This window comes from Kitasatospora sp. NPDC002551 (assembly GCF_040296005.1).
Lineage (GTDB): Bacteria > Actinomycetota > Actinomycetes > Streptomycetales > Streptomycetaceae > Kitasatospora.
In genome coordinates this window covers 1-52,129 of sequence record NZ_JBEOWI010000056.1, presented here as the reverse complement: position 1 = coordinate 52,129, position 52,129 = coordinate 1, and the positions used below count along the sequence as shown (strand labels likewise).

General features: G+C 74.3%; 51 protein-coding genes. 19 read left to right on the top strand and 32 right to left on the bottom strand.

Annotation, left to right across the window (positions count from 1 at the left end; genetic code table 11):
- Nucleotides 1-402: TetR/AcrR family transcriptional regulator (locus ABT093_RS33200; RefSeq protein ID WP_350570692.1), on the bottom strand; the 402-nt coding region annotated here is incomplete at its 3' end.
- 146 nt (nt 403-548) lie between these two features.
- On the opposite strand from ABT093_RS33200, the gene ABT093_RS33195 reads away from it, so the two are divergent.
- Nucleotides 549-1,217, top strand: coding sequence for an FMN-dependent NADH-azoreductase (locus ABT093_RS33195; protein ID WP_350570690.1), 669 nt, complete (start codon nt 549-551; stop codon nt 1,215-1,217).
- A 5-nt stretch (nt 1,218-1,222) separates the two neighbouring features.
- A complete protein-coding gene (locus ABT093_RS33190; protein ID WP_350570688.1) occupies nt 1,223-1,546 on the top strand; it encodes a DMT family transporter in 324 nt (107 codons plus the stop codon).
- 499 nt (nt 1,547-2,045) lie between these two features.
- On the opposite strand, the gene ABT093_RS33185 is transcribed toward ABT093_RS33190, so the two are convergent.
- The 12 genes from ABT093_RS33185 to ABT093_RS33130 all read right to left on the bottom strand — a co-directional run bounded on the left by ABT093_RS33185 (nt 2,046) and on the right by ABT093_RS33130 (nt 12,257).
- Nucleotides 2,046-2,300 carry a hypothetical protein gene (locus ABT093_RS33185; RefSeq protein ID WP_350570686.1) on the bottom strand — a complete coding sequence of 85 codons (255 nt, stop codon included), beginning with the start codon at nt 2,298-2,300 and terminating at the stop codon, nt 2,046-2,048.
- A gap of 19 nt (nt 2,301-2,319) precedes the next feature.
- On the bottom strand, nt 2,320-3,111 hold the full coding sequence (locus ABT093_RS33180; RefSeq protein ID WP_350570684.1) for a sirohydrochlorin chelatase: 792 nt from the start codon (nt 3,109-3,111) through the stop codon (nt 2,320-2,322).
- Between the two features lie 10 nt (nt 3,112-3,121).
- A complete protein-coding gene (locus ABT093_RS33175; RefSeq protein WP_350570682.1) occupies nt 3,122-4,033 on the bottom strand; it encodes an ABC transporter permease in 912 nt (303 codons plus the stop codon).
- Nucleotides 4,020-4,823: an ABC transporter ATP-binding protein gene (locus ABT093_RS33170; RefSeq protein WP_350570681.1), complete on the bottom strand. Its 804-nt coding sequence runs from the start codon at nt 4,821-4,823 to the stop codon at nt 4,020-4,022. Before ABT093_RS33170 ends, ABT093_RS33175 begins: the two co-directional genes overlap by 14 nt.
- Nucleotides 4,824-4,989: 166 nt before the next feature.
- Nucleotides 4,990-6,147: an aliphatic sulfonate ABC transporter substrate-binding protein gene (locus ABT093_RS33165; protein WP_350570679.1), complete on the bottom strand. Its 1,158-nt coding sequence runs from the start codon at nt 6,145-6,147 to the stop codon at nt 4,990-4,992.
- Between the two features lie 276 nt (nt 6,148-6,423).
- Nucleotides 6,424-7,764, bottom strand: a complete 1,341-nt coding sequence (locus tag ABT093_RS33160) for a sulfate adenylyltransferase subunit 1 (RefSeq protein ID WP_350570678.1) — start codon at nt 7,762-7,764, stop codon at nt 6,424-6,426.
- The gene (cysD, locus tag ABT093_RS33155; protein ID WP_350570676.1) at nt 7,764-8,720 is read right to left on the bottom strand and encodes a sulfate adenylyltransferase subunit CysD; all 957 of its coding nucleotides are present in this window, start codon (nt 8,718-8,720) and stop codon (nt 7,764-7,766) included. The genes ABT093_RS33160 and cysD overlap by 1 nt, the downstream gene beginning before the upstream one ends.
- On the bottom strand, nt 8,717-9,298 hold the full coding sequence (cysC, locus tag ABT093_RS33150) for an adenylyl-sulfate kinase (protein ID WP_350570696.1): 582 nt from the start codon (nt 9,296-9,298) through the stop codon (nt 8,717-8,719). Before cysC ends, cysD begins: the two co-directional genes overlap by 4 nt.
- Before the next feature lie 93 nt (nt 9,299-9,391).
- On the bottom strand, nt 9,392-10,093 hold the full coding sequence (locus tag ABT093_RS33145; RefSeq protein WP_350570675.1) for a phosphoadenylyl-sulfate reductase: 702 nt from the start codon (nt 10,091-10,093) through the stop codon (nt 9,392-9,394).
- Entirely contained in the window at nt 10,074-10,253 is a 180-nt protein-coding gene (locus ABT093_RS33140) for an eL43 family ribosomal protein (protein WP_350570673.1), read from the bottom strand. Before ABT093_RS33140 ends, ABT093_RS33145 begins: the two co-directional genes overlap by 20 nt.
- A complete protein-coding gene (locus ABT093_RS33135) occupies nt 10,250-11,974 on the bottom strand; it encodes a nitrite/sulfite reductase (protein WP_350570672.1) in 1,725 nt (574 codons plus the stop codon). The genes ABT093_RS33140 and ABT093_RS33135 overlap by 4 nt, the downstream gene beginning before the upstream one ends.
- Before the next feature lie 199 nt (nt 11,975-12,173).
- Nucleotides 12,174-12,257: a putative leader peptide gene (locus tag ABT093_RS33130; RefSeq protein WP_310593185.1), complete on the bottom strand. Its 84-nt coding sequence runs from the start codon at nt 12,255-12,257 to the stop codon at nt 12,174-12,176.
- A 188-nt stretch (nt 12,258-12,445) separates the two neighbouring features.
- Between ABT093_RS33130 and ABT093_RS33125 the strand changes: the two genes are divergently transcribed.
- The gene (locus tag ABT093_RS33125) at nt 12,446-13,741 is read left to right on the top strand and encodes a YihY/virulence factor BrkB family protein (protein ID WP_350570670.1); all 1,296 of its coding nucleotides are present in this window, start codon (nt 12,446-12,448) and stop codon (nt 13,739-13,741) included.
- 267 nt (nt 13,742-14,008) lie between these two features.
- Nucleotides 14,009-15,145 carry a ribosome small subunit-dependent GTPase A gene (gene rsgA / locus ABT093_RS33120; protein WP_350570668.1) on the top strand — a complete coding sequence of 379 codons (1,137 nt, stop codon included), beginning with the start codon at nt 14,009-14,011 and terminating at the stop codon, nt 15,143-15,145.
- Nucleotides 15,146-15,205: 60 nt separating this feature from the next.
- Here rsgA and ABT093_RS33115 read toward each other — a convergent pair whose 3' ends face one another.
- Nucleotides 15,206-15,622 (bottom strand): ASCH domain-containing protein, encoded by a 417-nt coding sequence (locus ABT093_RS33115; RefSeq protein ID WP_350570694.1) that lies wholly within the window; start codon nt 15,620-15,622, stop codon nt 15,206-15,208.
- Nucleotides 15,623-15,814: 192 nt separating this feature from the next.
- Here ABT093_RS33115 and ABT093_RS33110 point away from each other — a divergent pair, with 192 nt between their 5' ends.
- Nucleotides 15,815-17,335, top strand: coding sequence for a DNA-3-methyladenine glycosylase 2 family protein (locus ABT093_RS33110; protein WP_350570666.1), 1,521 nt, complete (start codon nt 15,815-15,817; stop codon nt 17,333-17,335).
- Entirely contained in the window at nt 17,332-17,844 is a 513-nt protein-coding gene (locus ABT093_RS33105) for a methylated-DNA--[protein]-cysteine S-methyltransferase (RefSeq protein ID WP_350570664.1), read from the top strand. The genes ABT093_RS33110 and ABT093_RS33105 overlap by 4 nt, the downstream gene beginning before the upstream one ends.
- Before the next feature lie 46 nt (nt 17,845-17,890).
- Here ABT093_RS33105 and ABT093_RS33100 read toward each other — a convergent pair whose 3' ends face one another.
- Together ABT093_RS33100 and ABT093_RS33095 are read right to left on the bottom strand one after the other, a co-directional pair.
- Nucleotides 17,891-18,427 (bottom strand): GNAT family N-acetyltransferase, encoded by a 537-nt coding sequence (locus ABT093_RS33100; protein ID WP_350570663.1) that lies wholly within the window; start codon nt 18,425-18,427, stop codon nt 17,891-17,893.
- Between the two features lie 136 nt (nt 18,428-18,563).
- Nucleotides 18,564-19,067 (bottom strand): MarR family winged helix-turn-helix transcriptional regulator, encoded by a 504-nt coding sequence (locus ABT093_RS33095; RefSeq protein ID WP_350570662.1) that lies wholly within the window; start codon nt 19,065-19,067, stop codon nt 18,564-18,566.
- A 142-nt stretch (nt 19,068-19,209) separates the two neighbouring features.
- Between ABT093_RS33095 and ABT093_RS33090 the strand changes: the two genes are divergently transcribed.
- Nucleotides 19,210-20,688 (top strand): MFS transporter, encoded by a 1,479-nt coding sequence (locus ABT093_RS33090; RefSeq protein WP_350570660.1) that lies wholly within the window; start codon nt 19,210-19,212, stop codon nt 20,686-20,688.
- A 113-nt stretch (nt 20,689-20,801) separates the two neighbouring features.
- On the opposite strand, the gene ABT093_RS33085 is transcribed toward ABT093_RS33090, so the two are convergent.
- The 3 genes from ABT093_RS33085 to ABT093_RS33075 form a co-directional block, all read right to left on the bottom strand.
- A complete protein-coding gene (locus ABT093_RS33085) occupies nt 20,802-21,545 on the bottom strand; it encodes a DUF305 domain-containing protein (protein WP_350570658.1) in 744 nt (247 codons plus the stop codon).
- Nucleotides 21,542-22,222: a thioredoxin-like domain-containing protein gene (locus ABT093_RS33080; RefSeq protein WP_350570656.1), complete on the bottom strand. Its 681-nt coding sequence runs from the start codon at nt 22,220-22,222 to the stop codon at nt 21,542-21,544. The genes ABT093_RS33085 and ABT093_RS33080 overlap by 4 nt, the downstream gene beginning before the upstream one ends.
- 136 nt (nt 22,223-22,358) lie before the next feature.
- Nucleotides 22,359-22,907 carry a hypothetical protein gene (locus ABT093_RS33075; protein ID WP_350570655.1) on the bottom strand — a complete coding sequence of 183 codons (549 nt, stop codon included), beginning with the start codon at nt 22,905-22,907 and terminating at the stop codon, nt 22,359-22,361.
- A gap of 253 nt (nt 22,908-23,160) precedes the next feature.
- On the opposite strand from ABT093_RS33075, the gene ABT093_RS33070 reads away from it, so the two are divergent.
- Both ABT093_RS33070 and ABT093_RS33065 read left to right on the top strand, forming a co-directional pair.
- Nucleotides 23,161-24,696, top strand: a complete 1,536-nt coding sequence (locus ABT093_RS33070; protein WP_350570653.1) for a PP2C family serine/threonine-protein phosphatase — start codon at nt 23,161-23,163, stop codon at nt 24,694-24,696.
- Nucleotides 24,697-24,722: 26 nt separating this feature from the next.
- Nucleotides 24,723-25,340, top strand: a complete 618-nt coding sequence (locus tag ABT093_RS33065) for a DUF1707 SHOCT-like domain-containing protein (RefSeq protein WP_350570651.1) — start codon at nt 24,723-24,725, stop codon at nt 25,338-25,340.
- A 4-nt stretch (nt 25,341-25,344) separates the two neighbouring features.
- On the opposite strand, the gene ABT093_RS33060 is transcribed toward ABT093_RS33065, so the two are convergent.
- Nucleotides 25,345-25,953 (bottom strand): TetR family transcriptional regulator C-terminal domain-containing protein, encoded by a 609-nt coding sequence (locus tag ABT093_RS33060; RefSeq protein ID WP_350570649.1) that lies wholly within the window; start codon nt 25,951-25,953, stop codon nt 25,345-25,347.
- A gap of 142 nt (nt 25,954-26,095) precedes the next feature.
- Between ABT093_RS33060 and ABT093_RS33055 the strand changes: the two genes are divergently transcribed.
- Complete coding sequence (locus ABT093_RS33055) at nt 26,096-26,320, top strand: hypothetical protein (RefSeq protein WP_350570647.1); 225 nt, start codon at nt 26,096-26,098, stop codon at nt 26,318-26,320.
- A gap of 35 nt (nt 26,321-26,355) precedes the next feature.
- Here the strand turns inward: ABT093_RS33055 and ABT093_RS33050 are convergent, their stop codons facing one another.
- Genes ABT093_RS33050 through ABT093_RS33040 form a run of 3 tightly spaced genes read right to left on the bottom strand, consistent with a single transcriptional unit; the run spans nt 26,356 to nt 29,856 of the window.
- A complete protein-coding gene (locus ABT093_RS33050) occupies nt 26,356-27,405 on the bottom strand; it encodes an agmatine deiminase family protein (protein ID WP_350570645.1) in 1,050 nt (349 codons plus the stop codon).
- 28 nt (nt 27,406-27,433) lie between these two features.
- Nucleotides 27,434-29,149, bottom strand: coding sequence for an urease subunit alpha (locus ABT093_RS33045; protein WP_502884374.1), 1,716 nt, complete (start codon nt 29,147-29,149; stop codon nt 27,434-27,436).
- The gene (locus tag ABT093_RS33040; RefSeq protein ID WP_350570643.1) at nt 29,146-29,856 is read right to left on the bottom strand and encodes an urease subunit gamma; all 711 of its coding nucleotides are present in this window, start codon (nt 29,854-29,856) and stop codon (nt 29,146-29,148) included. The genes ABT093_RS33045 and ABT093_RS33040 overlap by 4 nt, the downstream gene beginning before the upstream one ends.
- Before the next feature lie 426 nt (nt 29,857-30,282).
- Here ABT093_RS33040 and ABT093_RS33035 point away from each other — a divergent pair, with 426 nt between their 5' ends.
- Nucleotides 30,283-30,783 carry an ATP-binding protein gene (locus ABT093_RS33035; RefSeq protein WP_350570642.1) on the top strand — a complete coding sequence of 167 codons (501 nt, stop codon included), beginning with the start codon at nt 30,283-30,285 and terminating at the stop codon, nt 30,781-30,783.
- Nucleotides 30,784-31,071: 288 nt separating this feature from the next.
- Nucleotides 31,072-33,348 (top strand): ATP-binding SpoIIE family protein phosphatase, encoded by a 2,277-nt coding sequence (locus ABT093_RS33030; protein ID WP_350570640.1) that lies wholly within the window; start codon nt 31,072-31,074, stop codon nt 33,346-33,348.
- A gap of 11 nt (nt 33,349-33,359) precedes the next feature.
- On the opposite strand, the gene ABT093_RS33025 is transcribed toward ABT093_RS33030, so the two are convergent.
- From ABT093_RS33025 to ABT093_RS33005, 5 genes are all read right to left on the bottom strand, one after another.
- Nucleotides 33,360-34,418 (bottom strand): DUF2637 domain-containing protein, encoded by a 1,059-nt coding sequence (locus tag ABT093_RS33025; RefSeq protein WP_350570638.1) that lies wholly within the window; start codon nt 34,416-34,418, stop codon nt 33,360-33,362.
- 437 nt (nt 34,419-34,855) lie between these two features.
- Nucleotides 34,856-35,623, bottom strand: a complete 768-nt coding sequence (locus ABT093_RS33020; RefSeq protein WP_350570636.1) for a hypothetical protein — start codon at nt 35,621-35,623, stop codon at nt 34,856-34,858.
- Between the two features lie 274 nt (nt 35,624-35,897).
- A complete protein-coding gene (locus ABT093_RS33015; RefSeq protein WP_350570634.1) occupies nt 35,898-36,818 on the bottom strand; it encodes a hypothetical protein in 921 nt (306 codons plus the stop codon).
- A 173-nt stretch (nt 36,819-36,991) separates the two neighbouring features.
- Complete coding sequence (locus tag ABT093_RS33010; RefSeq protein ID WP_350570633.1) at nt 36,992-37,591, bottom strand: nucleotidyltransferase family protein; 600 nt, start codon at nt 37,589-37,591, stop codon at nt 36,992-36,994.
- Nucleotides 37,592-37,681: 90 nt separating this feature from the next.
- On the bottom strand, nt 37,682-38,707 hold the full coding sequence (locus tag ABT093_RS33005) for a GlxA family transcriptional regulator (RefSeq protein ID WP_350570631.1): 1,026 nt from the start codon (nt 38,705-38,707) through the stop codon (nt 37,682-37,684).
- Nucleotides 38,708-38,829: 122 nt separating this feature from the next.
- Here ABT093_RS33005 and ABT093_RS33000 point away from each other — a divergent pair, with 122 nt between their 5' ends.
- The 3 genes from ABT093_RS33000 (at nt 38,830) to ABT093_RS32990 (ending at nt 42,394) form a co-directional block, all read left to right on the top strand.
- A complete protein-coding gene (locus ABT093_RS33000; RefSeq protein ID WP_350570629.1) occupies nt 38,830-39,744 on the top strand; it encodes an NAD-dependent epimerase/dehydratase family protein in 915 nt (304 codons plus the stop codon).
- Nucleotides 39,745-39,848: 104 nt separating this feature from the next.
- A complete protein-coding gene (locus tag ABT093_RS32995; protein WP_350570628.1) occupies nt 39,849-40,619 on the top strand; it encodes an HNH endonuclease family protein in 771 nt (256 codons plus the stop codon).
- Between the two features lie 134 nt (nt 40,620-40,753).
- Nucleotides 40,754-42,394 carry an alpha/beta hydrolase gene (locus ABT093_RS32990; RefSeq protein ID WP_350570627.1) on the top strand — a complete coding sequence of 547 codons (1,641 nt, stop codon included), beginning with the start codon at nt 40,754-40,756 and terminating at the stop codon, nt 42,392-42,394.
- A gap of 62 nt (nt 42,395-42,456) precedes the next feature.
- Here ABT093_RS32990 and ABT093_RS32985 read toward each other — a convergent pair whose 3' ends face one another.
- Nucleotides 42,457-44,901: a glycosyltransferase family 39 protein gene (locus tag ABT093_RS32985; protein WP_350570625.1), complete on the bottom strand. Its 2,445-nt coding sequence runs from the start codon at nt 44,899-44,901 to the stop codon at nt 42,457-42,459.
- Nucleotides 44,902-45,001: 100 nt separating this feature from the next.
- Nucleotides 45,002-46,126, bottom strand: a complete 1,125-nt coding sequence (locus tag ABT093_RS32980) for an alpha/beta hydrolase (RefSeq protein ID WP_350570624.1) — start codon at nt 46,124-46,126, stop codon at nt 45,002-45,004.
- A gap of 188 nt (nt 46,127-46,314) precedes the next feature.
- Between ABT093_RS32980 and ABT093_RS32975 the strand changes: the two genes are divergently transcribed.
- From ABT093_RS32975 to ABT093_RS32965, 3 genes are all read left to right on the top strand, one after another.
- Nucleotides 46,315-47,295: a hypothetical protein gene (locus ABT093_RS32975; RefSeq protein ID WP_350570623.1), complete on the top strand. Its 981-nt coding sequence runs from the start codon at nt 46,315-46,317 to the stop codon at nt 47,293-47,295.
- A gap of 135 nt (nt 47,296-47,430) precedes the next feature.
- Complete coding sequence (locus tag ABT093_RS32970; RefSeq protein ID WP_350570621.1) at nt 47,431-48,177, top strand: phosphotransferase family protein; 747 nt, start codon at nt 47,431-47,433, stop codon at nt 48,175-48,177.
- Between the two features lie 218 nt (nt 48,178-48,395).
- Entirely contained in the window at nt 48,396-49,205 is an 810-nt protein-coding gene (locus tag ABT093_RS32965; protein ID WP_350570620.1) for a hypothetical protein, read from the top strand.
- A 6-nt stretch (nt 49,206-49,211) separates the two neighbouring features.
- Here ABT093_RS32965 and ABT093_RS32960 read toward each other — a convergent pair whose 3' ends face one another.
- Both ABT093_RS32960 and ABT093_RS32955 read right to left on the bottom strand, forming a co-directional pair.
- Nucleotides 49,212-50,102 carry a hypothetical protein gene (locus ABT093_RS32960; protein WP_350570618.1) on the bottom strand — a complete coding sequence of 297 codons (891 nt, stop codon included), beginning with the start codon at nt 50,100-50,102 and terminating at the stop codon, nt 49,212-49,214.
- 86 nt (nt 50,103-50,188) lie between these two features.
- A complete protein-coding gene (locus ABT093_RS32955) occupies nt 50,189-50,653 on the bottom strand; it encodes a hypothetical protein (protein WP_350570616.1) in 465 nt (154 codons plus the stop codon).
- Nucleotides 50,654-50,864: 211 nt separating this feature from the next.
- On the opposite strand from ABT093_RS32955, the gene ABT093_RS32950 reads away from it, so the two are divergent.
- Nucleotides 50,865-52,129 (top strand): putative Ig domain-containing protein (locus tag ABT093_RS32950; protein WP_350570615.1); only part of this gene is annotated, 1,265 nt, incomplete at its 3' end.

The window sequence follows — 52,129 nt, the reverse complement described above, 5'->3', positions numbered from 1 at the left end:
GGTCGATGGTGATCCCGAGGTCCTCGGGGGCTGGGTGGGGTGGGTGGGGGTCCCCGCCCTGGGGGGGGTAGTGGGGGTGGGGTGGGTGCTTCGCGGCGGGGGCGCGGCCCCGTCCGCGCCGCCGGGGCCGAGCGGCGGGGCGCCGCGCAGCAGCCGCTCCTGGAGGGCGCGCTCGTGCTCGTCGAGCAGGGCGCGGGCGATCGAGGCGCGGTCCGGGTAGCGGCGGTAGAGCGTGCCGCGGCCGATGCCGGCCGTCCGGGCGATGTCGTCCATGGTGACGGCGGTCGGGTCGCCCTCGGCGAAGAGCCGTTCGGCGGCGGCGAGCACCTTGGCCCGGTTGCGGGCCGCGTCGGCCCGCTCGCGGGGCGGCGGGCCGTCGGCCAGCGGGAGTTCCGTCGTCATGGGGAGCAACGGTAGAGGGAAGTGGGCACCGGAGGGAAGTGGACATGCTGTCCACTTCCCTCTAGCGTAGGCGGTGCCGGCAAGTGGACGTGATGTCCGCTTGTTTCGGCGGCTCCGTCCCGCCCAACCGTTCCCGGGGGTTCACCGTGTCCCACCTCCTGCACCTCGACAGCAGCGCGCGCACCGACTCCTTCACCCGCCGCCTCGGCGCGGCCTTCGCCGAGGCCTGGGAGGCCGGCGGCGGCGAGGTCACCCACCGCGACCTCGCCGCCGACCCCCTGCCGCCGATCCGCGAGGGCTGGACCCGGATCTGCGACACCCTGCTGCGCGAGGGCATCACCGACATCGCCCGCTACGGCGAGGCGGTCCGCACCGGGGAGGAGCGCGAGGCCTGGGCGGTCGTCCGACCGCTGCTCGACGAACTCGTCGCGGCGGACGCGGTGCTGATCGGTGCGCCGATGTACAACTTCGGCATCCCCGCCGCGCTCAAGGCCTGGATCGACCAGGTCACCTTCCCGAAGATGGTGCTCGCCCCGCGCAAGTTCGTGGTGGTCGCCGCGCGCGGCGGCGCCTACGGGCCCGGCACCCCGCGCGAGCCCTACGATCACAACGGCCGCTACCTGAGCGACTTCGTCCGCGGCCACTACGCGGTCGAGGACACCGAGGTGATCGCCGCCGAGCTCGTCAACTCCCTGGTCGACCCCGCCCTGGCCGGGCGGGTCGGGCAGCACCGGGAGTCCCTCGCCGACGCGCTGCACCGGGCCGGCGAGCTGGGCACCAAGCTGGTCGGCTACCGCATCCCGAGGGAGGACTGAGCGCCGTGCCGTGGATCTGGCTGCTGCTGGCCGGGGTGGTGGAGGTGGCCTGGGCGCAGTCCATCGAGCCGACCCGCGGGTTCACCCGGCTCCCGCAGACCGCCCTGTGCCTCGTCCTCATGCTGGGTGCGGTCTACCTGCTCTCCCGCGCCCTCCAGGACCTCCCGGTCGGCACCTCCTACGCCGTCTTCACCGGCATCGGCACCATCGGCACCGTCCTGACCGCCCTCGCCGTCCGCCACGAAGTCCCGTCCCTCACCGCCCTGGCCGGCCTCACCCTGATCACCGCCGGCCTCATCACCGTCCACCTGGGCACCACCACCCCCTGACCCCGCCGCGCCGGCACCCCGGGACCCACGTCGCGCCACGACCCCGGGGAACGGCGCGACGGCCGCCGACCGGCGCGCGAACCCACCGCGCGCCGGTCGAACGCATGCGCGCGCGTAGCCCGCCAGGGTGACACCGATTGGCCGAATGCAATGCGTTTGCAACACGCTCTCTGTCGTACAGGCCGAGACCTACTGGACCGACCGGTCCGAGGAGCACATCGCCAGGCACGGGGTGACTCCGGACGAAGTGGAGCAGGCTGTTCGCGCGGCCGAGGTGGTTCACCTCGGGGCGTGAAGGGACGACGCTCTGCCTCGGGGTGACGGATGCCGGGCGTCACCTGGTGGTGGTGCTGGTGGTGAGCGCCGCGGTGAGGTCCGGACGGTACTGCGTCACAGCGCGGGACATGACCGGCTCCGAGCGGCGCTTGTTCCTCAAGCGGACGAGTTGAGGGTGGCAGATGACGGACAGCGGTGCGGACCTCGAAGCGCTGGCCGAGTTCTACGAGACGCACGAACTGACCGAGGACGAGATCATGGCGGCCGAGCCGGCGGAGCCGCTGCCCGCCGAGTCGGTGATGATCACGACTTCGCTCAGGTTGCCGAAGCCCGTGATGGACGAGGTCCGGCGGCGGGCGCAGGCCCGGGGGATCAAGCCGACGGTGATCATGCGGGAGTGGATCGAGGCGGCCGTTGCGGACCAGGAGGCGGTGGTCCCGCTCAGTGTGATCACCGCGGCGGTGGCGGAGACCAGCACCGCAGGGCCTCCTGAGTGTTCAGGCGGTGAGGGCCGGGGTGGTCCTGGCCGCCGCGTGGGCCTCGTCGTAGCGGGTGAGGAGGAGGCGGGCGAGGTCGGGGGTGGGGGCGAGGGTGGCGGCGAGGTGGTCGGCGGCGGCCGCCCCGGCGGCTTCGGCGATGCGGTCGGGGAGCAGGCCGGGGGCGAGCAGGTAGGGGGAGACGGCGACCCGGTCGACGGCGGGGGAACGGCGCAGGGCGGAGACGGCGTCGGGCACCCGCGGGCCGCTCGCGGAGGCGTAGGCGACCTCGACGGCGGCCCAGCCGCGGGTGCGGCGCCACTCGGCGGCGACCGCCCGGGTGGCGGCGTCGGCCGCGGGGTCGGAGGAGCCGGCGGCGGCGAGCACGACGCCGGTGCGGGCGCGCGCGGCGGGGGAGGCGAGCTCCGGCGCGGCCTCGGTGAGCCGCCGGTCCAGCGCGGCGAGCAACAGCGGCGACGGCCCCAGCACATCGGCCACCGGCAGGTCGGCGCCGGCCGCGCGCAGGGCGGCGGGGATGTCGTGCTTGGCGTGGAAGGCCCGGTTGAGCAGCAGCGGCACGGCCACCGCGCCCGGCCCCAGCCGGTCCAGCACCTGCGGGATGCGCGGGGCGCAGTGGTCGAGGTAGGCGGTGGCGACGTCCAGGCCGGGCCGCAGCGCCCGCACCTGGGCGACCAGCGCGGCGACGGCCGCGGCGTGCCGCGGGTCGCGGCTGCCGTGGGCGATCAGCAGCAGGGCGGGGCTGCCCGCCGCCACCGGGGTGGCGGGGGCGGCGGACAGCCGGCGTTCGGTCATGCGGGGAGCCTCACTTACCGGTGCCCAGCAGGCCGCGGTTGCGCAGCACCCGGCGCTCGACCGGGGTGAAGACGAGCAGTTCGATGGCGATGCCGACGAACAGGATGAGGATGATGCCGAGCAGCACGCCCGCCATGTCCGAGAACTCGCGCTGGTTCTCCAGGAACCGGCCCAGGCCCAGGCCCAGGTCGGGGGAGGAGGCGACGAGTTCGGCGGCCATCAGCGAGCGCCAGGAGAAGGCCCAGCCCTGCTTGAGTCCGGCCAGGTAGCCGGGCAGGGCGGCGGGCAGCAGGATGTGCCGGGCGCCGGTGAGGCCGGTGGCGCCGATGGTGCGGCCGGCCCGCAGGAACAGCGGCGGGACCTGGTCGATGCCCGCGACCAGGCCGTTGGCGATGGACGGGACGGCGCCGAGCAGGATGACGGCGTACATCATCGAGTCGTTGATGCCGAGCCAGATGACGGCGGCGGGCACCCAGGCGACCGAGGGCAGCGACTGGAGGCCGGAGAGCACTGGGCCGAGCGCGGCGCGCACCGGCTTGACCCGGGCGACGAGCAGGCCGATCGGGGTGCCGATGACGAGCGCGACGAGGAAGCCGGACAGACCGCGCCAGACGCTGGTCCAGATGATCGAGAACAGCGTGCCCTGGTACCAGAGGTCCTCGGCGGCCCGCCAGACGTCCAGCGGGCTGGGGAGCTTGTACTCGCTGGTGACGTGCAGGCTGTACGCGCCCTGCCACAGGGCGAGCACCAGGACGACTCCGAGCAGCGGGGGCAGGACCTTCTGCCGCAGCGTCTCGGTGGTGGAGTTGCGCTGGGTGACGACCGCGTCCAGCGCGTCCAGGCCCGACCCGACGCTCGCGAAGTCGGCGACGGTGCCGCCGTGGGCCGACGCCGTCTTGGTGGTGGTGTCAGTGCTGGCCATGGCGGCGGATCTCCCCACGCAGTTCTTCGGTGATCTCGATGGACAGGTCGGCCACGCCGGAGGACTCGATCCGGCGGGGCTGCGGGAGGTCGATGCGCCACTCACGGGCGACCCGGCCGGGGCGGGAGGAGAGCAGCACCACGCGCTGGGCGAGCCGGACGGCCTCGCGCACGTTGTGGGTGACGAAGAGGACCGACAGGTTCCGCTCGGCCCAGATCCGGGTGATCTCGTTGTGCAGTACGTCGCGGGTGATGGCGTCGAGCGCGGCGAACGGCTCGTCCATGAGCAGCACCTGGCTGCCCTGGGCGAGCGCGCGGGCCAGCGCGACGCGCTGGCGCATGCCGCCGGACAGCTCGTGCACCCGCTTGCCGTAGGAGTCCTGGAGCCGGACGAGTTCGAGCAGCCGCTCGGCCTCGGGGCGGCGCTCGGGGCGGGGGACGCCGGCGAGCTTGAGGGCGAGTTCGATGTTCTTGCCGGCCGTGAGCCAGGGGAAGAGCGCGTGTTCCTGGAACATCAGCGCGGGGCGTCCTCCGGGCACCTCGATGCTGCCCGAACTGGGCTTGTCGAGGCCGGCGACCAGGTTGAGCAGGGTGGACTTGCCGCAGCCCGAGGCGCCGAGCAGCGTGACGAACTCGCCGGGGGCGACATCGAGGCTGATGTCGTCCAGGACGTGGGTCTGCGCGCCGGGGCGGCCGAAGGACTTGTGGACGTGCGAGATCCGGACGGCGGGGGAGCCGTCGCGAGTGCCGACGCCGGGGGCGTCGTCCGAGGTGGTCAGTGCCGGAGTCATTCCGGGCACCTCCTGCGTGGTGTGGTCTGGCATCTGGTGTCAGGGAGAGGGGCCGGGGTCCGGGCCCCCGCCCGGCCCGGGCTCGGGGCATCGAGCGGGCATCGGTTCGGGCGGGGCGGGGGCCGGACCGCGGGGTTCCGGGCGCGGTGGTGCGGTCCTGTGGGCGCTACTTGGCGCCGAGACCGGCGTCCGCGACGGGGCTCTGCCCCTTGTCCTTGAGCACCTTGTTGAGCAGGGTGAGGTCGTAGATGCCGTTCAGGTTCGGCTTCTTGAGCAGGCCGGCGGTGACGGCGTTGTCGGCCTCGGTCTGCAGGGTGGCGGCCAGCGGGTCGTCCAGGAAGTCGATGTCGGCCCAGGCCGGGTCGAGGATGGCCGGCTCCAGCGCGTTGCCGGCCTCCTTCTTGATCGCCTCGTTGGCGGTGGCCTTGGCCTTCTCCGGGTTGGCCTTGATGTAGGCGTTGGTGTTCACCGAGCCGCGCAGCACGGCCTCGACCACGTCGGGGTGCTCCGTGAGGAACTTCTGCGAGACGATGATGTTGGTGATCACGAACTTCTTGTCCGGCCAGATGTCCTTCTCGTTGAGCAGGACCTTCGCCCCGAGGGTGACCAGCTTGGAGGCGGTCGGCTCGGGCACCCAGGCGGCGTCGATGGAGCCCTGCTTGTAGGCGTCCGGGGTGACCTTGTTGTCGCTGCGCACCACGCTGACGTCGCCGGCGCCGGACTGGGCGTCGACCTTGTAGCCCTTGCCGGCCAGGTAGTTGAGCAGCGCCACGTCCTGGGTGTTGCCCAGCTGCGGGGTGGCGATCTTCTTGCCCTTGAGGTCGTCCAGCGAGGCGACCTTGTCCGGGTTGGCCACCAGCTTGACGCCACCGGAGGCCGAACCGCCGATGATCTTCAGCGACTTGCCCTCGGACTTGGTGTAGCCGTTGATCGCCGGGGAGGGGCCGATCCAGCCGATGTCGATGGAGCCGGCGTTCAGCGCCTCGATCTCGGCCGGGCCCGCGTTGAAGACCTGGGTCTTGATCTGGGTGGAGCCGAGCTCCTTCTGGAATATGCCGTCCTGGAGGCCGACCAGCGGGGTGCCGTGGGTCAGGTTGGCGAAGTAGCCGATCTTCACGGTGTCGGCGGACAGCTTGGCGCCGGAGGCGGAATCACCGGCGGGGGCGGCGGTGTTGGACTTCTTGTCGTCGTCCTTGGAGCCGTACCCGCAGGCGGAGAGCAGCGCGACGGCGGTGAGGCCGGCCACGGCGGCCGCGGCGGAGCGTCTGATCCGGCCGGCGCCGGGGCGTGCGGAGGTATGCGGAAGTGCCTGGTTCGGTGCCATGGTGAGTCCTGTTCGCGGACGGACCGTCAGGAAGCGGTCCCGGGCGGACGTTCGGTCAAGGTCGTGCTTGCGGCACCGTGCGGGGTGCCGGGCAAGCCGGGCCGGGGCGCTGCTGCGCCTGCTGTGGGGGGCGGAACAGCGGCGTCGGCCCGGTGACAGGGCGTTCTCAGCCCTGTCGGCCCACACATCGCGTCAGGCCGCCCTGGCCACTGCCGAGGACGCCGCTGCCGATGCGGCCGCCTTCCTTGTCCATGCCCGAGAACGCCTCGCTGGGCATCAGACCCAGTCCTCCTCGTCGGGTTCGTTGGCGTCGGTGGTGCGTACGGTCTCGAAGGCCTCGCCCGCCATGCCGGCGGTGAGGGTGGTGCCGTCGGCCGGGTCGATCAGCAGGAACGAGCCGGTCCGGCGGTTGTCGGTGTAGGCGTCGAGCGCCAGCGGCTCGGCGGTGCGCAGCACCACGTGGCCGATGTCGTTGACGTTCAGCCCCCCGGCGCCGGAGCGCTGTTCGAGGGTGTCGATGTCGATCCGGTAGGTGATCTCCTTGACCATCGCGCGCACCGTGCGGGTGGTGTGCTTGAGCAGCACCTTGTCGCCGGCCCGCAGCGGCCGCTCGTTGAGGTGGCTGACGGTCGCCTCGATGTCCTTGGTGGGGACGGGCGCGGCGCCGGCCGCGATGAGGTCGCCGCGGGAGATGTCGATGTCGTCGGCGAGGCGCACGGTGACCGACTGGGGGGCCCAGGCGAGGTCGGTGGCGCGGCCGAGGGCGTCGATGCCGGTGACGGTGGTGGTGTGGCCCGACGGCAGCACGGTGACGGCGTCGCCGACGCGCAGCACGCCGGAGGCCAGCTGGCCCGCGTAGCCGCGGTAGTCCGGGTGCTCCTCGGTCTGCGGGCGGATCACGTACTGGACCGGGAAGCGGGCCGGCTCGGCGCTCGGGTCGCTGCCGACCGGCACGGTCTCCAGGTGCTCCAGCAGGGTGGGGCCGCCGTACCAGTCCATGTGCGCGGACGGCTCGACGACGTTGTCCCCGGCGAGCGCGGAGATCGGGACGGCCACCACGTCCTTGACGCCGAGCGAGGCCGCGTAGGCGGTGAACTCGGCGGCGATGGCGGCGAAGACCGGCTCGGCGTAGTCGACCAGGTCCATCTTGTTGACGGCCAGCACCACGTGCGGCACCCGCAGCAGGGCGGCGACGGCGGCGTGCCGGCGGGTCTGCTCGACCACGCCGTTGCGGGCGTCGACCAGGACGACGGCCAGCTCGGCGGTGGAGGCGCCGGTGACCATGTTCCGGGTGTACTGCACGTGCCCGGGGGTGTCGGCGAGGATGAACCGCCGCCTGGGGGTGGCGAAGTAGCGGTAGGCGACGTCGATGGTGATGCCCTGCTCGCGCTCGGCGCGCAGGCCGTCGGTGAGCAGCGCGAGGTCGGGCGCGTCCTGGCCGCGGCCCAGGGAGACGCGCTCGACGGCCTCCAGCTGGTCGGCCAGCACCGACTTGGAGTCGTGCAGCAGGCGGCCGACCAGGGTGGACTTGCCGTCGTCGACGGAGCCGGCGGTGGCGAAGCGCAGCAGCGAGGTGGCGGTGCCGGTCTGGGGCGTGCCGGTCTGGGTGGTGCTCATTAGAAGTATCCCTCGCGCTTGCGGTCTTCCATCGCTGCCTCGGAGAGCTTGTCGTCGGCGCGGGTGGCGCCGCGCTCGGTGAGGCGGCTGGCGGCGATCTCGGCGATGACGGCCTGGATGGTGGTGGCGTCGGAGTCGACGGCACCGGTGCAGGACATGTCACCGACGGTGCGGTAGCGGATCAGCCGCCGTTCGACGGGCTCGTTCTCCTTGGGGCCGCCCCATTCGCCGGCGGTCAGCCACATGCCGGCGCGGGCGAAGACGTCGCGCTCGTGGGCGTAGTAGATCCCGGGGAGCTCGATGTTCTCGCGCTCGATGTACTGCCAGACGTCCAGCTCGGTCCAGTTGGAGAGCGGGAAGACGCGCACGTGCTCGCCGACGGCGTGCCGGCCGTTGTAGAGCGACCACAGCTCGGGGCGCTGGCGGCGCGGGTCCCAGGCGCCGAACTCGTCGCGCAGCGAGAAGACGCGCTCCTTGGCGCGGGCCTTCTCCTCGTCGCGGCGGCCGCCGCCGAAGACGGCGTCGAAGCGGCCCTTCTCGATGGCGTCGAGCAGCGGGACGGTCTGCAGCGGGTTGCGGGTGCCGTCGGGGCGCTCGCGCAGCACGCCGCGGTCGATGAAGTCCTGCACCGAGGCGACGTGCAGCCGCAGGTTGTGCTCGGCCACCACGCGGTCCCGGTAGGCGATGACCTCGGGGAAGTTGTGGCCGGTGTCGACGTGCAGCAGCGAGAAGGGGACGGCGGCCGGCCAGAAGGCCTTGAGCGCCAGGTGCAGCATGACGATGGAGTCCTTGCCGCCGGAGAACAGGATCACCGGGCGTTCGAACTCCCCCGCGACCTCGCGGAAGATGTGCACCGACTCGGCCTCCAGCGCGTCCAGGTGGGACAGCGCGAAGGGCCCCCCGGAATTCCCGTTGGGGTCGTCGGCCTGCACCAGGCTCTGGGTCGCGGTGGTCATGCCAGGCCCCTCTCGGTCAGGAAGGCGTGCAGCTCGGCGGCGGACTCGGTGACCGCGCGGCCCTGGGTCTGGAGCCGCAGCTCCGGGTGCTCGGGGGCCTCGTAGGGGTCGTCGACGCCGGTGAGGCCGGAGATCTCGCCGGCCGCCTGCTTCGCGTACAGCCCCTTGACGTCGCGCTCGGCGCACAGCTCGACCGGGGTGGCGACGTGGATCTCCAGGAACTCGGTGCCGTGCTCGGCGTGCCGCTCGCGCACGGCGGCGCGGGAGTCGGCGTAGGGCGCGATCACCGGGGCGAGCACCTTGACGCCGTTGGCGGCGAGCTTCTCGGCGACGAAGCCGATCCGGGTGACGTTGGTGTGCCGGTCCTCGCGGCTGAAGCCGAGGCCCTTGGAGAGGAACTCGCGGATCTCGTCGCCGTCCAGGACCTCGACCCGGTGGCCCTCGGCGCGCAGCCGCTCGGCCAGGGCGAAGGCGAGCGTGGTCTTGCCCGCGCTCGGCAGCCCGGTCAGCCACACGGTGGCGCCGCGCTCGCAGGGGCCGGCCGCGCGGGCCGCCTCTGCGGCTCCGGCGGCGGCCAGGGTGTCGGCTGTCGTCACGTTTGAAGTCCTTAGAACGGGGTTGACGGGTGTTCGGGCGGTGCGGGCCGTGCGGGCGGTGCGGGTCGTCCAGGTTCAGAGGTGGATGCCGCACTCGGTCTTGCCGGAGCCGGACCAGCGTCCGGCCCGGGCGTCCTCGCCCTCGCCCGGCTTGCGGGTGCAGGAGAGCGGGGAGCAGCCGACGGAGGTGTAGCCCTCCCACAGCAGCGGGTTGAGCAGCACACCGTTGGCGGCGACGTAGGCGTCCACGTCCTCCTGCGTCCAGCGGGCGATCGGGGCGATCTTGACCTTGCGGCGCCGGGCGTCCCAGGCGACCACCGGGGTGTTCGCGCGGGTCGGGGACTCGTCGCGGCGCAGTCCGGTGGCCCAGGCGTCGTAGCCGCCGAGGCCGCGGTTCAGCGGCTCGACCTTCCGCAGCGAGCAGCACAGGTCCGGGTCGCGGTCGTGCAGGTGCGGCCCGTACCGGGCGTCCTGCTCGGCCACGGTCAGCGCCGGGGTGAGCGTGATGACGTTGACCGGCATGGTCGCCGCCACCGCGTCCCGGGTGCCGATGGTCTCGGCGAAGTGGTAGCCGGTGTCCAGGAAGACCACGTCCACGCCGGGGAAGACCGAGGAGGCCAGGTGGGCGACGACCGCGTCCTCCATGGAGGAGGTGACGCAGAAGCGCTTGCCGAAGGTGTCGGCGGCCCAGCGCAGGATCTCCTGCGGGGTGGCCTCCTCCAGCTCACGGCCGGCCCGGGTGGCCAGCTCCTCGTGGTCAGTCGTCGTGCCGGTCACTCCGGTTACCCCCGTTGGTCGGTGACAGCAGGCCGAGGAACTTCAGTTGGAAGGCCCGGCGGCACCCGTGGCATTCCCAGGCGCCGTGCCCGGCCTCGGAGGGGCGCAGGTCCTCGTCCCCGCAGTACGGGCAGAAGAAGGGGGCCGCACGCTCGCTCACGACAGCTGCTCCTCGCCGGCCCGGGCCGCCCACTGGGCGAAGCGCTCGCCCTCGGCGCGGTCCTCCCGGTACCGGGTCAGCACCCGCTCGACGTAGTCGGGCAGGCCCTCGCTGGTGACCTTGAGGCCGCGGACCTTGCGGCCGAAGCCGGCCTCCAGGCCGAGCGCGCCGCCCAGGTGCACCTGGTAGCCCTCGACCTGGTTGCCCTGCTCGTCCGTCACCAGCTGGCCCTTGAGACCGATGTCCGCGACCTGGATGCGGGCGCAGGCGTTCGGGCAGCCGTTGATGTTGATGGTCAGCGGCTCGTCGAAGTCGGGCAGCCGCTTCTCCATCTCGTCGATGAGGGTGCGGCCGCGCTCCTTGGTCTCGACGATGGCGAGCTTGCAGTACTCGATGCCGGTGCAGGCCATGGTGCCGCGGCGGAACGGCGAGGGGGTGACCCGCAGGTCCAGCTCCTCCAGGCCGGCCACCAGCGACTCGACCCGGTCCCCGGGGACGTCGAGGACGATCATCTTCTGCTCGGCGGTGGTGCGCAGGCGGTCGCTGCCGTGCGCCTCGGCGAGGTCGGCGATCCGCCCGAGCAGCGCGCCGTCGACCCGGCCGACCCGCGGCGCGAAGCCGACGTAGTAGTTGCCGTCCTTCTGCCGGTGCACGCCGACGTGGTCGCGCCAGCGGCCGCTGGGCTCCTCGGGGGCGGGGCCGTCGATCAGCTTGTACTTGAGGTACTCGTCCTCCAGCACCTGGCGGAACTTCTCGCTGCCCCAGTCGGCGACCAGGAACTTCAGCCGGGCGCGGTTGCGCAGCCGGCGGTAGCCGTAGTCGCGGAAGATGCCGATGACGCCGCCGTAGACGTCGGCGACCTCGTCCAGCGGGACCCAGGCGCCGAGCCGGACGCCGAGCTTCGGGTTGGTGGACAGGCCGCCGCCGACCCAGAGGTCGAAGCCCGGGCCGTGCTCGGGGTGGACCACGCCGACGAAGGCGACGTCGTTGATCTCGTGGGCGACGTCCAGCAGCGGGGAGCCGGAGACGGCGGACTTGAACTTGCGCGGCAGGTTGGAGAAGTCCTTGTTGCCGATGAAGCGTCGCTGGATCTCCTCGATGGCGGAGGTGCCGTCGATGATCTCGTCCTCGGCGATGCCGGCCACCGGGGAGCCGAGGATGACGCGCGGGGTGTCGCCGCAGGCCTCGGTGGTGGACAGGCCGACGGCCTCCAGCTTCTGCCAGATCGCCGGGACGTCCTCGATCCGGATCCAGTGGTACTGGACGTTCTGGCGGTCGGTCAGGTCGGCGGTGTTGCGGCCGTACTGCTCGGAGACCTCGGCGATCGCGCGCAGCTGGGCGACCGTCAGCCGGCCGCCGTCGATCCGGACGCGGAGCATGAAGTACTCGGCGTCGAGCTCGTGCGGGTCCAGGATCGCCGTCTTGCCGCCGTCGATGCCCTCCTTGCGCTGGGTGTACAGACCCCACCAGCGCATCCGGCCGCGCAGGTCGGCCGGGTCGATCGAGTCGAAGCCCCGGTGCGCGTAGATCGTCTCAATACGTGTCCGCACGTTGAGACCGTCGTCGTCCTTCTTGAACTGCTCGTTGGCGTTCAGAGGGGTGTAGTGGCCCATGCCCCACTGGCCCTCGCCGCGGTGACGGGTCACCTTGCGAGCGGCGGCGGGGCGGCGCGCGGGGGCGCTGTCGGCCGTGGGCTCGGCGGTCTCGGGGGTGGTGGCCATGGTGAAGTCCTTCGGGGCAGGTGGCTCTGACGCCGGGTGGGTCGCGGGGCGTGCTCGGCGGTGCGGTGCTGCTGTGACCTGCGGATTTCTCAAGGCCGGACGAGCAGTGGCGGTGGCCGGGCGGGCGCCTGCGCATCCGCTTCGGCGGGGATGGCGGGGGGAGGTGGCGCCGGGTGCGTGGGAGGCGGCGGGGTCGGGCTCAGGTCACCGGACAGATGGCGCTGGACACGCGAAGGAGATCGACGTGGAGTCGACCTACTAGGGTGGTTCCGGCGCTCGGCATGGCAAGAGATTCGCACGGCGCACGACTCGCGGTCCACTAACGTCCGTATTCTGGATGCCCTGGTTTCGGATCATGAGATGCCCGAGCGTTCCCGCCGCTCCCGCCGATCCGGGCCCCGCGGGACCTCCACGCGGCGTGCGGACCCCGGGAGATCGGCCGACCGGTTCCGGCCCGATACCGTTACCCCTGTGCAAGCAGCAGGCGAAACGACCAGGCCGAACCCCGAGCGGCCCTCCCGTCGTCGGGGCAAGGGCTCCCGGAGGGCGGCCAAGCAGATCACCTGGCGGACCACCGCCTGGGCCCTGGTCAAGGACACCACCAACACCTGCGTCGAGTACCGGGTCACCGGACTCGCCGCGGAGGCGGCGTTCTTCACCCTCCTCTCCATCCCACCGCTGCTGCTCTGCCTGGCCGGCACGCTCGGCTACCTGGACGACTTCCTCGGCGCCGGCACCATCGACAAGCTGAAGGCCGACATCGTCAGGGCGGCCGGCACGGTCCTCTCGGACTCCTCCATCACCGAGGTCGTCCAGCCGCTGCTGCGGCAGGTCTTCGACCAGACCCGGCCGGACCTGATCTCGATCGGCTTCCTGCTGTCGCTCTGGTCCGGCTCGCGGGCGCTCTACATCTTCATCGACACCATCACCGTGATGTACGGGCTGGACGGCCGGCGCGGCATCGTCAAGACCCGGCTGATGTCGCTGGGCCTCTACCTTGGCGCGCTGGTGATCGGCTCGCTGGTGCTGCCGCTGCTGATGACCGGCCCCGAACTGGTGACCAACGCCGTGCCGGAGAGCGCCGGGCTGCTCAACGCGATCTACTGGCCGTTCGCGATCCTGCTGCTGATCGTCTCGCTGACCACGCTCTACCACCTGGCGGTGCCGGTCTCCACGCCCTGGCGCGAGGACATCCCCGGCGCCCTGGTCGCCCTGGTGGTGCTGGTCTTCTGCAGCGTGGCGCTGCGGCTGTACCTGGTCAGCTCGATCGAGGGCCACTCGGTGTACGGCTCGCTGGCCGCGCCGGTGGCCGTGCTGCTGTGGATCTTCGTGGTGGCGCTCGCGGTGCTCATCGGCGCCGCCATGAACGCGGCCATAGACCGCCGCTGGCCCACCCTGGAGACCGCCGACGCCCGCGCCGAGAACGAGCGCGCCCAGGAGGAGGCGGCCGCCGCCGTGGTCCGCGAGGTGGCCGCCCGGCGCGCCGTCGAGCGGGCCCGCCGGGCACGCGAGCTGGGCCTGGCCGAGGGCGGCGAGGAGGAGTACTGGGAGGACGAGGGCGAGGACGTCGACGTGCCCTCCGAGTACCCCGAGCGGTGGGCCGACGTGCTCGCCGCCGACAACGTCCGCGGCCGCCTCACCGCCCGCGGCGGCGGACCGCACCACCGCCCCGCCCCGCCGCCGCCGGACAGCGACCGCCCCACCGCGCCGCCGCCCGAGTACCCCCTGCCGACCCGCCCGCCGCGGCCCCCGTGGGACCAGCGCTGAGCCGTGGGGCGGAAGGAACCGCGGGTGAAAAACCGGTTGGCAGCACCGCGCGGGCCCGCTAGCGTGTGAGCGTCCGGTTCGGGCGGCGTCGGCGCCGCGCCGAGGAGAGAAAGCAGGAGGTGAGCCTCGTGACCACGACTGTCATGACGGCTGCCCTGGGCAGCACCCGCGTCCTCCTCTCCCTGCCGGCCGCCGGCTGACGTAGCCCTTCGCGCACGCAGCCGCAGCAGCCCGGCGGGATCATTTCCTCCCGAAGGGCCCACTGCGTTGTTCAACGCTGCCTCCGTTCCGTCTTCCTCCCCCCTTTCCACCGACGGCTCTCCGGACGCCGTCTCCCCGCTCGCCGGCTACGGCTGGACGGCCGAGCTCGACGAGCTGTTCGCGCCGCTCGCCGAGGCCGGGCTGGCCGCGGCCCGGATCGTCCGGGTCGACCGCGGCCAGTGCGACGTCGTGCTCGCCGATCCCGCGACCGGCGAGCTGCGCACCGTCCGGGCCGACACCCGGCAGGTCGGCGACGCCGACATGATCAACTGCCCGTGCACCGGGGACTGGGCCGCCGTCGACCTCTCCGACGGGCTGCCGATGCCCGCGGTCGCCGCCCTGCTGCCGCGCTCCACCGCCATCATCCGCAAGGTCGCCGGCAAGCGCTCCGACGGCCAGGTGCTCGCCGCCAACGTCGACACCGTGGTGGTCGCCGCCTCGCTCGCCGCCGAGCCCGACCTCGGGCGGATCGAGCGCTTCCTCGCCCTGGCCTGGGAGTCCGGCGCCGAGCCGCTGGTCGCGCTCACCAAGGCCGACCTGGTCGACGACGCCGACTTCATCCGGGCCGACGTCGAGGCCGCCGCGCCCGGCGTCACCGTGCTGGTGGTCAGCGCCGAGACCGGCGAGGGGATCGACGTGCTGCGCGCCTGCACCCCCGGCACCACCGCCGTGCTCGGGCAGTCCGGCGTCGGCAAGTCCACCCTGACCAACGTGCTCGCCGGGGTCGACGTGATGGCCGTGCAGGAGGCCCGCTCCGGCGACCAGAAGGGCCGGCACACCACGACCACCCGCGAGCTCGTGCCGCTGCCCGGCGGCGGGGTGCTGATCGACACCCCCGGGCTGCGCGAGGTCGGCCTCTACGGCGGCGAGGGCGTGGCGCTCGCCTTCGCCGACATCGAGGAGCTGGCCGAGCGGTGCCGCTTCCACGACTGCAACCACGAGAGCGAGCCCGGCTGCGCGGTGCGGGAGGCGCTCGCGGACGGCTCGCTGCCGGAGCGCCGGATGGAGAGCTACCGCAAGCTCCAGCGGGAGAACGAGTGGATCGCCTCCCGCTCGGACGCCCGGCTGGCCTCGGCCCGGGTGAAGAAGTGGAAGACCATCACCAAGACCATGCGCGCGGCGGGCGGAACCGTGAAGTGGTGACCACCGGGCCGCCGGCGGCGGGGCGCCCGCCCCGCCGCCGGCGGCCCGGCGCACCTGGCGTCAGCGGAAGTCGGCCACCAGCCGGAAGCGCTCCAGGACGACGGCCGTGGTGTCGTCGACGGTGAACGCCGGCTCGCCCAGCGCGGCGCGCAGCTCCTCGCTGTGCCAGAACCGCTCGTGCCCGGCCCGCCACTCGGCGACCGACGCGTACCCCTCGCCCTCGTCGAGGGCGTGCCGCAGGTCGACCTCGCCGAGCGGGACGACCCTGACCTCGGTGGTCTCGGTCACCGCGACGACCCGCCCGGCCGAGTCGACCACCGCCCCGCGGGTGCCGGCCGCCGGCAGCGGCTCGCCCTCCCGCTCGTACTCGGTGAGCAGACCGGTGGTGCTGGTCTTCGCGCCGGACAGCACGGCGTCGACCAGCCGGTCGCGCAGCGGGCCGGGGAAGGCGAACTCCTCGACCCGCAGGGCGGTCACCCGCGGGTCGTCCGCACCGGTGTAGGGCTGCTCGGACACGGGAGGGACCTCCTGGGATCGGGGGGCGGGGCCGTGCGCAGGCTATCCGGCCGGCGGACGCCGGGGCGCGGGATTTTTCCGCCCGCCCGGTCCATGACGCCCGTGTCCGATTCCCGCCAGTCGAGGGCCGCCGGGTGCCGCAGACTGGACAGCGTGATCGACGACGACATCCGGTACCGCGCCGTGGACAGCCGGGACGCCCGCTTCGACGGCGTCTTCTTCACGGCCGTCACCTCGACCGGCATCTACTGCCGGCCGAGTTGCCCGGCCGTGACCCCGAAGCGCGTCAACTGCACCTTCTACCCCAGCGCCGCCGCCGCGCAGAACGCCGGCTTCCGGGCCTGCCGCCGCTGCCGCCCCGACTCCGTCCCCGGCTCGCCCGAGTGGAACCACCGGGCCGACCTGGTCGGCCGGGCCATGCGGCTGATCGGCGACGGCGTGGTGGACCGCGAGGGCGTGGCCGGCCTGGCCCAGCGCCTCGGCTACAGCTCCCGCCAGCTCCAGCGCCAGCTCACCGCCGAACTCGGCGCCGGCCCGATCGCGCTCGCCCGCGCCCGCCGCGCCCAGACCGCCCGGCTGCTGCTGCAGACCACCGAGCTGCCGGTCACCGACATCGCGTTCGCCGCCGGCTTCGCCTCCGTGCGGCAGTTCAACGACACCGTCCGCGAGGTCTACGACCGCACCCCCAGCGGGCTGCGCGCCGAGGTCGCGGCCGGCCGCCGCACCGCCACCCCGGCCGGCGGCCTCGCGCTGCGGCTCGCCTACCGGGGCGCCCTGGACAGCGACCACCTGATCGACTTCCTCGCCCAGCGCGCCGTCCCCGGCGTGGAGGAGGTCGTGCCCGGCCCGCGCCCCGGGGTGCGCACCTACCGCCGCACCCTCGCGCTCCCGTACGGCCACGGCATCGCCGAGGTGGACGGCCTCGCCCCCGGCACGCCGGTCACCCGCGGCTGGCTCGACTGCCGGCTGCTGCTCGCCGACCTGCGCGACCTGCCGACCGCCGTCCAGCGCCTGCGCGTCCTGTTCGACCTGGACGGCGATCCGGTCGCGGTCGACGAACAGCTCGGCGCCGACCCGCTGCTCGGCCCGCTCGTCCGGGCCCGCCCCGGACTGCGCTCGCCGGGCCACGTCGACCCGCACGAACTGGCCGTGCGCGCCGTCCTCGGTCAGCAGATCACCGTCGGCGCGGCCCGCACCCTGGCCGGCCGGCTCGCCGAGAAGTACGGCACCGCGCTGCCCGAACCCAGCGGGGGGCTGCGGCTGCTCTTCCCGGCCGCCGCCGCCCTGGCGACCGCCGACCCGGAGGACTTCGCGATGCCGGCCGCCCGGCGCCGCGCCCTCACCGGCCTGTGCGCCGCCCTCGCCGAGGGCGTCGTGCGGCTGGACGGCGGCGTCGACCGGGAGGAGGCGGCCGCGCGACTGCTCGCCCTGCCCGGCATCGGCCCGTGGACGGTCGGCTACCTGCGGATGCGCGCCCTCGCCGACCCCGACGTCTTCCTGCCGAGCGACATCGGCGTCAAGCACGGACTGATCCGGCTCGGCGCCCCGGGGGACCCGAAGTCCGCCGCCCTCGCGGCCGAGGCCTGGGCCCCCTGGCGCTCCTACGCCGTGCACCGCCTCTGGGCGGCCGCGGCCGCCGACCCCAGCACCGGAACGGAGAACACCCCAGTATGAGCACCACCGTCTTCACCTTCATGGAGAGCCCGCTCGGCCGGCTGATGCTCAGCGGCATCGTCCCGGACGGCGGCGGCCCGGCCGCGCTGGCCACCGTCACCGCCCCCGGCCAGCGCTACGCGCTCGCCGAGCCCGCCGACGACTGGGTGCACGACCCGGAGGCGCTCGCGGAGCCGGTCACCCAGCTCACCGAGTACTTCGCGGGCGAGCGCACCGGCTTCGACCTGCCGCTCGCCCCGGTCGGCACCGAGTTCCGCCGGCGGATCTGGGCCGTCCTCGACAAGATCCCCTACGGCGAGACCGTCAGCTACGGGCAGCTCGCCGACCTGGCGGGGGAGTCCCCGCGCGCGGTGCGCGCGGTGGGCGGGGCGGTCGGCGCCAACCCGCTGCTGATCGTGCGCCCCTGCCACCGGGTGCTCGGCGCCAACGGTTCCCTCACCGGGTTCGCCGCCGGCGTCGACAACAAGCGCCGGCTGCTGGACCTGGAGCGCGGCACCTCGCTGTTCTGAGCCGCCGCCGCGTCACCCGCGTCCCCTCGCCCGCGCACGCTCCGGGTCAGGCGCTCCCGGTCGGGCCGTCCGGGAGCGCCCGCAGGTCCACCCGCCAGTCGTTGCTGCGCATCGGACGGCCGGGCGGGAACTCGAAGTCGGTCTCGCCGAGGAGGGTGAAGCCGGCCCGGCGGCAGACGGCGTTGGAGGCCGGGTTGCCCACCGAGGGGAAGGCGTGCAGGTACCGGTGGCGGGCCGTGCGGGCGGCGGCCCCGACGGCGGCCCGGGCCGCCGTCGCGGCGATGCCCCGGCCCTGGTACGGCGGCAGGACGTTCCAGCCCATCTCGTAGACGGTCCCGCCCCGCCACTCGCGCTCGGCGTAGCCGACCGTGCCGACCGCCACGCCGGCCGGCTCCAGGACGACGCGGTACATGCGGCCGGTGCCGGAGGGGACGAAGTCCAGGTAGCGCCGGTGCCGCAGGAGCGTCCGCTCCTCGCTCTCCGGGCCTCCGACGTGCCGGCGCATCTGCGGGGTGTTGACCAGGCGCAGCAGGGCGAGGTCGGCGTCGGTCCAGGCTTCGAGGCGGATCAGCGCGGGGTCCATGGCGGGACGCTAGCCGGACCGGTGTCCGGCGCGGTACCGGTTTTCCCCGCCCGGCGGCCGTCCAGCCGTTGGCCGCTCAGCCGTTGGCCGTCCAGCCGTCGGCCGCTCAGCCGTTGGCCGTCCCGCCGTCGGCCGCTCAGCCGTTGGCCGTCCCGCCGAGCGCGCGGGCCAGGTTCTCCAGGGCCGGCAGCGCGTGCACCACGGCGTCGCGGTCGGCGGGGGAGAGGGCGTCGAGCGCGGAAGCGATCCGGCGTTCGTGCGCCCGCTGCCAGTCGTCGAGCTGGCGCCGCCCGGCCGGGGTGAGCGCGATCCGCGCGGTGCGGCGGTCCCCGGGGTCGGCCTGGCGGTCGACGAACCCGGCGTCCAGCAGTTTGCCGACCAGGCCGCTGACGGTGTTGGGGGCGAGCCGCTGCCGGGTGGCCAGCTCGCCGACCCGCAGCGGGGCGGCGGCGAGCGTCTGGAGGAGTTCGACCTGCGCCATCGGCAGGGACTCCCACGGGTAGTCGGTGCGGATACTGCTGCGCAGCGCCCGGCGGAGCCGGGTGACCGCGTCGGTGAGCCGCCGGGCGCGCTCGATCGCGTCCGGTTCCGGAGCCTGCGGATCGGCAGCGGGTTCGGGAACAGAGGGTGACGACGGCATGGCCGACAGCGTAGCGCCTGGTCCGGACACCGCCCGAACGCCGGGGACGGGTCGGGGGCGAACGGCCCGAGCGCGGGGCGGGCCGCTCGGATGCAGATCAGATCGTAGATAGAACATATCTGTATCCGATATATTTCCTTGTATGAACGCGCCGTCGACCCTCGCCACCCGGCTGCTCACCGAGCGCCCCCGGCCGCGCGGCATAGCCAGCCGGCGGTACGCCCACTGGCTCGCCGTCGGCACGGTCTGCCTCGGGGCCTTCCTCGGCCAGCTGACCGCCAGCATCACCGCCCTCGTCTACCCGGCGCTCCAGCGCCACTTCGGCACCGGCTTCGCCGCCGTCGAATGGGTCGCCCTCGCCTACCTGCTGGTCCTGGTGGCGCTGCTCGCGCCGGTCGGCCGGCTGTCCGACCTGGTCGGCCGCAAGACCGTGTACCTCGGCGGGTTCGCCCTCTTCGGCCTCGCCTCGCTCGGCGCCGGGTTCGCCGGGAACCTCGGCACCCTGGTCGCCTGCCGGGCCGTGCAGGCCGTCGGCGGCGCGATGATGCAGGCCAACAGCGTCGCGCTGGTCGCCCGCGGCGTGCCGGAGCACGCGATGCGCCGGGCGCTCGGCATCCAGGCCGCCGCCCAGGGCCTCGGCCTGGCGCTCGGTCCCAGCCTCGGCGGGCTGCTGGTCGAGCACGCCTCCTGGCGCTGGGTGTTCTGGATCAACGTGCCGGTCGCCCTGGTCGGCCTGCTGGCCGGGTGGTTCCTGCTGCCCCGCACCCACCGCCCCGACGCCGGCCCGGACGCCCGCCCGGTGCCGCGCCCGCTGCCCCGGCCGCGGGGGGCCGCCCGGCCCGACCCGGAGGACGGACGCTTCGACCTGGCCGGCCTGCTGCTGCTCGCCGGCTCCACCACCGCGCTGCTGCTCGCCCTCTCCACCGCCTCCGGCCTGCCGCTGCCCGGCTGGGCCGTCGCCGCCCTGCTGCTCGCCTCCGTGCTGAGCGGGCTCGGCCTGGTCCGCCAGGAGCGCCGCGCCGCGCGGCCGATCCTCGCCCCCGGCCTGGTCAACACCCCCGGTGTCCGCCCGGGCCTTGCCGTCTCGCTGATCGGCTACCTGCTGCTGTTCTGCCCGCTGGTGCTCGGCCCGGTGCTGTTCGCCGAGGCGGGCCTGTCCACCGGGCGCGCCGCTCTGGTGATCACCGTGCTCCCGGCGGCCTTCGCGGTGGCCGCGACGGCCGGCGGCGTGCTGCTGCCGCGCGGCTGGTCGGACGTCGCCCGCTGCCGCTTCGGCGCGGCGCTGGCCGGCGCCGGGCTGCTGGGCTGGGCACTGCTGCCCGCCGCGGGCGCGCCCGCCCTGGCGGCGGCGGTCCCGCTGCTGGTGGCCGGCTTCGGCCTCGGCCTGCTGCTGCCCGCCAACAACGCCCTGGTGATGCGGGCGATCCCGGCCGAGTGCTCGGCGGTGGGCGGCGGCATGGTCAACATGGCCCGCAGCCTCGGCACGGCCCTCGGCACCGCGCTGCCGGTGCTCGGCGTCCACCTGGCCGGTCCGGTGCCGGCTGGCCGAGGGGTGCTGCTGGCGCTGGCCGCCGTCGCGGCCCTGGCCGTGCTGCTCACCCGGCCGGTGCGGCGGCGCTGAGCGGCCGGGCGGCCGGGGCGTCGGCCGGCGACGGGCGGACGGCAACGGCCGGGGCGGTGGACGGAACTCCGTCCACCGCCCCGGCCGTGAGGGTGCCGTGCGAGGTGCGCGGGTCAGGAGGCGGGCACGCCGGGGGCGGCGCCGCGATCCTTGAGCATGTCGGTGATCAGCCCGATCTCCGAGGTCTGGCCGGCCACCATCGACTCCGCGAGCCGCTTCTCCGCCGGGTTGCGCGCCACGTCGACGTAGCCCTGGGCCATCTCCACGCCGCCCTTGTGGTGCTCCAGCATCAGCTGCAGGTAGAACACCTCGGCGTCCCGCCCGCTCAGCGACCGGAGCTTGGCGAGTTGCGTGGTGGTGGCCATGCCGGGCATCAGCGAGCCGTCGTGCGCCTGGTAGTCGGCGCCGTGGCCGTGGCCGCCCATCGCCATCCAGGCCATCGGCTTGGCCGGGGAGTGCTGGGTCAGCCCCCACTGGTCGAGCCAGCCCATCATCATGCCGCGCTGGTTGGCCTGGGTGTTGATGATGTCGAAGGCCAGGGTCCGGGTCGGCTCGTCCGACGTCCGGTCGCGGACGATGAACGACAGGTCCACCGCCTGCTGGTGGTGGGTCGACATGTCGCGGGCGAACCCGGCCTCCGGCGAGTCGTCCGCCGGCGCGCTGAGCGACGAGGAGGACCCGGAGGCGGACGTCCCGCCCGCCACCAGGGCCGGCACGCCGAGCGCGAGGGCGAGCGCGGCGGCCAGCGCGGCCGGCCACCAGATCCGCCGGCGCGAGGCCGCGCGGTCCGCCCCCTCCGCGGCGTCCGTGGCGTCCGCGGAGCCGGCCTCGGCCGGGGTCTCCTCGGCGGCGGTCACATCGACCCCATGCTGCAGGAGGCGCCCGGCTCCTGGGTCTGCTTGCCCTGGACGTACTTGGTGAAGAACTGGTTCACCCGGGGGTCGCTGGCGCTGTCCACGGTGAGCTGGGTCGACCAGGCGCTCAGGGTGATGGTGCCCTGCTCGTCCGGGTACGGGCTCATCAGCGAGTACGGGGTGGCCTTCACCTTGTCGGAGAGGGTCTTGATGTCCTCCGGGGTGGCCTTGCCGTTGTAGGTCACCCAGACCGCGCCGTGCTCCAGCGAGTGGACGGCGCGCTCGTTCTCGACCGGCTGGTCGTAGACGGTGCCCATGCAGTCCGCCCAGATCGCGTTGTGGTCGCCGCCGACCGGCGGGGTCTGCGGGTAGGTGACCTTCTCCTTGACGTGGTTGCGGCTCAGGTCGCCGAAGGTCTGCACGCCGTCGATCGGGGCCGCGGCGGCGGCCTGCTTGGCCTTCTTGTCCTTGTTGGCGTCGACCACGATCCAGGTGCCGGTGGCTATCGCCGCGATCACCAGCACGCCGGCCACCGAACCGGCGATGATCTTGTTGCGGCGGTCGCGGCGCTGCTCGGCGGCGCGCAGCTCGGCGATCCGGGCGCGGCGGTCGTTGCTCGCCTGCTTGGCGCTCGGCTTGTTGCCCTGCGACTTGTTCGACTGCTTGGAGGCGGAACCCATGCGGTGTCCTTGTCCCCACCGCGCATCGGGCGCGGCGGTCTGAAGAAGTGGTGGGAAGGGGCGGATCCGTCGGTCCCGTCCGCCCGGCGACGCGGTGGTCGGCGGGCGCTGGGTCAGGGCCGGCGGTGGGTTCCACTCAGGACCGGTGTACTTGGAGTTCGTGCAGGTCGGGCGCGGGGTGCGGGCCGACCAGCAGCCCGGCGGGCACCACCCGGGGCAGCGCCTCGGGGGTCGGGGTCAGGGGCGCCGCCGCGGGTTGCGGGTGCGGCGGCGGGTTGGGGAGCTGGGCGTCCTGGGCGCAGTACGGGTGGCTGGAGCAGCCGTTGTTGCGGTGCGGCGGGTCGCCGTCGACCGAGCACCAGGTCCAGTGCCGGTGGCTCTCCGCCCGGATCCGGTCGCCGAGGGTCTGCGGCACGGTGGCCGGACCGGTGGCGGCGGAGCCGTGCGGGTGGACCGGTGCGCCGGCCGCGAGGTCGGCGACGAGACCCGTCGGGGGACCGACCGGGGGGTCGGCCGGGACGGTCACCGGGAAGCCCGGCCGCTCGGCCGTGGCCGCCTTGGCGTGCGCCGCGCACGGCAGCGCCATCAGCAGCCCGACCAGCAGCAGGATCCACAGCGCGCCCACCGGGCGGACCGCGAGTGCGGCCCTCCCCGGTCGGGGGTTGCTGGGGGCCGACGCGGTCATGCGCACATTTAATCAGCCGAACGAGTGAAGCGAGCCCCCTCCTCGGTCCTCATTTTCCGGTGCGGAGTTACCGGAATACCCCGGAAACACCCTGGTCGGGGCGGTTCGGTCGACTGCGGGAGGAACGGAAACGAAACGGGCGGCGAACCCGGTGATCGATATCGGCCGATGTGCGCGCGGTTGTCGCCGAAACCCGGACAGCGCCGCGGCGCTTGGGGACAATGACGTCGAGCCAGCGACCAGGAGCCGCCAGATGACCAAGCAGGGTGCACCCGCGCAGCAGCAGCACCGGCCGGAGGACGGCTGGTGGGACACGGTCTACGCGGGCCCGGCCGGCACCCTCCCCGACACCCCGGACGCCGAGTCGGGGGAGGGCAGCGTCGACGACTGGTTCGAGACGGCGGCCGGACTCATCGGGCAGCAGCGCGGCGCGCCCGAGGAGGAGGCGGTGGCCGGGGCGGCCGAGGCGGTGGCGGAGGAGGTGCCGCAGGACGGGGGCGGCGAGGAGGTGCCGGGGCGGGACAGCATCGACGACTGGTTCGACACCGCCGTCGGCGTGATCTCCCCGCGGGGCCCGGCGGCCGAAGCTCCGGCCGTCGAGGCCCCGGCCGCCGACGAGACGCACCGCTTCCCCGCCCCCTCCTGGGCGGCGGACGCCCGGGTGCCGGAACCGCGCCCCAAGCCCGTGGCCGAGGCCGCTCCGCAGCCGCAGCCGCAGCCGGAACCCGAGCCCGAGCCGGTTCCCGAGCCCGCTCCCGCACCGGAACCGGCCGCCGCCGAGGAGGCCGAGCCCGAGCCGGCCGCCCCCGAACCGGCGCCCGTCGAGCCCCCCGCGCCGCCCCCCGCGCCGCGCCCGGCGCCCCGGCCCGGGCGGGCCGAGGCCGCGCCCGCCGTGCCGCACGTCGGCGAGCGCCCGCCCACCTACGGCCCCGAGCCGACCGCCGTCCCCGAGGCCGACCCCGGCGCGCTCGGCGGCGTGGTCGCCGACACCGTGCTGGAGGGCGCCCAGTACGCCGCCACCACCCTGCGGGCGGTCTCCGTCCGCGGCGACTCCGCCCGCCACCGGGGCGAGCCCCGGCGGGACTCCCTGCTGGTGACCCGGTTCGGCGACGGGGCGGAGGGCGTGCTGCTCGCGGTGCTCGGCGGCTTCGACCACGCGGGCCCGACCGCCGAGGCGGTCGCCACCGCGGCGGCCGAGGCCGGCCGCCAGCTCGCCGGCGCCGTCGGCCGCAGCCGCGAGAGCCTCTCCGCCGACCTGCGCGACGGCGCCCGGGACCGGCTCCGCTACGGCCTCCAGCGGCTCGCGCTGAGCGCCGTCGCCCCGCTCCGCGCGCTGGCCCCGGGGGGCGCGGCGGACGCGGCGGACGCGGACCCGTCCCCGGCCTCGCTGCACTGCCTGCTGGTCTCGCTCGATCCGCGGGCCGGCTACCGGGCGGCGTTCGGGGTCGGCCCGGGCGGGCTGTACCTGCTGCGCTCGGGCCACTGGATCGACGCGTACGCGGCCCGGCTGCTGCACCAGCCCGACGGTCAGCCGCCGGCGCCGGAGACCCCGGCGGATCCCCGCCCGTTCCGCTTCCGGATGGTCCCGGCGACCCCGGGCGACATCCTGCTGCTCTGCACCCCCGGGCTGGCCCGCCCGGTCGCCGAGGAACCGGCCGTCGCCCACTTCCTGGCCTCCCACTGGGCGCACCCCCACCCGCCGGGCACCGTCGACTTCCTGCGCCAGGTCCAGGTCCGCGCCAAGGGCTACACCGACGACCGCACCGCCGCGGCCATCTGGACCGAGTAGCCCCCCGGCTCCTTATCCTTGCGGCCATGACCGTCCAGCCTCCGGAGAGCTCTCCGGGCCCCGTGCCCCCAGGCGACATCCGCGCCTCCCACGACGACCGGGAGGCCGTGGTGGCGCGCCTGCGCGACGCGGCGGCCGAGGGGCGGATCGATCTGGAGGAACTGGACGACCGCCTGGAGCGGGCGCTGAAGTCGAGGACCCACGGCGAGCTGGCCGTGCTGACCGCCGACCTGCCCGGCCGGAATCCCGGGGAGGGCCGGCAGCCGCTGGTGCTCAAGGGCGGCATGTCCGGCGTGTCGTACGGCCCCGGGCGCTGGGAGGTCCCCGGGCACGTGATCGCGCGCGGAGGTCTCGGGGGTGTGAAGCTCGACTTCACCCGGGTCGAGTGCCACCTCACGGAGGTCGTGGTGGAGGCCTACGGGGAGATGGCCGGCGTCACGATCGTCGTCCCGGACGCCTGGGCCGTGGACACCGGCGGCATGGATCCCGGTATCGGCGGCCTGAAGGACAAGACCACTCCCGACCGGCTCCCGGGGACTCCACTGATCCGGCTGACCGGGTCCGGCGGCATGGCGGGCGTGACCGTCCGCCACCCCAACCGCCGGGAACGGCGCAAGCTGCTCGGCAATCCGGCGCAGGGATAGCCGCCTAATCCCCGTCGGAGCCGAGGAGGGTGGTGCAGGCGGTGGCGGCGAGGTGGTGGGCGCGGGGGCGGTCGGCGCCGGGCAGGCCGAGGGCGAGGGGGACGGCGAGGCCGTCGAGGAGGGCGCGGATCTGGATGGCGCGCTCGGTGGCGTCGCCGGGGGCGAACCGGGCGGTGGCCGTGCCCTCCTCGATCAGGGCGACCAGGTCGGCCTGCCAGGGCGCCTCGATCTCCAACTGCCCCTGCCGCAGCTCCTCGCTGGCGGGGGAGCGCCCCCACACCTCGACCCAGAGGATCCAGCGCGGGTCCCCCGGGCCCTCCGGGAGGTAGAGCGCGGTGTACGCGTCCAGCCGCTGCCGCACGTCGCGGCCGCCGTCGGCGAGCACCGTCCGGCGCCGGGCGCCGAGCTGCTCCTCGCTCCAGCGGAGGGTCTCCAGCAGCAGCTGGTCCTTGCTGCCGAAGTAGTAGAGCAGGTGCCCGGCGCTCATCTGGAGCTGCTTGCCGAGGCCGGCCATGGTGAGCTTGGCGAGCCCGTGCTCGGCGATCGCGGCGCGCGCGGTGGCGAAGACCTCCTCGCGGGGGCGGGCCGGTCGGCGCGGGCGGGCGTCGGCCATCGGTGCTGCTCCTCCGGGTTCAAGGGGGCCTTCACGATACCGGCCGTGGCCGGGCGGCCACGGAGCGGGACGCCGGACGGTTCGGCGCCCCGCTCCTGCGGGTACGAACCGGTTGGAACGCCGCCGACCCGAGGGGGTGGCCATGGCCACGATGATCGCCCTGTTCGCCGGCCTCGCCGTCCTGGTGACCGGCCTGACGGTGCACCTGCACCGGTGCCGCAGCGGCCCGACCGAGAACCTCGACGGGGTGCTGGCCGAGCAGGAGCGGCTCGCCCAGCTGCGGGCCCTGCGCTCCTCCTACAGCTCGATCGCGATGCACAGCTCCCACGGACTCACCACCGACGACCTGGGGAGGTACCACCGGTAGCACCGGCCGCCGGCCGCCCGCGGGTCCGGGCGGGATCAGGCCTTCGGCTGCTGCTGGGTGATGCAGTGGATGCCGCCGCCGTTGGCGAAGATCTCGCGGGCGTCGACCAGTTCGACCGTGCGGCCGGGGTAGGCCTCGGCCAGGATCGCGGCGGCCTCCTGGTCGCGCGGGTCGTCGAAGGCGCACAGCACCACGGCGCCGTTGGCCACGTAGTGGTTGATGTACGAGTAGTCGACCGGCTCGCCCTCCTCGTCCAGCAGGACGGTGGGGGCGGGCAGCTCGACGACCTCCAGCGGGCGGCCCTGGGCGTCGGTGGAGGCGCGCAGGATCGCCACCAGCTCCTTGCACACCTCGTGGTCGGGGTGAGCCGGGTCCGGCTGGACGTGGGCGACGACGACGCCGGGGCGCACGAAGGAGGCGACGATGTCGATGTGCCCGCGGGTGCCGAACTCGTCGTAGTCGCGGGTGAGCCCGCGCGGCAGCCAGATCGCCTTGGTGGTGCCGAGGAAGGCGTGCAGCTCGGCCTCGACCTGCTCCTTGGTCCAGTCGGCGTTGCGGCCCTCGCCGAGCTGGACGGTCTCGGTGACGAGCACGGTGCCCTCGCCGTCGACGTGGATGCCGCCGCCCTCGTTGATGAGCTTCGAGGCGAACCGCCGGACCCCGGTCAGCTCGCCGATGTGCTCGGCGATGTGCTGGTCCTTGTCCCAGCGGGCCCAGGACTGCGCGCCCCAGCCGTTGAAGATCCAGTCGGCGGCGGCCAGCCCGCCCTCGCCGTCGACCAGGAAGCTCGGGCCGATGTCGCGCATCCAGGCGTCGTTCAGCGGGCGCTCGACGATCTCCACCGCGTCGGCGACGTACTTGCGGGCCTCCGCGCTCTCACCGGTGTTCACGATCAGGGTGACCGGCTCGTACCGGACGACGGTGTTGGCGACGTTCGCCCAGGCCTCGCGCGCCGCGTGCAGGTGCTCGGGCGTGTCGAAGGTCGGGTTGTCGGTCGGGAAGGCCATCCAGGTGCGGTCGTGCGGATGCCACTCGGCGGGCATCCGGTAGCCGAGCGAGGCGGGGGTGGGGGTGGGGGTGGTCATCGCGGCGTCCTTCGGTGGGCGGGGAGGGTCAGAGGAAGTAGAGGCGGCTGAGCGAGACGCTCTCGGCGGGCTCGGAGCGCAGCGGGGCGCCGTCGAGCGAGACCAGGCCGGTCTCGGTGACCTCGACCTGGCCGACCCGGGCGTTGCGCACCATGTCGCGCGGGCCGATGCCGCGGGTGCCCCGGACGCCGACGCGCCGGCGCCGGGTGGGCAGGCCGTCAGCGGGGCGGTCGAGGTAGGCGCCGTCGGCGGCGGCCTGGGCGACGAACGCCACCGAGATGTCGGCGGCGGTGGCGCCGTGCGCGCCGAACTGCGGGCCGAGCACCAGGGGCTCGCAGCGGTCGGTGGAGGCGTTGGGGTCGCCGACCACGCCGTACGCGGGGAAGCCGGCCTTGAGGACCAGCTGCGGCTTGGCGCCGAAGTGGTCCGGGCGCCACAGCACGATGTCGGCGAGCTTGCCGATCTCGATCGAGCCGACCTCGTGGGCCAGGCCGTGGGCGATGGCGGGGTTGATGGTGAGCTTGGCGATGTAGCGCAGCACGCGCTCGTTGTCGTCGCCGCCCTCGGTCGTCCCGTAGCCTCCGCCGAGCGGGCCGAGCTCGGCCTTCATCTTGCCGGCCATGGCGAAGGTGCGGCGCACGGTCTCGCCGGCCCGGCCCATGCCCTGGGCGTCGGAGGAGGTGATGCCGATGACGCCCAGGTCGTGCAGGACGTCCTCGGCGCCCATCGTGCCGGCCCGGATGCGGTCACGGGCCATCGCGGCGTCGCCGGGCAGGTCGACCTTGAGGTCGTGCGCGGAGACGATCATGCCGAAGTGCTCGCCCAGCGCGTCCCGGCCGAACGGCAGGGTGGGGTTGGTGGAGGAGCCGATGACGTTCGGCACGCCCGCCATCTTCAGCACGTTGGGCACGTGGCCGCCGCCGCAGCCCTCGATGTGGAAGGCGTGGATGGTGCGTCCGTCGAGGACGCGCAGGGTGTCCTCGACGGACAGGCACTCGTTGAGGCCGTCGGTGTGCAGGGCGACCTGGACGTCGTACTCCTCGGCGACCCGCAGCGCGGTGTCCAGGGCGCGGGTGTGCGCGCCCATGTCCTCGTGCACCTTGAAGCCGGAGGCGCCGCCCTCGGCCAGCGCCTCGATCAGCGGGGCCTCGTCGGAGGAGGAGCCGCGGCCGAGGAAGCCGATGTTGACCGGCCAGGCGTCGAAGGCGTTGAAGGCGTGCCGCAGCGCCCACGGTGAGTTGACGCCGACGCCCCAGACCGGGCCGAACTCCTGGCCGATGATGGTGGTGACGCCGGAGGCGAGCGAGGCCTCCATGATCCGCGGCGACAGCAGGTGGACGTGGGTGTCGATGGCGCCGGCGGTGGCGATCATGCCCTCGCCGGAGACGATCGTCGTCCCGGTGCCGACCACCACGTCGACGCCGTCCAGGGTGTCGGGGTTGCCGGCCCGGCCGATGGCGGCGATCCGGCCGCCGATCAGGCCGATCGAGGTCTTGCGGATGCCCTGGATCGCGTCGATGACCAGGACGTTGCTGATCACCACGTCGCAGGTGTCGCGGACGGCGGCGGGCTTGAGGTGCAGGCCGTCGCGGGCGGTCTTGCCGAAGCCGGCCAGGAACTCGTCGCCCGGCGCCTGCGAGTCGGACTCGACGCGCACGATCAGCCCGGAGTCGCCGAGCCGGATCCGGTCGCCGGCGCGCGGGCCGTGCACGGAGATGTAGTCGTGGGGGGTGATGGACGTCACGACTCGACCTCCGCGTCGTCGAACTGGGTGAGGTAACCGGTGGCGCGGGCCTTGGCCAGGGCGGCCTCCTTGGCGCCGGGGGCGTCCAGCGGGCCGTCGACCAGGCCGGCGAAGCCGATGGCGACCCGCTCGCCGCCGATCGGCACCAGGCCGACCTCGACCGTGGCGCCCGGGTCGAAGCGCACCGAGGAGCCGGCCGGGATCGCCAGGTGGGTGCCGTAGGCGGCGGCGCGGTCGAAGGCCAGGCGCGGGTTGGCCTCGAAGAAGTGGAAGTGCGAGGTGACCGAGATCGGCACCCCGGAGGTGTTGTGGACCGGCAGGACGACGGTCTCCTCGACCGGGTCGTAGCCGGCGCCGTCGCCGAGCAGCGCCCCGCCGGGGGCCTCGTCGCCGAGCGAGCCGGCGCCCCTGAACGGGTCGTTGACGACGGCCAGCCGGGTGCCGTCGTCGAAGACCGCCTCGACCTGCACCACGGTGACCACGTCGGGCACGCCGGGCAGCACGTCGTCGGCGGTCAGCACGGAGCGGCCGGCCTCGATCGCCTCGGCCAGGCGCCGGCCGTCCCGGGCGGCCTCGCAGACGGCGTCGGCGATCAGCGCGGTCGCCTCGGGGATGTTGAGGCGGACGCCTCGGGCGCGGCGGGCGCGGGCCAGCTCGGCTGCTGTGAAGATCAGCAGCCGGTCCCGCTCGGTGGGGGTCAGTCGCACGGTTCCTCGCTCGCGGTCGCCGGGAGAGGGGGGTGAGGATTGTTAGAACGGCGTTCAAACATCTCCGGCCATTGAACCCGGAGCCGCCCGCCCTGTCCAGCCTTGCCGCTCCCGCGGCGATCGGCCCGTCGACGGGCCCGGGCGGTGGCGCCGGAGGTCGAAAACCGCCCGTACGCTTCGCAAACCCGTCCGGCGCGGGCAGTTGGATCACGTGAAGCGTCCCGTGCCCCTTTCACCCCAGGTGATCGCCTGGGCACTGTTCCAAATGCCGAAAGCTGGGCATGACGAAGATTGGTCAGTACCAAGGGGGCCGACCGGCCGGCGGGGGATCCGGACCGGCGGCCCGGAACGAGGGCGGGGGCAGGGGTGATGGACGGTCAGTCGCGATTCCCGCGGCAGCGGACAAGTTCGGGAGGAGCCTTCCGGGTGACCGGAACCGGCCAGGGGGCTCCGGCGGGCACGGCGGCCCCCGGCGCCGGACACGTGAACCCGGCGGGCGTCACCCGGCCGGGCGCACCGTCGCCCGGATGCGCGCTCAACCGCCGGCTCCACCTGGCCCTGGAGGCCGCCGACCTGGTGGCCGTCGGCGCGGTCCGCCGCCGGCTGCGCGCCGCGCTCGGCCTGTGGGGCGTGCCCGAGCTGGCCGACACCGCCGAGCTGCTCACCTCCGAGCTGGTCACCAACGCGCTGCAGCACACCGGCCAGGGCGCGGTCTTCGACGCGGTGATCACCGGTGACCAGCGGCTGCGCATCGAGGTCCAGGACGGCACGGCCCGGCTGCCCGTCCGCCGCCGCGAACCGGAGGCCGAGTACGCCACCTCCGGCCGCGGACTGCAGCTGGTCGAGGCGCTCGCCGACTCCTGGGGCGTCCAGCTGCGCGGCGACGGCAAGGTCACCTGGTTCGAACTGGCCACCGTCGGCGCCTGAGGCCGTCCGGCGCACTCGGCCGCCGTTTGTCGTACGAGCACCGTTCGCTGCCGAACGATGCCCGGAAGCGAAGGCGGAAGGCAAGATTCCCGGCCCGTTGCCATTGCCGCTCGGCCGAACATTGGCCAGGATGGTGGGAATGTGTGCCCACGTGCGAGAAGCGGCGGGGAATGACCACCTCGACCGATGACCGCCCGTTGGCGCGCGACCGTCGAGCACCACCCATCACCCGCCACGCGGCCCGTCCGGACGGTCGGCGCGGTCCGCCACGGCAGCGGCAGGAGCAGCATGCCCACAGAGCCCGAGTCACCGGGGCCGGCCCTCCCAGCCGGTCCGTCCACGACCGGCTCCGGGCGGGCCAGACCGCCCGCGCAGGCGGCCCGGCGGCACTCGCTGCGCACCGCTCCCGGCCTCGCGGCCGGCCGGCTCGCGCCGATGCTCTCCGGCGGTCTGCCGCTCTCCCCGGGCGACTCCACGCCGGACTGGCTGGAGCCCGCGATGGCCGCCAACGGCATCGGCTCGTTCGACTGGGACATCCGCCGCGACATCCTGGAGGGCGACCAGCGCGCCTGCACCATCGTCGGCCTCGACGCCGTCGAGAAGGGCCGCTTCGACCGCTCCTCCGCCTCCTTCCTCGCCCTGCTCCATCCCGAGGACGCCCCCGTGGTGCGCCGCCGGGTGGAACGCGCCGTCGCCGAGCTCGGCCAGTGCGGCGCCTACTACCGGACGGTCGGCCAGGGCGGCGCCATGCGGGCGGTCCGCTTCCGCGGCCGGGTCCTCGCCGACGCCTTCGGCCGCGCCTCCCGGATGGTCGGCTTCGTCTGGGACGCCACCGTCGAGCTGCACAAGCGCGACCGCGCCGACCGGCTCGCCCTGCTGCGCGAGGAGCGTTCCCGCTTCATCAAGGAGGCCGCCCGCGCGCTCTCCGAGGCGGTCACCGTGCGGGACGTCGCCCGGGTCTTCACCGAGCTGCCGCTGCCCGGCCTGCCGCCGGACGGCCTGGTGCTCGCCTCCCACGAGGCCGGCCGGGTGCAGATCCTCGGCGCCTCCGGCTACCGCACCGACGAGCTGGCCGGCTACGACCGCTCGGTGCTGCCGCCCAGCCACCCCGCCGCCGAGGCGCTGCGGGGCCGCGCCCCGGTGTTCTGCACCAGCCGCGAGGAGTACCGCGAGCGCTACCCCGACGTCTGGGAACAGGCCCGCCGCACCAGCCGCAGCTCCTGGGCCTTCCTGCCGCTGGTCGCCAGCGGCCGGGCGATCGGCGTCTGCGTGGTCAGCTTCGACGACGACCGCCGGCTCGACGCCGACGAGCGCACCCTGCTCTCCACCCTCGGCGGCCTGGTCGCCCAGTCACTGGCCCGGGCCCGGCTGCACGACGCCGAGCACGAGCTGGCGGCCGGCCTCCAGCGCGTCATGCTGCCGCGCACCGTGCCGTCCGTGCCCGGCGTCACCACCGCGGTGCGCTACCTGGCGGCCGGCTCCGGTCTGCAGATCGGCGGCGACTGGTACGACGTGGTGCCGCTGCCCGGCGGCCACGTCGGCCTGGTGATCGGCGACGTCCAGGGCCACGACGTGCACGCGGCCGGCATCATGGGCCAGCTGCGGATCGCCCTGCGCGCCTACGCCGCCGAGGGCCACCCGCCCGCCGCGGTGATGGCCCGGGCCTCCCGCTTCCTCGCCGACCTCGACACCGATCACTTCGCCACCTGCACCTACGCCGAGGTCAACGTCGACTACGGCGTGGTCTACGCCGTCCGGGCCGGCCACCTCGACCCGGTGGTGCGGCGCGGCGACGGCACCGCCACCGCCGTCCCGGTGGCGGGCGGGCTGCCGCTCGGCATCGCCCCGGACGAGGAGTACCGGGTCACCCGGTTCAGCCTCGATCCCGGCGAGACCGTGCTGCTCTGCACCGACGGCCTGGTCGAGGCGCGCGGCATGGACCTCGACGAGGGCATCGCCCGGCTCACCTCGGTGCTCTCCGAACCGCTCGCGGACCCCGCCGAGACCGGCCGCGACCCGCTGGACGAGCTCGCCGACCGGATCGCCTCGCAGGCCGCCGACTCCAGCGAGCGCGAGGACGACATAGCGCTGCTCCTGCTGCGCTGGGACGGCCCCGAGGGTGGTCTGGCCGCCCAGCAGCTGCGCCGGCGGATCGGCCAGGCGGACCTCGCCCGGATCTCCGAGGTCCGCGCCGAGCTGCGCGACGCGCTGCGCCGCTGGGGGGTCGCCGAGCTGATCGACACCGCCGAGCTGCTCTCCTCCGAGCTGGTCACCAACGCCATCCGGCACACCGACCGGGACGCCATGTTCACCGCCCGGCTCTACCGGGAGCCGGCCGCGGACGGCGGCCGGGCGCGGCTGCGGGTCGAGGTGGAGGACGAGTCGGACCTCTGGCCGACCCGCCGCACGCCGGGGGAGCAGGCCTCCTCCGGGCGTGGGCTGATGCTGGTCGAGGCGCTGGCCGACGGCTGGGGCGTGGAGCCCCGGGGGTCGGGCAAGCGGATGTGGTTCGAGCTCAGCGTGACGCCCGCGGACGACCGTCCGGCGGTGACCGTCGAGTTGTGACCGCCCGGGCGTCAGCCGAACTGCTGCTCCAGGTCCTTCAGCTTCCGCTCCAGGTCCTCCAGCCGCGGCAGGGTCACGGTGTCGTCCTCCGTCGTGAGGTCGATGGTGCGCCGCTCGGGCCTGGCCGGCAGGCCGGGCTGGGTGACGGTGCCCTCGACGGCGGGCCGGTCGGCTCCGGGGCCGCCGGCGCCGCCGTCGGGGGCGGTCGCTATGGCGGACTCCGGGCCGGACTCCAGCTGCCGGGCGGCCGGCGCCGGGGGCGGTCCGCCGCCGCGCGGGCGCCAGACGCTGTTGGTGCGGTTGATCGCCCGGATCTCGGCCCGCTCGCGGCGCCCCGCCAGCTTGCGGCGCTCCTTCTCCCGGGCCTTCTCGCGCTTGTCGTCGCGGACCTCGTCGACCGCCTCGTCCAGGCTGCGCACGTTCTCCAGCAGCATCAGCGACCAGGCGGCGTAGGTCTCGCGCGGGGCGCGCAGCCAGCGGACGATCCGGATCTGCGGCAGCGGGCGGGGGACCAGTCCCTGCTCGCGCAGCGCGGCCCGGCGGGTCTGCTTGAGCGCCCGGTCGAACAGCACGGCGGCCGAGAGCGACATCCCCGCGAAGAACTGCGGCGCGCCGGCGTGGCCGAAGCCGCGCGGGGCGTGCACCCAGTTGAACCAGGCCGAGGCCCCGGCGAACAGCCAGACCAGCAGCCGGGAGCCGAGCGCCGCGTCGCCGTGGCTGGCCTCGCGGACGGCGAGCACGGAGCAGAACATCGCCGCCCCGTCCAGGCCGAACGGGACCAGGTACTCCCAGCCGCCGGACAGGTTGAGGTTCTGCACCCCGAAACCGACCAGGCCGTGGAAGGAGAGCGCGGCGGCCACGGCCGCGCAGCAGAACAGCAGCGTGTACGAGGCCCCGCCGTACAGGGACTCCTTGCGGCGGCGGCGTTCCTCCGAGCGCTCCCAGGAATCCGCGGCGCTCCCGCCGCCCGTGGTGCCCCGGTTCCGGGCCAGGGCCACCAGGAGCGCGCTGACCAGCAGCACCGCAACGCCGGTGACGGCCCAACCCAGCGGTATGTCGGACAATTTCATCGCCTGGACCAGCCTCGCTTTCCTGCGCCGCAATTCCTGCGTCGTGATGGCGGGGACCATCATGGCGGATGCCCGGCCGGAGGATGGCTGATTTCCTGTCAATGCACCGGCGAGAGGGATTTCTGACGAGGGATAAATCTCATCGTCGTATTTGTATGGGGAAAAGGGGAGGCGGGAATTCCGGGGGCCGCGGCGGGGGTGGACGAGGCGACGGCCGGTCCGGCGGCGCCCGGAGTGTCCGAGGTGCGCCGGGGCGCCGGACGCCGGGGCGGTGAACCCGCCGCCCGGCGTGAAGGGCGCGCACTCCGGCGCGCCGGCGCAACGGTGGCGCCGTCGAGCGGAACGTCCGGGCCCGCCGGCCGGGGGCCGGCGGAGTCCGGAACCGGCAAGGTGAACCTGGCCGGGGCACTGCTCGACCCGGCCAGGTTAGGGTCACCTTAGCTGATCGGGCCCTGGGCCTGCCTCTCGACGCGCTCGTCCGGGGGCGCGCCCGACGCGCGGGCCGCGCCCAGCTGCCGGGCGAGCCAGACCGGCACGCCCCCGAGCGCCTGCACCAGCCGGGCCGCCTCCGCCCGCAGCCGGGCGGCCTCGGCCGGCTCGGACACCTCGGCCAGCGCCGCCAGCGCCGGCGCCACCCCCACCGTGAACCCCAGCTGTTCGCGCAGCCGCAGCGAGGCGTCGAAGCCCTCCCGCGCCCGCTCGCGGTCCCCGGCGGCGAGCGCCAGCGCGGCCAGGTGCCGCCAGGTCGACGAGCGGAGCAGCTCGTCGCCCCGCTCGGCCGCGCCCTCGTGCGCCCGCCGGTAGGCGATCCAGGCCGCCGTCGGGTCGCGCAGCAGGTTCTCCGCGACCAGCCCCCGCCGGAAGTCCAGCAGGGGTCGGCCCGGTGCGTCCGGCGGCAGCAGGGCCGAGGTGCGGCCGAGCGCGGCCTGCGCCTCGTCCAGCCGGTCGCGGGCGCCGAGCACGCTGGCCACGTAGGCCAGGAAGCCCCGGGCGCAGGCGGCCGAGGCGCGCTGTTCGGTGGTCGCCGCGACCGCCTCGGCCAGGCGCAGCGCCTGCTCGGCCTGGCCCCAGTGGGCGGCCGTGAACAGGCACTGCTCGATCAGTAGTTCGGCTCTGACGAGCGCCGCCGCCGGATCGCGTTCGGCGGCCGGTCGCAGTAACTCCGCGGCCTCCCGCCAGCACGCCCGGGACCGCAGTCGCCACACGGTGTCCCCCGGCTCCGGGGGCGCCGCCGGCCCCCGTGCGTCCCGGCCACTAGGGCCCCATCCGTGCTCCGACAACGCCACCTCCTTGTGCGCGCCATCCAGCAGGAAGCGGGCCCCTCCCCGGACGTGGCATGACGCGCCACAGGCCCGCGCTGTGGCGGCAATTCAACACGGGGGCGAGCTTGTGCACCAGATCACGAGCGGAGGTTGTTGCGCCCGGGCGGGTTTTCGTCTAAACGATCAGCGCCCGGCCGGACGGGCCCGGGGCGGGGCCTCAGGACGTCCAGCCGGTCTCCATCAGAGCCTCCGCGGCGCCGTTCGCCGGCTGCGGCACCCCCGCCAGGTCCAGGCTGAACAGGGCCACCAGCAGCTGTTCGCCGCGCACCGTGGCCTGGTGCGAATAGCCCGCAAGAGTGAACATCGCGGCGGCCATCTCCTCCGCGTGCAGGGTCTGCAGCCACAGGCACTCGACCGACTTCACGTCGGCCGGCTCGGTCCAGGTGTCCACCTGCGCGACCATCCGGCTGCCCAACAGGGTGACCCCGTCGCGTTCCTGGGCCTCCGTCAGCTCCAGGTCGTCGAAGCCCAGCCACTCCAGGTAGCGGGCCGCGGTGAACACCGCGTCCTGCGAGGTCCGCACCGGGTGCGGACGGAACGGCGCGCGCCGCCGCCACGGTGCCGACGGGGCGCCGGCCCCCGCCCCCGCGACCGGCGGCGCCGCGGCGGGCGCGTCCAGCGACTGCGCGGGACGCGCCGGGTACGGGTGGGAGGCCCGCGGACCGGCGGTGGCGCCCAGCGGACCGGCGGTGGAGCCGCCGCCCAGCCGGGTCGTCCGGTCCACCGGGAGCCGCACGGTGGCCCCGCAGTTGCAGGTGAACTCGGGCTGCGGCCACTGGTCGGAGCGCCCGCAGTGCGGGCAGCGCATGCTCAGCCAGGAGTCCTCCCAGGAGCGGAAGCGCACCTGCACCGGCACCCCGCCGCGCAGCAGCGGCACCTTGAGCGAGGCACCGCACGGGCAGGGCAGCGACGGCGGCTCGTACAGGTGCTCCCGCCGGCAGGCGGGGCAGCGGATCGCCCGGGCGCCACCCGCCGCCCCCGGGCCGCGGCCGGCCGGGTCGTGTCCGGTGAAGTCGTCGGGCAGTCCGGGCATCGCGGGCACCGTCCGTTCGAGTCGGGGGTGGGTGACGCGTTCCATGCTCCCCGAAACCCGCGAGGCGCGGCGCGGAATGCGGCAATCCTCAGGGAGGAATCAGGGGTGTGCGCTCGATCGATCGGCGGTGAGGAGGAGAGGCCTCCCCCTTGCGTGGGATGCGGATCCCCGACCCGGTCGGACGGGGCGGACACCTGCGGCCCGGTGCGGCCCGTGAGTCACTCCGCGCCCCACCGGGCGAGGTCGTCCGGGGTGTCCAGGTCGTCCGGGGCGGCGACGTCGGCGCACTCGACCAGGATGAGGTCGTCCGGATGCGCCGCCAGCAGGGCGCGCGCCCCCGCGTCCCCGCGCGCGCCCTCCACCGCCTCGGCGAAGTACCGGGCCCCGATCAGCACCGGGTGCCCGCGCCGCCCCTTGTACGCCGCGGCGGCCAGCTGCGCCCCGGCCCGGTGGGCGGCCAGCAGCCGGGCCACCGCGGCCGGGCTCACCCCCGGTGTGTCGACCAGCATCACCAGGGCCGCCGAGGACCGGGCCGGCAGCGCGGCCAGGCCGGCCCGCAGCGAGGAGCCCATGCCCCGCGCCCAGTCCGGGTTGGCGACCAGGCGGCAGCCCGGCAGGTGGGCCGTCGACCGCACCCGCTCCCGGTCCGCGCCCAGCACCACCGTCACCTCCCGGCAGCCGCCCGCCCGGGCCACCGCCACCGCGTGCTCCACCAGCGGCCGGCCCCGGTACCGGAGCAGCGCCTTCGGCCGCCCGCCCAGCCGCCGCCCGCCCCCGGCGGCCAGCACCAGGGCGGCCACCGCATCGCTTCGTCCCATGCGCCCAGCGTGCCCGCCCCGGCCGCCGCCGCGCAGCCCGCCCGGCCGTTCGGCCGTCCGGTCCGGGGGGCCGTCCGGTCCGGGGGGCCGTCAGCCCTTCCCGCGGGGCGTGGGGCGGGTGAAGTGGGCGCGGTAGGCGCGCGGGGTCATGCCGACGCGCTGGAGGAGGTGGCGGCGCAGCGAGTCGGGGGTGACGAAGCCGGTCCGGGTGGCGACCTGGTCGACCGGCAGGGCGGTGGACTCCAGCAGCTCCCGGGCCTGTTCGAGGCGCTGGGTGAGCAGCCACTGGAGCGGGGTGGTCCCGGTCTCGGCCTGGAAGCGGCGGTTGAGGGTGCGCACGCTCACCCCCGCGTGGGCGGCGAGGGCGGCCAGGGTGAGCGGTTCGGTGAGCCGGGCGAGGGCCCAGGCGCGGGTGGCGGTGAGCGAGCTGCCGTCCGGGGCGGCCACCGGGGTCGGCAGGACCTGGCCCTGGCCCCCGTCGCGGACCGCCGAGAGCGCCGCCAGCCGGGCCACCGCGTTGGCCACCGCCGCGCCGTGGTCGGTGCGGACCATGTGCAGGCACAGGTCGATGCCGGCGGTGAGCCCGGCCGAGGTGAGCACCGGGCCGTCGTCGACGAACAGCGCCTGCGGGAGCACCCGCACCTTGGGGAAGCGGTGCTCCAGCGCGCCCGCCTGCACCCAGTAGGTGGTGGCGCTGTGCCCGTCGAGCAGCCCGGCCTGGGCCAGGACGAAGGCGCCGGTGCAGATCGAGGCCATCCGGGCGCCCCGTTCGGCCGCCGTGCGCAGGGCGGTGAGGATCCGTTCGTCGGCGTCGGCGCGGGAGGCCGATCCGGTCACCAGGACGGTGTCGGCCGTGGCGATCGCCTCCAGACCGTGCGGGACGATCACCTGGAGGCTGCTGGTGCTCGCCACCGGGCCCGGCTCGATCGTGCAGACCCGCACCTCGTAGGCCGGGCGGCCGTCCAGCTCGGCGGAGCCGAAGACGATCTCGGGGATGGTGAGGTCGAAGGCGGTCACCGGGGGCACGGCGACGACCGCGACCCGGTGGACGTCCGCGACGCGGACGACGTCGTCGGCGCGGTGGGCGCAGGCGGGCGGGCGCGCGGCTGGGGACATGGCCAGAACCTCCGGAACCTTGGCAGCCGGAGCCCTGCCGTGCGGCCGGGCCCTGGCCGAGAGTTGATCACGGCGCCGCCCCGTCGGACGCCACCACCCCTCGGCCAACCCAGGAGCCTTCCATGTCCTTCCACGTCGTCACCGGCGCCGGCCCGACCGGCACCGCCACCGCCCTGCGCCTGGCCGGATCGGGTGAGCGGGTGCGCCTCGTCACCCGGCGCGGCACCGGCCCCGAGCACCCGGCCGTCGAGCGGGTCGCCGCCGACGCCACCGACGCCGACGCCCTCACCGCCCTGGTCGACGGCGCGGCCTCGCTGATCAACTGCGCCGCCCCGCCGTACCACCGCTGGCTGACCGAGTTCCCGCCGCTGGCCGCGGCCCTGCTGACCGCCGCCGAACGGACCGGCGCGGGCTACGTGATGCTCGGCAACGTGTACGGCTACGGCCCGGTGGACGGCCCGCTCACCGAGGACCTGCCGGCCGCCCCGAGCAGCCGCAAGGGCGCGCTGCGGGCGGCCCTGTGGGCGGACGCGCTGGCCGCCCACGAGGCGGGCCGGGCGCGGGTCACCGAGGTGCGGGCCAGCGACTTCCTCGGGCGCACCGCGACCTCCCTGTTCGCCTTCACCGTCGCGCCCGCGGTGGTGGCGGGCGAGCCGGTCGGCTACCCCGCCGACCTGGACGCGCCGCACAGCTGGAGCTACGTCGGGGACGTGGCCGACACCCTGGTCGCCGCGGCGCGCGACGAGGCGTCCTGGGGCCGGGCCTGGCACGTGCCCAGCACCGGCGAGGAGTCCGCCCGCGAGCTGGCCGGGCTGCTGGCGAAGGCGGCCGGCGCGCCGGAGCCGGCGCTCACCGCGCTCGCGGCGGCGGAGCTGGCCCGGTCCGGGGACGAGATCCTCGCCGAGGTCGAGGAGATGGGCTACCTCTACGACCGGCCGCTGCTGCTCGACTCGGCGGTCACCCGGGAGGTGCTGGGGGTGGCGGCGACGCCGCTGGAGACGGTGGTCGAGGAGATCGTCCGGGACCTGCGGGTGTGAGCTTCGCCATGATCGAAATGGTCCCTGTTGTGGTGTCTTGACCCCCTGCGGGGCGGCTGGTCTGCTGGTGCGCCGTCAGCCGCCCGCCCACCTGGGGAGTCCCCGTGCCCGCCCGTCGCACCACCCTGTCCGCCGCCGCCGTCTTCCTGATATCCGCCCTGGTGCTGAGCAGCTGCTCGGACGACGGGAAGAAGGACGGCGGCGCCGCCTCCACCGGGGCCGGGGCGGCGGGCGCCGCGGGCCGGGGCACCAGCCCCCTGGAGAACCCCGACGGCACCAAGCCCGGTCTGGCGCCGCTCGCCACGCCCGAGGAGCAGAAGGCGGGCCGCGCGCTGATCGCCAAGGTCGCCACCGCCGCGGCCGGCCCCAAGGACGGCTACGACCGCAACGAGTTCGGCCCGGCCTGGACCGACAACGTGGACGGCATACCCGGCGGCCACAACAGCTGCGACACCCGCAACGACCTGCTGGCCCGCGACGGTTCGGCCGTCGAGTACAAGGACGGCTCGAAGTGCACGGTCACCTCGATGACCATCCACGACCCGTACACCGGCAAGGCGGTGCAGTGGAACAAGCAGCAGGCCTCGAAGATCCAGATCGACCACGTGATGCCGCTCTCCTACGACTGGCAGATGGGCGCGAGCAAGTGGGAGAAGCTGAAGCGGGTGCAGATCGCCAACGACCCGCTCAACCTCATCCCGGCCGACGGCTCGCAGAACGCCTCCAAGGGCGACTCCGGCCCGTCCGCCTGGCTGCCCGCCGATCCGGAGATCCGCTGCGCGTACGCGGTGCGCTTCGCGCAGGTGTCGCTGAAGTACCAGCTGCCGGTGACGGAGGCGGACAAGAAGGCGATGCTGCAGCAGTGCGGCGGCTGACGGGCGGCTGAGGAATCGATTCTCCGGAGGGTTCGCCGCTCTTTGTCACGAAGTGTGCGCGGCGGGCGGGGCGCGGCGGCTGGGGCGCCGTCAACCGTGTGATCGTCAGGTGGTATTCGTGTGCGGTGCATTCGATGATCACCCGGTTCTCGCGACGCGCCCTGCCCGCCGTCGCCGCCGTCACCCTGCTGGCCTCCTGCAGCAGTTCGGGCGGCACCACCGGCGCGGCCTCCGGCGCGCCGTCCACCGCCGCGACCACCGCGCCCTCGCCCGGCGCGACCGAGGCGCCCACCCCGACCGCCACGCCCACGCCGACGCCGACCGTGAAGCCCACCGGGCAGGCGGACCCGGCCCTCCAGGCCTTCTACGGCCAGCAGCTCGGCTGGGCGGCCTGCAAGGACGACCCGAAGACCGAGAAGATCGACGAGTCGGCGGTGCAGTGCACCACCCTCAAGGTCCCGCTGGACTACGCCAACCCGGCCGGCGAGACCCTGGACGTCGCCGTGGTCCGCAAGCCCGCCACCAAGCCCGACCAGCGGATCGGCTCCGTCGTCGTCAACCCCGGCGGCCCCGGCGGCACCGGCGTCGGCTTCGTCCAGCGCAACTCCGACTACTTCCAGAAGGGCGTCCGGGAGCGCTTCGACACCGTCGGTTTCGACCCGCGCGGCGTCGGCGGCACCTCCCCGGTGAACTGCCTCGACGACAAGGTCCGCGACGACTGGGTCAGCACCGACAACCCCGGCGCGGACCACGGCAAGGTGCTCGCCGACGCCTGCCAGGCCAAGTACGGCAAGCTGCTGCCCTTCATCGGCACCCGCAACTCGGTGCGCGACATGGACGTGCTGCGCGGTGCGCTCGGCGAGCAGAAGCTCACCTACTTCGGCCTCTCCTACGGCACCTACATCGGCAGCGTCTACGCCGAGGAGTTCCCCGACCGCGTCGGCCGGCTCGTCCTGGACGGCGCGGTCGACCCGTCCCTGCCGCTCGCCCAGCACAACATCGAGCAGTACGCCGGGTTCGAGCGCTCGCTCAACGCCTTCGCCGCCCACTGCGCCAAGAAGGCCCAGTGCCCGCTCGGCAAGGACCCCGACAAGGCCGCGGGCAAGCTCGCCGACTTCCTCGACGGGCTCAAGCAGAAGCCGCTCCCCACGTCGACCGGCCGCGTCGTCACCGCCACCGCCGCGTGGACCGGCATGATCGAGGGCCTGTACGGCGACGAGAGCGCCTGGGACGAGCTGCGGACCGTGGTGACCCAGGCCATGGTCAACGGCAAGGGCGACCACCTGCTCGCCTACGCCGACTCCTACAACCGGCGCGACAAGGAAGGCCACTACAGCGTCTCCGCCGACGCCTACACCGCCATCCACTGCGCCGACGGGGCGACCGACGTCCCGGCCGGCGACGCGCTCCAGGCCGCGTACGCCGAACTGGCCGCCAAGGCCCCGCTGATCAGCCGGCACGAGCCGAGCGCGGCCATCTTCGATCCGGACTGCCGGACCTGGCCGTTCCGTTCGACCGAGCGGCAGCACGCCATCACCTCCAAGGCCCAGGCACCGATCGTCGTGGTCGGCTCCACCGGCGACGCGGCCACGCCGTACGCCAACGCCGAGAAGCTCGCCGCCCAACTCGGCAACGCCGTGCTGCTCACTCGCGACGGCGAGGGGCACACCGGGTACGGCTGGAGCGCCTGCATCAGGACCGCGGTGGACACCTTCCTGCTGGAAGGCACCGCGCCGGCCGCCGGGACGCGCTGCGCGAGCGACCCCGCCCAGTAGCGGGAGGGCCGACGGCGGCGGGGCGCGCCACGGTCGTCCACCGTGGCGCGCCCCGCCGCCGGTCAGGAAGTCGGGGACTGGCTGAGGTCGTAGAAGGTCGAGCCGCCGACCGTCCTGGCGGTGTAGTGGCTCGTCACCCACTCCTCGATCTCGGCGGTCTGCGACCGGCCCGACCCGCCGCCCGGGCCGCCGGGCCCGGTGTCGGTGCCGCCCGCCTCGCCGCCGGCGGCGCGCAACGAGCCGCCGGCGATGAACCAGTGCACCTTGCCCTCCTGCACGTACTGCTGGAAGGCGCTCAGACTGAGCGAGGGGTCGCTGCTGTTGAAGCCGCCGAGGGCCATCACCGGGACGCCGGAGGCGAGTTGGTAGCTGGCGGCGTTCTGCGAACCGCTGGTCGCGGCGGCCCAGCGGTAGCCGTCGGCGCCCTCCTTCAGCAGACCGGCCGCCTTGTCGCTCACCTTGGCGCCGTTGAGCAGCCCGTTCATGCCGACGGGGCCGCCGGCGAAGGCGTACGGGCCCGGCCCGCCGCCGCCGTTCGGGGTACGGCCGCCTCGGCCGCCGTCCTGCCGCGGGAGGCCGAGGCCCGGGGCGCCGTCCGGAGCACCGTCCTGACCGCCGTCCTGCTGCGGCGTGATCTGCCACAGCACCGGTCCGCCATCCGCGCCACCGGGGCCTCGTCGCCCGCCGCCCGGCCCGAAGCCGCCCTGCACGGCCGGACCGGCCAGCACGATCGAGCCCTGGTGCGGGGTGTCGACCGTCTCCACCGCGTACGCCGCCGGACCGCCCAGCGCCGCCGCCGCACCGACCAGACCCGCCACCGCGGTCAGCCGCCCGGCGAGCCGCGAGCGCCCGGCCGGGGCGCCGCCGTCCGCGAGCCCGTCCGCGAGCCCGTCCGCCCGGCGCGCCGGCCGTGCCGCCAGCGGTCCGGCCACCGCCAGCGCCACCGCCGCGAGCAGCCCGCCCGCCAGCACTGTCGGCCGCAGCCACGGCAGGAAGTCCGTGCTGCGCCCGAGCAGGACGTACGCCCACACCGCCGTCACCGCGAGCGTGCCGGCCAGCACCGCCGCGTACGGCAGCCGGTGCCGCGCCCGCCACAGCCCGTCCACGCCCATGCCGACCAGCGCCGCGACCGCCGGGGCCAGCGCCACCGTGTAGTACTGGTGGAAGATCCCGGACATGAAGCTGAAGGTCAGCGCGGTGCAGAGCAGCCAGCCGCCCCAGACCAGGAAGGCCGTGCGCGCGGTGTCCGTCCGGGCGAGCCGCCGGGTGGCCCACAGGCCGAACACCAGCAGGATCAGCGCGGCCGGCATCAGCCAGGCGATCTGCCCGCCGATGTCACCGTCGAACAGCCGGGTGATGCCGGTCCGGCCCCAGCCGCCCCCGCCGCGCATCCCACCGGGCGAGGCCCCGGCCGGCGCGCCGCCGGCCGCGTTGCCGAACGCGCCCTCCAGCCCGGCCGGGAGCCGGCCCGGTCCGCCGCCGACGCTGCCGGTCTCGTTGCCGTTGAGCCGGCCGATCCCGTTGTAGCCGAAGGTGAGCGAGAGGAAGCTGTTGTCCTGCGAGCCGCCGACGTACGGCCGCGCCGAGGCGGGGACCAGCTCGACCACCGCGACCCACCAGCCGCCCGCGACCACCATGGCCAGCCCGCCGGCCAGCAGTTGGCGCACCCGGCGCCACAGCCCGGTCGGCGCCACCACCAGGTAGACCAGCGCGAACGCCGGCAGCACGAGGAACGCCTGGAGCGTCTTGGTGAGGAAGGCGAGCCCGAACATCACCCCGGTGAACACCAGCCACCGGGTGCCGGCCACCTCGACGGCCCGCAGCAGGCCGTACGCGGCCAGCGTGAGCAGCAGCACCAGCAGCGCGTCCGGGTTGTTGAAGCGGAACATCAGCGCCGCCACCGGCGTCAGCGCGAACACCACACCCGCCAGCAGACCGGCGAGCGGCGAGAAGCGCCGGCGCACCGTCGCGTACAGCACGGCCACCGTGGCCACCGCCATCAGGGCCTGCGGAGCCAGCACCGACCAGGAGGAGAGCCCGAACAGGCGCGCCGAGAGCGCCATCGGCCAGAGCGCCAGCGGCGGCTTGTCGACGGTGATGAAGTTCCCGGCGTCCGAGGAGCCGTAGAAGAAGGCCTTCCAGCTCTCGCTGCCCGCCTGGGCGGCGGCCGAGTAGAAGGCGTTGGCCCAGCCGGAGGCCGACAGGCCCCGGAGATAGAGCACGGCCGTGGCGGCCAGCAGCGCGAGCAGCGCGGGCCGCACCCAGCGCGGGTCGTCGGCGCGCCCGCGCCAGGTCCGGCCCGGCAGGGTGCGCAGCCGCCGCGCCCAGGAGGCCGGGCCCTCGGGGCCGGTCGGCGGCAGCGGGAACTCCGGGTACAGCGGCGGCTCGGCGGGCCGCAGGGGTGCCGTTCCCTCCGGCGGAGGGGCGGGCGGCAGGACCGGGGGCGGGTAGTCACCGGCCTCCGGCCAGGGCTCGCCGGCCGGTGGGATGTGGCTGGTCGTCGTCATGGGCGCTACGCTCGGGCGCCCGGCTGAGAGAAGGGTGAGAGCCGCGTATGAGCGGCCTGTGATCCTGGCCGCGAGCTCGGTCAGGTGGCCCGCGTCGCCGTCACGCGGCCTGCGGCATCGTCAGGTGCTTGCCGAGCCACTCCAGGGCGGGCGGGATCTCCCGCGTCCAGGTGTGGAAGTTGTGGCCGCCGGTGTCGAGGGTGATCGTGGAGAGCTTGGTCGGTGCCTTGAAGGCGTTGACCATCGCCTGCGTGCCCTCGTAGTTGTTCTCGTCGTAGCTGGTGGCGAGCAGCAGCGCGACCGGTGCGGCGGGCTTGTTCTTCAGGCGCCAGACCAGGTCGTTCTCCTGCTTCAGCTGGGCGTTGCCCGCGAAGAGGTCGCCGGTGGTCTCGTCGATCGGCGCGGTGTAGTAGCCGGAGAGCGAGACCGCGGACCGGTAGGCGTCCGGCTTGCGCAGCGCGAACTTGAGGGCGCAGTAGCCGCCGGTCGAGTTGCCGATCACGGCGCGGTTGGCCGGGTCGGTGCCGATCCGGTAGTTGGCGGCCAGCGCCGTCGGCAGGTCGCTGGTGAAGAAGGTCTCCACCTGCGGCCCGCCGGGGACGTCCATGCACTCGGTGTCGCGGTTGCCGGACAGGGTCGGGCGCATCAGCACCAGGACGGTCGGCGGCAGCTTGTTCTGCTCGATCGCGGTGAGCGCGGACGCCGGGTACTGCATCAGCGTGATCAGCTTCTCCGCCGAGCCCGGGTAGCCGGCCAGCACCAGGGCCATCGGGAACTTGCGCTGCGCGTACTCCGGCTGGAAGTACTGCGGCGGCAGGTAGACGAAGGCGTCGCTGCTCAGGCCGCTGGCGCTGCCCCGGACCGAGACCTCCTGGATCAGCCCGGAGCGGTCGCGGGCCGAGCCCTGCGCCGAGTACATGTTCTTCTCGCCCGTGACGGCGAGCGCGGCGGCCGCGTTCGGCTGGTGGTCGACCACCGTGCCGGGCTTGCCGTTGGTGCCGAGCAGGTCGCTCCAGGAGCTGTAGAAGCCGAAGTAGCCGTTGGCGATCAGCCCCATGGCGACGAGCACCGAGACCTGGGTGGCGAGGAACGCGCCGATCCGGCCGGTCCAGGACTTCCAGCCGCGGCCACCGAATCTCGGCCAGAGCCACATCGTGGCGGCGAAGACGCCGATCGCGATGACGGAGGCGATGATCTGGAGGGGAAGACCCGTGAGGCTGAGCACCTCCTGATCGTAGTTGACGCCGGGGACCGCGCCGTGCGCTCCGTCGTACGCCCCCGCTACGCTTCAGTGCGCTGTAAGTACGCCCTGTTGACCGTGCTTTGTCGTATCGGGATCATGTCGGCGGGGACAGCGGATGGCACGGAGTGTGCATGCATCGGTACCGAGAGAACACCCCGGGGGAGCGGCAAATGAAGTCCTTCACCAAGGCCGGCGTCGCGGTGGGAACCGCCCTGCTGCTGGCGGCCTGTTCGAGTGGCGGTTCGGGCGGATCCGGCGGTTCGAGCGCCTCCGGCGACTCGTCCTCGTCCGGCCCGTCGGACCGCTTCACCGCCCTGCCCGCCCCGACGTCGACCCCGACGCCGACGCCCACGCCGACACCGACGCCGTACGGGCCCGTGCTCGCCGGCTACATCGACCCGGTCGGCGCGGCGCTGGGCAAGATCAACCCGGCCGCCAACATGAACAACTTCATGATCGGCCTCCAGGAGGCGGCCAGCGCCGCCAACTCCGCGAGCAGCGGGCTCGGCCTCAGCGACACCCCGGCGGCCGTCGGCACCACCAAGCGCCAGTTGACGACGGCCCTGTCGCAGCTCGCCACCGACCTGACCAAGATCCGCAGCGACATCAAGGCCAAGACCTTCTGCACCACCGGCTCGGCCTACGCCCAGGTCGGCCTGTCCGAAGGCCTGAAGGCGATCCCGGCCATCCTCGCCGAGCTGGCCGCCGCGGGGTACCCCACCACCTTCACCGTCCCGCAGACGCCGCCGCTGCAGACCCGCTCGAAGGAGAACGACACCTTCGTCACCAAGGGCCGGCTGCGCGGTCTGGGCGAGCTGAGCGTCGACAACTCCGACGGCACCACCGACTCCGTCGTCTCGCTGTCCCAGAACGGCAAGGCGGTGCACTCGCTGTACGTCGGCAAGGGCAAGAAGGCGTCGATCCAGGGCATCGAGGACGGCACCTACGACGTCTTCTTCTCCGACGGCGTCGACTGGGACCCGTCGCTGAAGATGTTCACCCAGAACTGCAGTTACACGAAGTTCGACGAGACGATGGCCTTCGAGACCAAGCGGACGACCTACTCGACCTGGTCGATCACGCTGACCGCGCAGGTCGGCGGCAACGCGAAGACCAGCGACGTGGACGAGGAGGAGTTCCCGCAGCCGTAGGCGGGACCGGGTTCCGCGGAGGGGGCACCGCCGGCCGCAGCGCCGGCGGTGCCCCCTCGCCGCTCCGTCGGGGGGTGACCTCCCAGGCGGTAAACCCGGCGACGCCGGCGATCGTCCCCGGGATACTGGTGGCCCATGGATGAGGTCGAAGTCGTCGTCGCCCATTCCGAGCGCGCGACCCTGCGCGTCGGCGACGTGTTCCTGAAGGTGGACGCCGATCAGGCGCGCATCGACGCCGAGGTCGAGGCGATGTCCCTCGCTCCGGTCCCGACCCCGAAGGTCCTGTGGCGCAAGCCGCCCGTGCTCGCGATCGCCGCGCTCCCGGGGACGACGCTCGGGCGCCTCGGCGGGCCGTCGACCGGGTCACCGGCGGCGTGGGCCGCGGCGGGCGCCGCCATCCGGAGGCTGCACGACGCGCCGCTGCCGCCCCGGCCCGGCCGGGCCGGCCGGAGCGTCGTCGCGCTGGCGGCGGAACTCGACGACGAGTGCGGGACGCTCGTGACGAACGGCCTCCTGCCCGCCGACCTGGTCACCCGCAACCGCCGGGTCGCCGAGGCGGCGCTCCGGCCGTGGACCCCGGCGTTCACGCACGGCGACCTGCAGATCGCGCACGTCTTCGTCGACGGCGGCGAGGTCACCGGCATCATCGACTGGTCCGAGGCGGGCCGGGGCGACGCCCTGTACGACCTCGCCACGTTCACGCTCGGGCACGAGGAGCACCTCGACGACGTCATCGCCGGATACGGCGCCGACATCGACCTCGACGTGATCCACGCGTGGTGGTCGTTGCGAAGCCTGCTGGCGGTCCGCTGGCTGATCGAGCACGGCTTCGACCCCTTCGCGCCGGGCTGCGAGGTCGACGTGCTGAGATCCCGGATGTGACGAACCGGCACACCCCCATGGAGGCACGGGGCAGGGCGAGGGAGTCGTCGGGGAGGACGGGCCCGAGGAGGTCGGGTTCCGGGGCCGCGAGCATCCGCGTCAAATCGCCACCGGCGGGGGGACCTTGGCCCGCCCCGGGGTGCGCCGACCCGAGCCCGTTCGGATGGTCGCCCGCCCGTTGCCGGACAATTGTCGGTGGCCCGTGCCAGACTCCCGGCATGGCTCCCGAACCGCTCGCCACCCTCACCTTCGCCGCCTGGCGCCGCTTCGACCGCGCCGCCGCCGCCCGCCTCGCCGCCCAGGTCGCGGGCAGCGTGGGCGGTCGGCTCGACCGTGTCGAGGAGGTCGAGCACCTGGGCGCGCCGCTGCACCGCGTGCTGGTCGAGCGCGGCGGGCGGACGTTCGCGCTGATACCGGGCGGGCGGGTCACCGTCGGGTTCGACGCGGCGGGCTGGCAGCCGTCCGCCGAACTCCTCGCCTGTTACCGGGAGGAGAGCGTCAGCCAGGGCTTCGGTGACGGGGACCTGCGCGCCCACCTCGCCCGGGTGCTCAGCCCGCGCCGGACCGTCACCGTGCCGACGGTGCTGATGGCCGTCGAGGACGAGCCGCTGGACGAGGAGCCCGCCGAGATGCCGGCCGTCCTCGCCCAGGACGGCCTGCGCCTGCCCACCCCCGACGAGTGGGAGCACGCCTGCGGCGCCGGCGCGCACACGCTGTTCCGCTGGGGCGACGAGTGCCCGCTCGACCGCATCCCGTACGGCGACGACACCGGCCCGCACGCCGGCCCCAACGCCTTCGGCCTGCACATCGCCCATGACACCTACCGCTCGGAGATCACCAGCGAGCCCGGGTCCATCTACGGCGGAGACGGCGGCGAGTCCGTCTGCGGCGGCTACGGCACCGTCCTCGCCTGGCTCCCGCTCGCCACCGCCAACCGGCACCCCGACCTCGCCGAGATGGTCTTCGGCGAGAACGGCGACGACCTCACCGACTGCCTCTCCACCCGCCCCGTGCTCCCTCTCCGCTGAGGAGGGCTACGCCGCCCGGCCTCCCTCGTCTCCCTCGCCGACCTCGTCTCCCTCGTCCTCCTCGTCCCACGCGGGGATGCTCCAGCGCAGCACCGTCCCGCCGTTCGCGTCGCGGTCGAGGGTGACGGGGTACACCCGGCCCCAGGCCCGTTCGCCGTGGTGCCGAACGGCGTGGTCGCCCTGGCACCAGCCGAAGCCGAGCACCGGGCAGCCGCCGACCTCGATCGCGCCGACGGTCAGCGGGCGGGTGCGGCCGGCGCACTCCAGGCGGTGGAAGTCGGTGTGCGGGGCGACGGAGGAGACCACGCCCGCGCCGTGGTTCTCGATCTCGGCGGCGAGCGCCCTCGCCCTGTCGAGGGGCAGGTCCAGCAGTCCGTAGCTGCCCCGCTCGTCACCCTCGAACTGCGGGATCCGCTCACCGCCGAACCGCTCGTGCGCCTCGTCCTCGTCGCGCCCCCAGTACGTGACGTCGGCGAGCCCGTCGGCCGGCTCGCCGTCGAGGCCGATCCAGGAGTCCAGCCCGACCGCGTCCCCGAGCAGCATCCCGCCCCGGTCCACCGGCAGGTCCCCGAGCGGCACGGGGGCCTCCCGCCCCTCCGGCCACGGGATCGCGAGCTCGACCTCCAGCACGGAGATCGCCGGCTCGTCGTCGAACGGCGACGGCGCCGTCCGGGCCCGCACCGCGAGCGCCCGCGTCCGGTCGACGGCGACGGCCACGGCCTCCGCCGGATCCTCCATGAGGTGCCCGCCCCCGGCACCCCGCGCCGCCGCCTCCCGGGCCCGCTCGGAGAGCGGCCGGCCGACCTGCGGCCAGTGGTCCACCCACAGCGAGATCCCGAAGACGAGGACGCCGGAGGGGGCGGTGACGGTCCCGAGGTGCGTGAAGCTGTCGTTCATACCCTCGATTCTGTCCTGTGGCCCGCCCCTGTCCCTGCCCCCGCCACTGCCGTCGACCTCGGCCGTGCCGGCGGGCGGGGGACCGGTCAGCGCGGGACCGGCCCGACGCCGCGAACCCACACGGGGAAGGGCACGGCCTCCGGCTCGGGCAGGTCCTCCTCCTCGACGTCCGAGCAGACCACCACGCCCGGGTTCCGGTCACTCAGGAACCCCTCGACCACCGCGCCCAGATCGTCGCACGGCACGTAGGCGCCGCCGAAGGGAAGGTCGTCCGCGGCCACCGACCCGGTCGAGCAGCGGAGCTGCCCGGCCCGGTCGTCGTGCCAGACGTAGAACGTCGCCACCCCCGCGTAGCCCGTTCCGCGGATGCGGAGCCGGAGGGCTTCGGCGGTCCGCTCGAAGGCGGCGACCACCTCCGGCACGGACAGGTCCTGCCGGTCGTCGTCCTGCCCGCCCAGCCACCAGGTGTTGGTCTCCCACTCCACCGGCCGGTCGGCCGGATCCAGCACCCGTGGCTCGTCCGCCACCTCGGCGATCCATGTCAACAGCATCCCGGAAGTGTCCCAGTGCGCCCCGGCGAACTCGAATGTCGGTGACGTGGGGAAGCGGGCCCTTGCGCCGTGGTCCTCCGGGGCGCGTGGTGGTCATCCGACCGAGTGACTTTCGTCCGCATGGTTGACCAATTGAAGTGGTCATGGCACTTTCGTGCGGCGCGGGCGTCCGCAACCGGTCGTACGCCTCGCATCCCCCACAAGGAGAGCCATGTTCAAGAGACTTGCCGCCGCGTCCGCCGCGAGCGTCGTCATCGCCGGGGCCCTGACCTCCCTGGCAGTCGCGCCCGCGCAGGCGGTGCAGGCCGGTGACCTGACGTCCACCATCGCGCTGAGCAACTGCTCCGCCTCGCTGGTGCGTTACCCCTCCTCGGTCGACACCGACCGGGCCCTCATGCTCACCAACGGCCACTGCCTGCCCACCATGCCGCCCGCCGGCCAGGTCATCCAGAACCAGAGCGCCAGCCGCAGCGGCACCCTGCTCAGCGCGTCGGGCGGCTCCCTCGGCACCGTGACGGCCGACAGGATCCTCTACGCCACGATGACCGGCACCGACGTCGCGCTGTACCAACTCACCGACACCTTCGGGTCGATCACCTCGAAGTTCGGCGCGACGGCGCTGACCATCAGCGACACGCACCCGGTCGACGGCTCGGCGATGTTCATCCCGTCCTCGTACTGGAAGCAGACCTGGAACTGCTCCGTCAACGGCTTCGTGGGCACGCTGCGCGAGGACGCGTGGACCTGGCGCGACTCCATCCGCTACAGCGCCGGCTGCAACACCACGCACGGCACCTCGGGTTCGCCGATCGTCGACGCCGCGACGAAGAAGGTCGTCGGCATCAACAACACCGGTAACGACGACGGCCAGATGTGCACGCTCAACAACCCCTGCGAGGTGGCGGCCGACGGCACCACCACCGCGACCAAGGGGCAGAGCTACGGCCAGGAGACCTACTGGTTCACCACCTGCCTGGGCACCGGGCGCGTCATCGACCTCAACGTCAGCGGCTGCCTGCTGACGAAGCCCGCGGGCAGCGGCTCCGTCTCGGTCGCGAACCCGGGCAACCAGTCGACGGCGGTGGGCGGTTCGGCGAACCTCCAGATACAGGCGAGCGGCGGCTCGACGCCGTACACCTACTCCGCCACCGGCCTGCCGGCCGGTCTCACCATCAACGCCTCCACCGGCGTGATCACCGGCACCGCGACCACGGCGGGAACCTACAACGTGACCGTCACCGCCAAGGACGCCGCGGCGAAGACGGGCAGCACGAGCTTCACCTGGACGGTCACCGGCGGCGGTGGCGGCACCTGCACGCCGGCGCAGCTGCTGGGCAACGCGGGCTTCGAGACGGGCACGGCGGCGCCGTGGACGCAGTCGAGCGGCGTGGTCGACAACTCCTCCTCGCAGGCGGCGCACGGCGGTTCGTGGAAGGCGTGGCTGAACGGCTACGGCTCGACCCACACCGACACGCT

Bases quoted from the DNA above. Each gene is read 5' to 3' on its own strand.
- ABT093_RS33065 (WP_350570651.1), top strand. From the start codon at position 24,723: ATGACCGTCCAGCCTCCGGAGAGCTCTCCGGGCCCCGTGCCCCCAGGC.
- ABT093_RS33170 (WP_350570681.1), bottom strand. From the start codon at position 4,823: ATGACTCCGGCACTGACCACCTCGGACGACGCCCCCGGCGTCGGCACT.
- ABT093_RS33000 (WP_350570629.1), top strand. From the start codon at position 38,830: ATGTCCTTCCACGTCGTCACCGGCGCCGGCCCGACCGGCACCGCCACC.
- ABT093_RS32990 (WP_350570627.1), top strand. From the start codon at position 40,754: ATGATCACCCGGTTCTCGCGACGCGCCCTGCCCGCCGTCGCCGCCGTC.
- ABT093_RS33050 (WP_350570645.1), bottom strand. From the start codon at position 27,405: ATGACCACCCCCACCCCCACCCCCGCCTCGCTCGGCTACCGGATGCCC.
- ABT093_RS33130 (WP_310593185.1), bottom strand. From the start codon at position 12,257: ATGCCGAGCGCCGGAACCACCCTAGTAGGTCGACTCCACGTCGATCTC.
- ABT093_RS33135 (WP_350570672.1), bottom strand. From the start codon at position 11,974: ATGGCCACCACCCCCGAGACCGCCGAGCCCACGGCCGACAGCGCCCCC.
- cysD (WP_350570676.1), bottom strand. From the start codon at position 8,720: ATGACCACCGCGACCCAGAGCCTGGTGCAGGCCGACGACCCCAACGGG.
- ABT093_RS33100 (WP_350570663.1), bottom strand. From the start codon at position 18,427: ATGGACCCCGCGCTGATCCGCCTCGAAGCCTGGACCGACGCCGACCTC.
- ABT093_RS33165 (WP_350570679.1), bottom strand. From the start codon at position 6,147: ATGGCACCGAACCAGGCACTTCCGCATACCTCCGCACGCCCCGGCGCC.
- ABT093_RS33105 (WP_350570664.1), top strand. From the start codon at position 17,332: ATGAGCACCACCGTCTTCACCTTCATGGAGAGCCCGCTCGGCCGGCTG.
- ABT093_RS32965 (WP_350570620.1), top strand. From the start codon at position 48,396: ATGGCTCCCGAACCGCTCGCCACCCTCACCTTCGCCGCCTGGCGCCGC.
- ABT093_RS33060 (WP_350570649.1), bottom strand. From the start codon at position 25,953: ATGGCCGACGCCCGCCCGCGCCGACCGGCCCGCCCCCGCGAGGAGGTC.
- ABT093_RS32955 (WP_350570616.1), bottom strand. From the start codon at position 50,653: ATGCTGTTGACATGGATCGCCGAGGTGGCGGACGAGCCACGGGTGCTG.
- ABT093_RS32975 (WP_350570623.1), top strand. From the start codon at position 46,315: ATGAAGTCCTTCACCAAGGCCGGCGTCGCGGTGGGAACCGCCCTGCTG.
- ABT093_RS33055 (WP_350570647.1), top strand. From the start codon at position 26,096: ATGGCCACGATGATCGCCCTGTTCGCCGGCCTCGCCGTCCTGGTGACC.
- ABT093_RS32960 (WP_350570618.1), bottom strand. From the start codon at position 50,102: ATGAACGACAGCTTCACGCACCTCGGGACCGTCACCGCCCCCTCCGGC.
- ABT093_RS33175 (WP_350570682.1), bottom strand. From the start codon at position 4,033: ATGGCCAGCACTGACACCACCACCAAGACGGCGTCGGCCCACGGCGGC.
- ABT093_RS33090 (WP_350570660.1), top strand. From the start codon at position 19,210: ATGAACGCGCCGTCGACCCTCGCCACCCGGCTGCTCACCGAGCGCCCC.
- ABT093_RS33010 (WP_350570633.1), bottom strand. From the start codon at position 37,591: ATGGGACGAAGCGATGCGGTGGCCGCCCTGGTGCTGGCCGCCGGGGGC.
- ABT093_RS32985 (WP_350570625.1), bottom strand. From the start codon at position 44,901: ATGACGACGACCAGCCACATCCCACCGGCCGGCGAGCCCTGGCCGGAG.
- ABT093_RS33075 (WP_350570655.1), bottom strand. From the start codon at position 22,907: ATGACCGCGTCGGCCCCCAGCAACCCCCGACCGGGGAGGGCCGCACTC.
- ABT093_RS33080 (WP_350570656.1), bottom strand. From the start codon at position 22,222: ATGGGTTCCGCCTCCAAGCAGTCGAACAAGTCGCAGGGCAACAAGCCG.
- ABT093_RS33095 (WP_350570662.1), bottom strand. From the start codon at position 19,067: ATGCCGTCGTCACCCTCTGTTCCCGAACCCGCTGCCGATCCGCAGGCT.
- ABT093_RS33025 (WP_350570638.1), bottom strand. From the start codon at position 34,418: ATGAAATTGTCCGACATACCGCTGGGTTGGGCCGTCACCGGCGTTGCG.
- ABT093_RS33160 (WP_350570678.1), bottom strand. From the start codon at position 7,764: ATGAGCACCACCCAGACCGGCACGCCCCAGACCGGCACCGCCACCTCG.
- ABT093_RS32970 (WP_350570621.1), top strand. From the start codon at position 47,431: ATGGATGAGGTCGAAGTCGTCGTCGCCCATTCCGAGCGCGCGACCCTG.
- ABT093_RS33180 (WP_350570684.1), bottom strand. From the start codon at position 3,111: ATGACCGAACGCCGGCTGTCCGCCGCCCCCGCCACCCCGGTGGCGGCG.
- ABT093_RS33030 (WP_350570640.1), top strand. From the start codon at position 31,072: ATGCCCACAGAGCCCGAGTCACCGGGGCCGGCCCTCCCAGCCGGTCCG.
- ABT093_RS33070 (WP_350570653.1), top strand. From the start codon at position 23,161: ATGACCAAGCAGGGTGCACCCGCGCAGCAGCAGCACCGGCCGGAGGAC.
- ABT093_RS33005 (WP_350570631.1), bottom strand. From the start codon at position 38,707: ATGTCCCCAGCCGCGCGCCCGCCCGCCTGCGCCCACCGCGCCGACGAC.
- ABT093_RS33015 (WP_350570634.1), bottom strand. From the start codon at position 36,818: ATGGAACGCGTCACCCACCCCCGACTCGAACGGACGGTGCCCGCGATG.